We start from the raw sequence: 45,281 nt of genomic DNA on the forward strand, positions 1-45,281 counted from the left end.
GCGGAAAGTTTGCTCATAGAAAGGTAGAGTGGTGAAAGTGAAAAAGTGAATCAGAAAGCCGGCAAAATGCCACGTGCAGGCTTACGAACCGCTTCTTTGCAGGGGTTGCGGCTTCACTGAAAAATCCCACGTTTCAATCGTCGTCCCTCCCAGTTGCTAAGGAATGTACAACTTCTACCTTTAGTTATCTATTGTGCTTAAGTGATTTTTAATTGTAATTTAATGCGTTTCACTGAGCTATAGCCAGCGCTTCAATCTGAAAATCAAAGCGGAGTTCGTCTGGATTGAACGTGCCCCCGCAGTAGGCGGGGAGCCGGCTCTCACTCTCCCGTAGCGCTACTCGTCACCTGCTGAATTGCAGCTTGGGCAAAGCACGAAGCTGGCTTGCTGCCCTAGACTACGCGTACCTCGTCGCCGAGCCGGATAATGCCGCCCTGAGCAATGTGCGCGGTTAAGCCACCGTGGCCGCGCATGGCATTGTAGCCGCCCGGCCCCAGCTCTTCTTCCATGCGCGAGCAGGGGTGGCACTCGCCCGTAATGTCCAGCACCACTTCCGCCCCAATGCGGACCTGGCGGTTTTTCAGGGCCAGCAGATTCAGGCCGCTTATGACCAGGTTGCGGCGCAGGCGAGCCGGGTCGAGGGGGGCGGGCAGGCCCAGAAAGCCGGCTACGGCGGCCAGGTGCTCCTGCTGAATCAACGTAATCTGGCGCTTGCCGCCCGGCTTGGGCCGCGCGTGGTCGCCCAGCAGGTGGGAGTCGGCGAGTACTTCCACCTCTGCCACGGCCAGCATGGCTTCCCGGCGTTTGGGGCGCAGTCCAATCCACTCCAGGCGCCCAGTCTGCGGCAGGGTGCCCAGGAGCCGGGCTACGGTCGATTTGTCGTCTCCAAAGAAAGGAAATGGCATAGGCAGTGATAATCAGAGGGCACTTGCGGATGAGCTTACTTCACCATCCTCGGCACAGAAAATAAGGAACTGCCAGCAGCCCTAAAACGTTGTCCTGATAACGATAAAAAGCCGGGTGATGCAGCCTTTTATCTCCAACCCGGTACTTACTGTAAGCCTGTCGATTTTGGCCCGCTGCTTGCAAACGGCTGCCCAACTCCTCCTCTTAAGCACCAAGCCATACGGATAACTCTACAAGACTGCGTGTATTCGCTGCGTGTTTCCGGCACCGCGCCAGCCCTGGCCGGGCCTTCACCTTTGCCTTATCAAGCTATGCGTTTTCTTGTTGATTATCTGAGCCGCCTGGCTGCTCCGCTGCTTGTTGCCGCCCCTTTGCTACTGGCTGCGCCTGCCCAGGCCCAGTCGGCGCCCCCCAGCACCGACGTGCTGCGGGAAATTACCGACGTCGTTGGCCTCAAGGCCCGCTTCGAGCTGCGCGCCACCCGCGACATCGACAACGCCGCCGCGGTGGTGTACGACGGCAAGCGCTACCTGCTCTACAACCCCGACTTCCTGGCCGCCGTGAACCGCGCCGGCCATACCGACTGGGCTGGCATCAGCATCCTGGCCCACGAAATGGGCCACCACCTCAACGGCCACACCCTGCGCGGCGGCGGCTCCAAGCCGGCCGATGAGCTGGAAGCCGATGAGTTTTCCGGCTTTGTGCTGCGCAAGCTGGGCGCCAGCCTGGCCCAGGCCCAGGCCGCCATGGCCACCGTGGCCGATGAAGGCGGCTCCGGTACTCACCCCGGCCGCTCGCCCCGCCTCAGCGCCATTGGCCAGGGCTGGCAGCGCGCCAACGCCCAGATTGTGGCCAGCACTGCCGCTGCGGCGCCTTCTGCCATACCCGCAGTAGTGGCCAGCCGTAACCAGGCCGCCGCTCAGGTCAGCGCCGCCGTGAGCCGCTACCCCACGGCCCCGGTGGCCGACGACAGCCGCCTGGATACCCGCGAGGCCGTTGCCGTAAACACCTCAGGCGAGTCGGTGCGGCTGGTGGGGCAAATCACCTTCCGCGACAACCCCGAGCAGCGCTACTACCTCACCAGCAGCCTGAAGGTGCTGCGCGTCGACGACGACCAGACGGCCGCCGTAGTGGGCCGCTTGGTGCGCACCAGCAGCACGGCCTTTCCCTATGTGCTCACCGACGGCCAGCAGCGCCGCCTGTTCGTAACCGGCAAAGGCGATGTGTACGACAAAGCCGGCAAGCGCGTAGCCAAGCTGCACGACTCCCTTTAAACTGAATTATGAGTTATGAATTATGAATTATTTTTTGACCGCCTAATGGCCCAAATAATTCATAACTCATAACTCATAACTCATAACTCATAACTCATCCCCCTTGCCTGAATTACCCGAAGTAGAAACCTACCGCCGTTTTATCGACGAGCTGGCCGTGGGCCAAACGATAGCTGCTGTGCAGGTGAACGATGCCCACGTACTCGCCACGCCCGAAGACCAGCTCCGCACCGGCCTGCTGGGGCGTGCTGTTCGGGGTACCAGCCGGCTGGGCAAAAACTGCTTTCTGGAGCTCGACAACGGGCAGGTGCTGGTGCTGCACTTCGGCATGACTGGCGACGTAGCCGCTTACCGCGACGAGGCTGATATGCCCCGCTTCACCCGCGTAGCTCTGCACCTTGCCGATGGCCTGCGCATCGCCTTCATCGACCCGCGCAAGTTTGGCCGCATCCGGCTGGCAGAGAGCATTACAGCCTTTCAGAAAGCAAAGAAGCTGGGCCCCGATGCCCTTGATATCAGCGCGGCCGAGCTGCAGCAGAAGCTGCAGCGCCGCAATACCCTGCTTAAGCCCCTGCTGCTCGACCAGGGCATCACGGCCGGCCTCGGCAACTGGATAGTGGATGAGGTGCTGTTTCAGGCCCGGATTCATCCGGAGCGCTCCGGCGCCTCCCTCTCCACGCTGGAGTTTGAAGCGCTGCACGCCGCCATCCAGCTGGTGCTGAGCACGGCCATCCGGCAGGAGGCCAGCTACCGGCAATTCCCGGCCTCGTTTCTGATTCATGCCCGGGAATGGGACGAGCCGGCCACGCCCGGCAGTGAGGCTCATAAGTTCTGCCCCCGGCACGCGGAAGTAAAAATTGAGAAATACTACGTGGGCGGCCGGGCTACCTATACCTGCGCTCATTGCCAGCCAGTACCCACCTCAGAGCGGAATATGCAAGCCGCCAAAGCAGGCTCCAAACCCCACCAACAGCACCAGTAGCGCACTCAGCCAGTGCCCCTGCCGGGCTTCACGTGAATCGGAAACCGCCCCAAACAAGGCGTTGATAAAGAATTGCAGCGCAATGATGCCCGCCATCATAATCATAAATGCCAGACCTGATTCGGAACCCTGGTTGAGCAGGCGCATCGCCACGGCCAGCACCAGTAGTACCACGAGGTTGACGAGCAGAATACGCTGAAAAGTTGATTTCATCATTAATTGCTTTCTGGTGCCTCAACTTCTTCTATTTCTATTTGCCGTTGTTGCTTACTCTCTTTCGCGCAAGTGCCAAACCCGATGAGCAGCAGGAGCAGGAACGACAGGAAAAATCCCCCGGTGTAGCCCGCGTCGCGTCGCCGCTCAAACAAGAGAAATACAAAGCCGAGCAAACCATTGATGCAAGACAGCATCAACAGAGCCAAACCGTTGAAAGGCTCGTGGGGCCAGTTGCGTCCAACAGCTAGAAGCAAAATGCTCAGGTTAATTCCCAGCGGCCATGCATAGCGATGCCGGCCCTTCTCAGTGGATTCAGTGGCCATAAACTATCAGACAATAGTTACCCGCTCGGCCCGCAGCTCCTCCAGTCGCGCTAGTTTTTCCTGGTCGCGGTAAAAGATATTCATCGTCTCGAACGGAATAATTTTCAAGTCCTTGCTCACGATGTGCACGCAGGATTTTTTCACCGCGCGCACGTCGAAATTCCAGGCGTCCATGAATTGGAGAATAATTACCCGAAATAAATTCTCGTAGCTCAGGTTAGGCGCCTGCACCTGGGGCAGGCAGCACAGCAGCTGATTTAAATCCGGCGTGACGGTATCCACGGTATTGGCCGTGCTGAACAAACGCAGCAGGTGCTGCCGCAGGCGCGGGTCGCGCTCATACACAATGGTATTGCTGGAATTGGAAAGCAAGTCGGCCGGCTGAATGTAGCGGGTAAGGGGAAATACTTCGCCTTCCAGCTTCAGCGCGTAGCCCATCACCAGCGCGTCGGGGTTGCAGGGCACGGGCAGCAGGTCGGCCGCCGTGAAAACCGGGCTTTGGTCGATAATGCCCTGCCGTACTTCGGTAAGCGAGAATGAGTCGGTTTCGGGGTTGAAGTTGTCGAGCCGTCCGGCTGCCTGCGTAGGCTGAAACGTGACGCCGCGCACGCAGCGCTGCTGCAGGGCGAAATCAATGATTTCGCCCATCTCGTCGTCGTTCAATCCCTTTTGCAAGGTCACCACCAGGGTGGTGCTCAGGTTGTACTTGTTGAGGTGCTCCAGGGCCTGCAGCCGTATCTGGCGCAGGTCGCGGCCCCGCATGGCTTGCAGCACGTTTTCGCGGAAGGAGTCGAACTGCAGGTACACCTCGAAGGCACCGGCGTAGGTGGCCAGCCGCGCCACGAAGGCCTCGTCCTTGGCCAGGCGCACGCCGTTGGTGTTCACCATCAGGTGCTTGATGGGCTTGCGCTTGCACATGTCCAGAATTTCCCAGAACTGCGGGTGCAGCGTGGGCTCACCGCCGGAAATCTGCAGCACGTCGGGCTCGCCCTCGTTGGCCACCACCAAATCCACCATGGCTTCCACTTCTGCCAGCGAGCGATGCCGGCCGTGGGTGGGGCTGCTCTCGGCGTAGCAGGTGGGGCAGGTGAGGTTGCAGCGGTCGGTTATCTCCACCACGGTCAGGCAGCTGTGCTGCTCGTGGTCGGCACACAGCCCGCAGTCGTAAGGGCAGCCGAAGTGCGTGGCCGTGTTGAAGCGCCGGGGCGTTTCGCTGGGCTTCACGTAGTTGCGAATGCTCTTGTAATACTCTACATCGGTGGCGATGCGTACTTTCTGCCGCCCGTGCTCTGGGCAGCGTTTGAGCATATACACGTTGCCATCCTCGAACACGATTTTCGCTTCTATGCGTCGCAGGCAGTGCGGGCAAAGGCTGAGGGTGAAATCGTAGTAGGTGTAAGGGCGGATGGGCATGGGGTAAGCGTACTGGTTGCGACCGGGAAGGTAGTCACCATCCGTATTCTGTCGCTGCCACAGCAGCTGCTGTACCTCATAGGCTTAATTTAACTTTTGGAGTGTGCAAATGCCTTGCAGCTGAAAATGGCAGGATACTAACAGGTTCGGTACACCATTATAGAGAAAATGGGAGTCACCAACGGCGTGACGCAGGTGCTTTTACAGCCTTATTTTGTGGCTTTACCGTGTAGTGGCTGATTTTGCCATTACTATTAATCTTGTAGTAAACCGTCTTCTTTTTCGATTGGAGTACTGACATGGTTCTGGCATTTTTACTGGTTGACCAGCTCGTCTGCGTAATGATTCCATCTTCGCTCAAGTTTGACGTAATGCCCGATTGATTTAGGGCATGTACACTTTTGCTTGCTTGGAAGGGTGCTACATAAAAGGGTAATTCCTGGGTGTCAAACGCAAATAAGCTTATGATTAGCAATTCTTTGCTGACGGTCGCCAGGTATTGGTTGTGGAATGCGTCTGAAAGTAAGATAGTGTGAAACCCTGGCTTAGCCCTCCATCTAACTTTGGTTATGAACTTATCCTTGTGATTGTCGCCCAGATAAAAAAAGCTTTTATCCAGGCTTGATATGAAGTAGTCTTTAGTTTTGAAAAGCTTATCGAATAACAGCGGTTGGTATATGTCGCCGCGGTTTCGATGGTTTACCCGGTAAATACTATCAAGGCCGAGCTTTTCCTCTGCTGACTTACTCTTGGACTCATGAAAGCGCCTCAATACGTTTAAGCGGCTAAGGCTAATAGAGTGAATAGAGTCAAGCAAGGTATTGGTGTCGAGGCATTGTGCCGACGCTAAAGGCGGATAATATATAAAGCTGCCTGCAATGGCCAGTAAGGTAAATTTTCTTAGCATTGAAGAAGCTTGGTACATCATAACTTATTCGAGTTGAACAGCTACTTTTCGTAAGGGGTGATAGTACCGCTAGCAGCTATTCGGTATTTTTTTGCTATTCTACTGGAGTCTATGACTGTTCCGGTTACATCATGCGTGGTTTTAGTCCATGCTTCTTGTATTATAAGTCCCTGCTCATTGTAGCTTGAGCTTATCCCGGATTCCACTTTTTTGTAGACCAGAGGCTTTTTGCTTATTGGGTATAGTATGATATTATCTATTTTATGAAAGTTTATAAAGTCGATGAGAGACAAGTCTTTGTTTAAAGTTGTTAAATACATGTTGCGGTATTGGTCTGCTAAAAGGGCAACGTAGTATATTGGTGACTCTGCGTGTTTTACTTTGGTTACAAACGTTTTTTCGTAATGTTCTTCCAAAAGCTTAAGTAGTGAGTCAGCTTTAGGATTGTTGCTCTTGCGCGAAAAGATTTTATCAAGAATGATTAATTGGTAAACATCTCCCTTGTTAATGCGACTTAATCTAATTGTGCTATCCAGGGCAGTGCTTACTTCATCATAATCTGCCTGTTGGCCTAAGCTCGTCAGAGTCCTGAGGTTTATAGAATAGATAGAGTCCAGCAAGGTGTTGGTATTAATACACTGCCCCTGGGCTTCCGGTGCTAGCCCTGCTATTATTCCAAAGAGTAACCCTCCGTAAATAAATAATTGCTTAATGATTAGCATCGGGGCTGGCTGTTAACGAACTTGTCCATAACCAAACATAATACGCCAGCCCCGCCACGCAAGCCCACTGGATGGCGGTGAGCCCCAGTCCCGGCAGGGGAGGAGTAGGCTTGATAAATTCCACCAGCAGCCGGAAAAGCAGGTAGGCGGCCAGAAACAGCTGAAACCGGCGACCGTCCGGCAGGGGCCGGCGCTGCTCCAGCAGTCCCAGCCCCTGCGCCAGCAGGCCCAAAAACAGGACTTCGTACAGGTTGGTGGGGTGGCGGTGAATGCCGTCGCCGAAATTGATGCCCCAGGGCAGGGCAGTAGCCGTGCCGTAGGTACCATCTTCCAGTCCGCTCAGAAAGCAGCCCACCCGGCCAATGCTCAGCCCCAGCAGTAGCGGAAATACCATCAGGTCGCCGGAAGAGGCCCGCACGCCGAGGCGCTTCTTGGTCAGCTCCACACCAATGAGGCCGCCGAGAAAGCCCCCAACAATGGTTTTGTTGGTGAAGTAGTACAGCCAGCCGCCGGGCGGGTTCAAGAGCTGCGCCGGGTGCTCCAGCAAGCCCAGCACACGCGAGCCGAGCAGGGCCCCGGCCGCCGCTCCCACAAATATCCACTGCCGGTGAGCACTGCTGATGGGGTCGGTGCCCCGGGAGCGCAGCTTGGTGTAGAGCCGGTAACCGAGGGTATAGGCCAGTACTTCGCAAAGCAAGTGTATAGGAAGGCGGCCCGCACCAATTGCCAGCTCAACGGGGAATTGCATGCCGCGAAGATGCAGCAGAAGGAGCTTAAACAAAGGCAAGGATGTGCTGCCTAATCAGCGGGACTTTACTTAAGCCCAGCCCCGTAATGCTGCTGAGAAGAGAATTTGCCCGGCTTGCTTCCTCAGCAGATTCAATACTACAAGTGTAAGCGGCGGGTACGCTGCCAGCACAAGCCGGGCATCAAAGCTCGTTGTTCTCCTGGGCGGCCTTTTGGGTCAGAATGGTCAGCGGGGAGCGGGTCAGGGCCGACTCGCTTTCGGAGCCCAGGCGGCGGGTATTGGCGGCGGGGCTTTCGCCGGTGGCGGGCAGGGCGCGGTTCATCCAGCCCAGCACGTCGGTGGTGGTGCCCGGAAACAGCCCGTGCATCGTCGACAAAAACTTGGCGGGCAGTGAGAGAATGATTTCGCCATCGCCGCGGCGGCAGGCATTCCAGATTTGGCGGGCGGCCCGCTCGGCATCGATGGTGAAGCCGGGCAGGGAGTCGGCAATGGTAAACCAGGCGTATTCCTTTTGGTGCTGGCCCTTCACCATGGCATGGCCGGCGCTGCCTGTACGCATCAGCCCGGGGCATACCGTGGTAACGGTGATGCCGTGCTGCTTGAGCTCGGAGCGGAAGCCCTCCGACAGGCCTGTAAGGGCGAACTTGCTGGCACAGTAAGGCGCCAGGTGAGGCACGGCCACCTTGCCGCCCAGCGAGGAGATGTTGACGATGCGGCCCGCACCCCGGCGGCGCATAGACGGCAGCACGGCCTGCATGGCGTGCAGCGGGGCCCAGAAGTGCGTAGCCATGGAGTCTTCGTAGTCGCGCAGGTCCATGTTGTCGAGCGGCCCGGCGGTGATAATGCCGGCGTTGTTAATCAGCACGTCCACCGGCCCGAGCAGCTTTTCTACCTCGGCCACCATCAGGCGCACTTCCAGCGCGTCGGTAAGGTCATGGGCCAGGGTGAGTACCTGGCTTTCAGTGGCCCCGCATTCCATTAAGTCCTGCTGGGCCCGGTCGAGCTCGGCCGCGTCGCGGGCGCAAAGCGCCACCCGGGCACCTTCGGCCACGGCCTGCCGGGCCAGGATAAGGCCCAGGCCCCGGGAGCCGCCCGTAATTAAAACAACCCGCCCGGCCAGGTCATACGACCCGCGCCGATTCGACCAAAGGGTAGCCGCCAGGGTGGCGGCGCCGAGGCCGGCCGCCAGCAGCCAGCTATTGCGCTTCTCTTGTTTCATGGAGCTAGTATGGAAAGCAGGGAGGAAAGGTTGCGTTATGACCAGTCAAGGCCGATTTTTGTTAGCCCAACTGGCACGAAACATGAGTAGGCCGGCGTTTACGGGTAACTGCACCGGTTTTCAACCGATATTTACCCCGGCTTACTTCCCCCTTTTCTCTGGCATTCTACATCCTTATCGCGCTTCTATGAAATTTCTGTTGTTCCTGCCTCTGTTAGCGCTGGCTACAGCGGCAATTTCTCCCGCTGCCCAGGCCCAGGGCACGGCTACTACCGTAAAAACCAAGGTGAAGACCGAGGGGCAGCCCAGTGTGAAAACCAAAGCCACGGTAACACCAGCCGAGTCGGCCCCCAGCGCCGCCCAGCGCCCAACCGACGCGTCCATTGATGCCCGCGCCAACGCCCTCACCGTCAACATGCAGCAGAATCTGGGGCTTTCGCCCCAGCAAACCGAGAAAGTGCGGGCCATTAACCGGCGCAGTGTGGAGCAGGTAGAAACCGCCCGCGTGGAATACCGCACCGAGCCGCGCAAGCTGGCCGCCTATATCGATGACGTGGGCCAGTCGCGGCTCTCGGCCATCAAAGACGTGCTCACACCCGCTCAGTTCGATAAGTATCAGCGCAAGCGGGAAGAAAAAATGGGGCTGCCCAACATGCAGGGCGCCCAGGGCACGCCCCCTCCCGGCCTGGGCGGGGCCGGCGACCAGTAAGTACCACCCGCTGCCCGGGATACTGGGCAGCGGTTGCTGTTTTGAACACATCACGGGAGGGTAGCCCTGAGAGCCAGCACGCTTTTCTCGGGGCTACCCTCTCCCGTCTGGTACCCGGCAGCCCATTGCAGCGGCTCCCTTACCTTAGCTCGCATGCCAGACTCAACCAGTTTTGTAATGCCCGTGGTGTATGTGACCTTGCTGTGCCTGGTCTTGCTGAGCTGGGTAGTCGTGGTGTTTCTGCACGAGCTTGGGCATGCGGTAATGGCCCGCCTGATGGGGGCTCCATCGGCGGAGATTTACGTGGGTTCCTACGGCGATGCTGAAAGCTCCTGGCGCCTGCCGCTGCCCGGCAGGCTCACGCTGTGGTTTCGCCCCCGGCTGGTACTCACGGGTGGACTATGCCGGGCCCGGTGGCGGCCGGAAGCTCCCCCCGGCCGGGCCCGGCAGGTGGCCTTTATCCTGGCAGGGCCGGTTACTTCCACCCTGATTGCGGTGGCCCTGCTCTGGCCGGCTTTCCAGGCCGGTGCGCACGGCGCGCTCAAGCTGGTGCTGGTTGTATTTGGATGCATGTCGGTAATCGACTTGGTCGTCAACCTGCTGCCTCTGCAGCGCCAGGTGCCGCTGGACCAGGGCGGCACGGCCTACTCCGATGGCTACCAGCTCTACCGGCTGGCAGCAAGCGCCTGGTTTAACGTGCCCACCGACGAAGAGCGGCTGCAATCCGCTGCCGACATGTTCAATAAAGGCGACTACCGCGGCGCGGCCGGCCCCTTGTGCCGCCTGCTAGCCCAGTACCCCGACAGCAGCATCTACCAGCTGGCCTTCAGCGCGTATTACAACAGCCAGCAATTTGACCAAGCCCTGCAGCTGGCCGATAAATACCCCGGGCTGGAAGCCAGCTTCGATGACCACGCCACGCTCCGGGCATACCTGCTGGCCCGTACGGAGCAGCTACCTCAGGCCGAGGCCCTTTACACGGAGCTGCTGGTGAGCCAGCCGGTAGAGCAGCACCCCCTGCTGCGCAATAACCGGGGCTACTGCTACCTGTTGGCCGGCCGCTACCCCGAAGCGCAGCGCGACTTCGATGCCGTGCTGGCCCAGGAGCCGGAGAATGCCTACGCACTGGCCCAGCGGGGCCGCGTCCGGCTGGAGCTGGGCGATGCCAGCGGCCTGGCCGACCTGCACCGCGCCCAAGAGCTGAACCCCGCCGAAGCCTTTGCCTGGTGCAACCTGGGCCTGCACGCCCACGCTGCCGGCCGCTACGCCGAGGCCCTGGGCTACCTGCAGCAGGCGCAGGCGCTGGACCCCCATTTACATCGCTTGCCCGCCTACCTCGCCGCGGCGCAGGGCCAGCTACAGGCGTCCGTTGAAGCCTAGCTGCCCCGCTCGCGTATTTTGCCTTACCCTGCAGCCTGCTTCGAAACGAAGCCTGCCCACCAGCCCGTATGCCTGCCCATGAGTGAACCCGCCGCGCCTGCCCCTAATCGTTTCGCCGACCTGCTGGCCCGTGCCGGCCTCGACTGGTTTCTGCTGGGACTGCTGGGAGCAGTGGCCTTGGCTTACCTGCAGCCCGGCCTGGGCAGCACAGCCAGCCCGGTGCCGTGGAGGCTAGTGACCAGCACGGGCGTGGCGCTGGTCTTCTTTTTCTACGGGCTGAAGCTCAGCTTCGAAAAGCTGCGGGCGGGCATGCGCAACTGGCGGCTGCACACCCTGGTGCAGCTCACCACCTTCGTGCTGTTTCCCGCCCTGGCCCTGCTGGTGAAGCCGTTTTTTGGCAGCGAGAACGGCGAGCTGCTCTGGGCCAGCATCTTTTTCCTATGTGCCCTGCCCAGCACGGTTTCTACCTCGGTGGTGATGGTGAGTATTGCGGGCGGCAACTTGCCTGCCGCCATTTTCAACGCCAGCATCTCCAGCCTGCTGGGTATCGTTTTAACTCCGCTGCTCACCGGCTTGTTTCTGCATACCAGCGCCGAGGGCGGCCAGCTCTGGGGGCTGGCCCTGCAGCTGGTCTGGCAGGTGCTGCTGCCGGTAGGGGCCGGCCTCCTGCTCAATGCCCGCCTGGGCGCCTGGGCCGAGCGCCACCGGGCCCGGCTGCGGGTATTCGACCAGCTTACCATCCTGCTCATCGTCTTCACGGCCTTCTGCGAGTCTTTTGCCGAGGGTATTTTCAGCCGCTACCTGCCGGCCGACATTGGGAAGCTGGGCGCGGGCATGGTGCTGCTCTACGCCCTGGTTTTTGGAATGGTGTGGGCCCTGTGCCGGCTGCTGCGCTTTCCGCGGGCCGATACCATTGTGGCCGTGTTCTGCGGGTCCAAAAAGTCGCTGGTACACGGCAGCGTGATGGCCAGCCTGCTCTTCCCTGCCACGGCCGCCACCGGCCTTATCCTGCTGCCGCTTATGCTTTACCATGCCCTGCAGATTATCCTGGCCAGCAGCATGGCCCAGTACCTGGGCCGGCAGGAGGGAGCAGTAGTCAGGTAAACCCTACGCCCTGCCTTATGGTTGATACAGCTTACCTTATAGCTGACTGACCATGCCCTCTACCTCAAATATCCGCCTTAGCATACTCGACCAGTCACCCATTCGCCCCGGGGCCACGCCCCGGCAGGCCCTGCAGGAAACCCTGGCCCTGGCCCAGCTGGCCGAGCGCCTGGGCTACACCCGCTTCTGGGTTTCCGAGCACCACAACACCCACACCCTGGCCGGCTCGGCGCCCGAAGTGCTGCTGGCGCACCTGGGCAGCCACACCCGGCACATTCGCCTGGGCTCCGGCGGTGTGATGCTGCCCCACTACAGCGCCCTGAAGGTGGCCGAGAGCTTTCGCCTGCTCGAAACCCTGTTTCCCGGCCGCATCGACCTGGGCATGGGCCGCGCCCCCGGCGCCGACCGCCTCACGGCCTACGCCCTTAACCCCAGCAACCAGTTCAACGAAAAGGACTTTGTGGAGCAGCTCATGGACCTGCAGGCCTACCTGCGCGACGAGCGGGTGCCCGACACCATCCACGAAAAGGTAATGGCCATTCCGCAGGCTGCCACCCAGCCCGAGCTCTGGATTCTGAGCTCCAGCGGGCAGAGCGGGCTGTTTGCGGCCCACCTGGGCATGGCCTTTTCCTTTGCCCAGTTTATCAACGGCAAGGGCGGGCCCGAGGCCGTGCGCAACTACCGCGAGCGGTTCCGGCCCTCGCCGGAGCTGGCCGCGCCCCTGGCCAGCGTAGCGGTGTTTGTGCTGTGCGCCGACACCGAAGAGAAAGCGGAGGAGCTGCGCGCCGCCATGGAGCTGCAGCTGCTGCGCTTCGGCAAAGGCCAGCGGGGGGCTTTCCCCACCAGCGAGGAAGTAAGTCAGTACCAGTTTACGGCCGAAGACCGGCTGCATCTGGCCCATAACCGGGGCCGGGTGGTGAGTGGCACGGCAGCGCAGGTGAAAGCTCAGTTCGAGCAGCTGGCGGCCGACTATGCAGTAGACGAAATAGTACCCGTCACCATCACGGCCGACTTTCAGGACCGGCTGCGCTCGTATGAGCTGCTGGCCAACGCATTTGCCCTGGTTCCGGCCGCGTAAAGTGCCGTTATTTCATGGGCTGCAAGCTGTAGCGCAGCATTTTGCGGCCAGGCTCGTAGCGGTACACCAGTACCTGGCCGGGCGGGCCCACCACAAAGTTGGCCAGCTGGTCGGGGCGGTAATACACCGGCGTGGGTGGTGGCGTCCCGTTTACCACTTTGTCGGCGGCCTGCACTACGGTACCCAGCTTCTGCTGCATGCCCATAATTTTACCACTGAAGCGGTCTACGGCGGCACTGCGTGCCATGGGCGTCTCGGTCGTATACACCGGCAGCTCGGGCAGGGCCTCGATGCTGGTAGTGGCCCGCGTTGCGGTACGGGCCGGTGATTCGGCCAGCAGAGTAGAGTAGGTATAGGGCTGGCCACCTTCCACGCCGGTATACACCAGGTAGGGCTCGCCCTGCTTGCCGATGACGTGGTAGTAGCGGCTGTAGCGCAGCTCGTCGGCGTTGCTGTTCGATTTGAAGGTGCGGGCAACCGTGTACAGACTACCCAACGCTCCGGCTGCCGAGTAGTTGAACACCACGAAGGGGCCGGGCTGGGCCGCGGTGTATTCCCCCACCAGCTTCACGTCGGTGCCGGTAGTGCTCAGCAGCTCGTGTACCTGAAAGCTGGCTTTGCTGTCGTAGAGGCGCCGGGCCAGCGCGGGCTCGCCCAGGCGGGCGCCCAGCTCGGCCCAGGGCGTAAGCACCGGGGTGCTGGCCGGCCCGTCGGGGCGGTAATACGTCAAAAACACACCCAGTACGCTGTCAGGCCGCGGAGCCTGTGGCATGGCGTACAAGCCGGTGGCAGCCACGCGGCCGTCGCTCAGGGCCAGCAGGCGGGTGGGCATCAGCACCCTTTTTTCATCGCGCACGGGCGTGCGGTACAGCACCTGGCCCGTATTTCGGTCCAGGCCCAGCACCGCCATGTCGGTGTAGCTGCGCTGCTGCTTGGTGTTGGGATTCAGTACGTATGAGTCGGCCAGCACCAGGGTAATCAGGTCTTTGCTGACGGCTACCTGCAGCGGCACATGCTGGCGCAGGTCTTTGGGGAAGTACATCTTCGACCACTGCGTTTTCAGGTCTTTGTCGAGCACCGTTACCGTGTAGCCGGCCGTGTCGCGGCGAAAAGGCTGCACCACGCAAAATCCTTCGGTGGGCGTCATGGTCAGCAGCGGCGTGCCCGTGGGCATCCGGCGGCGGTCGGGCGCGGCTGCCAGGTCGCGGCGCAGCTGGGCACCGGTTTGGGGGTTGAAGGTATACAGCGACAGCAGCGCCGCGCCCTGGTCGTGAAAGGGCAGGGCAAACGTGGTTTTGCCGGCCAGGCGCGGCAGCTCGGCAGCTCCTACGGGCACGTTCAACGCATAGCGGTGGCGCACGGTCAAAGCCGGGTCGAGCAGACGCATGGCGTACACGTCCTGGCCATCTTCGCCAGCCTCGCTGCGGTAAAACACGGCGTAGCCCTGGTCATCAAGCGGCAGCACCTGCGGCAGCTGGGCCACGCCCCGGATTTCGCGCATGTCCTGGGCCTGGCCCGCGTACGAGCCGGCCAGTAATATCCCGGCAATCAGACGGAGGACAGGTACTATCTTTTGCATTGATATTTAGTAAGGAAGTATTCAGTCAGAAGGAATAGGCAGTGAGAAGGCAAGCAAGGATAAACCAGGCCGGAGAGCCCGGCTTGCTGGCTTTTTACTTTGGACCAACTACCAGACGTTTAAACACTGGGTGCAGGGCTCTTGGCCACATGTTACTGTTACGGGTGATGGAAGTCAGCCTGAAACGGCCCCGAAGCGTCCTACTTACCCGGCACGTCCAGCACCTGAAGGCGCAGGCTGGACTGGGAAGGCTCGTAGTGGCTGTACACGAACTTACCCGGCGCATGCGGCAGAATTTCGTCGTAGAAAAGCTCTGCCGGCGGCTTGCTGATGTCGTTCGAGAAGTCACGCACCGTCAGCTCGCCGCGGTCGGCAGCGCCGGGCACGGCGGGCTGGTCGAGGTAGCGGCGCGTAAAGAGGTTGTCGCGCGTGTCGGTGCCGGTTTTCAGGCTATTGACGTAGAGCAGGTTCTGGTGCCAGTTCAGGAACACTACTTCCGGCAGCTTGGCCGGGTCGGGCTGGTAGAGGAAGCGGTAAGCAAAGGCCGTTTCGTTTTCGAACTCCTTGGGCCCACCCCCCGCGTTGTGGTTGTGGTAAATCTTGTAGGGCTTGGGAATGCGGCGCAGCGACTGCAGCTGCCCCTGGGCGGAAAGCTCAAGCACTACAAAGTCGAGAATGTTGCGGCGCTGGGGGCCAGGACCCGCGCCGCCCGTGCCCGGGGCCCGCACGCCACCCGCGGCTTCATACTGCGGGTCGGTGAAGCTGAACACCTTGTACGTTTCGCCAATGAAAGCATATCCCCCTCCGGGGCGGGGCACCAGCGCATGCAGCTTCAGGGCCGGCACCTCGCCCACGGTAAAGGGCTGAATGGTAGAGCGGGTGTTGAGCTTGCCGGCCAGGTCGGCGGCGTAGCTCATGCGCGACACAAAGGCCTGCTTGCCATCGGGGCCCAGGCCGAGCACAAATAAGCCGCCGGGAGGCGGAGTGCCGGGTTTTTCAATCGATACGAAGGCGGTTTTTTGCTGGTCGCGGTAGGTGCCGGCCACCAGCAGCTGTCCGGCCGGGTCTACGGCCGTCATGGTGGGCTCGAAGCCGCTGGCGGCGGGCTGCAGCTCCTGCCGGCTTTTCTCGGTGCCGGTGGCAGCGTCGAGGCAGCTCACCTCCCAGCCGGCCTTGGAGTTGTCGAGCACTGTGTACACGGCGGCCGGTGTGGCCTCGAAGTAGCGCACCCGGTACTTGCCTTTTTCAGGCGCGAATTCCTTTTGCCATTTGGCCGTCAGGTCAGGGCCGTAGCGGGCCACCACGTAGCCTTTCTTGTCGGCGTCGATGGGGTAGGTGAGGTAGAAGTCGCCGTCGCCGGTTGCCTTGATGGATACCACGCTGCCGTACACGTCGCTGGCCGGCACCCGCACTTCCTTGGTTTTCTGGCCGGCGGCGTTTACCTGCACCAGCAAGCCTTCTTTACCCGTAAAAAAGTAGAATATGCCATTGTCGCCCACAGCCCGGGCTGCTCCCTGGTACCAGTTGCGGCCCAGTCGCAGGTCGGTGCTGCTCTTCTTCTGCAGGTCCCGCCCGTAAATTTCCAGGTGAAATAAGTCGTACACGTTGCGCTCTTGTCGCAGCATGTAGTAAAACTGCCCGTCCACGGTTTTAAAGCCGCTATAGTAGGCTGCACCCAGGTCGGAAATAGTGACGTCCTGCGCCGCTACTGGCACCGATGCAGCCAGGGATAACAGGAAGGTGCCGGCACAAAGCACCTGCCGAAACAGTGGGAAAGGCATAAAAGGCAAGAGAGGTTAAGCCAGTTCTCTTACCAGGCATAATGCAACCAGGTCGATGAAGAAGCTTAACAAATATAGCGCTTAAAACCTGAAAAACAACCGTCCTCCAGCTTTCTGCTAAATGCTAATCTTTTAATTAATAAGCTACTTGCCGTGCTTATGTTAGTGGGCTGCCCGGTTTCCTGATATTAGATTCATTTGCTTGAAAGTACAATTTTTAGCGAATGGTAGATAAGTGGCCATACTTAATCTATTCTATCCCGGCAGAGGCGCTGCTGAGCTGAAGTAAGGTCCCGTGGTGGGTAGCCAGAGCATTCAGAAGCCAAACGTCTCCCAGCCCAGCTTCAGGATAAAGGCGCTGACGATGAGCAGGAACAGCACCCGCACAAAGCCGGTGCCGCGCTTCAGCGCCAGGCGGGCGCCCAGCGTAGAGCCCAGCACGTTGCACACGGCCATGGGCAGGGCCACGTGGTACAGGACCTGCCCGGTGGAGGCGAAGTAAGCCAACGCGGTGAGGTTGGTAGCCACGTTCACCAGCTTGGCGGAGGCCGAGGCCGAGAGAAAGTCGTAGCCAAACAGCCCCACGAAGGCAAACAGCAGCAGGCTACCCATGCCCGGCCCAAAGAAGCCGTCGTAGAAGCCCAGCACCGCCCCTAGCAGCACCCCCATGGCCATTTCGCGCCGGCCATGCAGGCGCGGCGCGTGCAGGCTGCCAAAGTCCTTGCGCCAGAGGGTGTAAATGGCCATTACCACCAGCAGCCCCAGCACCAGGGGCCGCACCAGCTCTTTGTTGAGGTGGCTCACGGCCTTGGCCCCCAGAAAGGCAAATGCCCCGGCCGTAAGCGCCGCCAGCCCCACCGTGCGCCAGCGCAGCGGCACGGCGTCGGGGCCGGTAAGGTAGCGGCGCAGCGCCGCCAGCGTGCCCGTCACGCTCGACAGCTTGCCCGTGCCCAGTATGGTAGGTACCGGCACCCCCGGCAGCAGCAGCAGCATAGCGGGCAGCTGAATCAGGCCTCCACCGCCCACCACGGCATCAATAAAACCCGCCAGGAAGGCGAAAAAGCCCAGCAGAAGCAGCGTTACACTCATGGTACGAAGGTAGGGCCGGCCGGCATTCGGCAATATTGGCCGTGAGTTGCCGTTGAGATGCTTTAACCTGCTTTTTATGAAACGCTTGTTTTTGACGGCCGCGTACGCGCTTGTTACTTTGAGTTTTAGCAGCTGCCAGCCCGCTGCGCCCGTCGCCACTGCGCCACGGCAGGTAAATAGCGTGGGCTATGGCACCGTTACCATCTATCCCGACTACGCCGAGCTGACTGTGGACGTCGCCTTCACACGCCCCCGGCTGAAAGATGCCGTGGCGGAAGTGCAGCAGGTCGTCGACGAGGTATTGCCCCTGGCCCGGCGCTACGCCCCTGGCCCAAACAATGTGCGCATCAGCAGCACGTCGTCCAACAAGGAGTTCGATTACGTGCGGGGCAAGCAGGTTTTTACGGGGTTCAATTCTACGCAGTCGGTTACCATAAAGCTGGACAATCTCAACCAGCTCTCGCCCTTTCTGGAAGAGCTGCTGGCTACGCGCATCAGCCGCATAAAAGACCTGAGCTACGGCCACAGCCGCGCCGACAGCCTGCGCCGCGAAGCCAACGTGCTGGCCCTGGTCGATGCCTCCAAAACAGCCGATAAAATGTGCGCCGCCCTGGGCGTGCGGCGGGGGGCCGTGCTCGAAGTCGGCGACGCGCATAGTTCCCAAAGCAGCCGCGATGGCTGGCAAAGCTCCACGGCCGACGTTGAGCTGTACAGCAAAGGCTTCGGCGGGCGGGGCTTCAAAATGACGCCCGAGCTGCTGCGCTTCAACAGCGTATGCCGCCTCACCTGCGTCCTGGAGTAGGGGAAGTTAGGAGTAGGTAGGATTAAAGAAAAAGAGGTTGCGCAAGCCTTGCGCAACCTCTTTTTACCTCGCGAAACCTCGCGCTAAAACGGCGGCTCCTCAAACTTGCTGATGTTGCCTTTCGGGAAAGGCACCGGCGACTCATTAATCTTGGAGCCCAGGCGGATGGTGTTGGGCGCGTAGCCGCTGGGCTCGTCGTCGAAGGTGCTGGCGGGCAGGCCCATGGGCTGGTAGCTGCCCGCGTCGGGCGTAAAGGCGCCGTCCATGCCATCGAGGTCGCCGAACTTGGTGAAGCGGCCGATAAACTTGAGCTGCACGGTTTCCAGGGAGCCGTTCCGGTGCTTGGCGATGATGACCTCGCCCACGCCCTGGGTGGAGTTGCCTTCGGCATCCTGGTCGAGGCCGTAGTACTCGGGGCGGTAGAGGAAGATTACCATGTCGGCGTCCTGCTCGATGGAGCCCGATTCACGCAGGTCACTCAGCTGGGGGCGCTTTTCGCCGCCGCGGGTTTCCACCGAGCGCGAAAGCTGCGACAGCGCCAGCACGGGCACGTTCAGCTCCTTGGCAATGCCTTTCAGGGCCCGCGAGATGCTGGCAATCTCCTGTTCGCGGTTGCCGCCACGCCCGTCGGTGTTGCCGCTCATCAGCTGCAGGTAGTCGATGATAATCATCTGCACATCCTTCTGCGAGCGCAGGCGGCGGCACTTGGTGCGCAGCTCGCGGATGCTCAGGCCCGGCGTGTCGTCGATGTAAATCGGGGCTGCCGACAGCTCCGTAATCTTGTGGTTGAGCTGCTGCCACTCGTAGTCGGCCAGGCTGCCCTTCTTCAGCTTTTCCGAGTCCAGCTCGGCCTCGGCCGAAATCAGGCGGTTTACCAGCTGCAGCGACGACATTTCCAGCGAGAAGATGGCCACTGCTTTCTTGTGCTCCACGGCCGCGTTGCGCATGGCCGATACTACGAAAGCGGTGTTGTGCGTCACGGTCATGTCCTGCAGCAGGAACAGGCGGTTGCCGTCAATCTCGAAGCCGTAGTAGTCGTCTACTTTGTCGAACTCCACCGAGATGCCCGTCATGCGCCAGTCCACCGACGATGCCCAGGGATTGGCCTTCTTGCGGGTCACGCGCACCGGAATCCGGTCGAGGTCGCCGTAGAAGCGCACGCGCCACACCTCGCTTTCGTAGCCGATGCTGGAAATAACCGCCCGCTTCTTGGTCAGCGAGGTGCGGAAGCCCAGCGAGTCGCACAGAAACTTAATCTGCCGGGCCAGGCGCTGGTTTTTCTGGGTGATTTCGTAGCCGTTGCTCACCACGTTCAGGTGCCCGTCGCTGTCAATCAGGCCCGCCAGCAGCCGCAGCCGGTTTTCGGTCGAGTTAATGGCGTAGGCCCGGGGAATGTGCTTGTCGCCGAGCACACCCAGCTGCCGCAGCTCATCCTGCAGCGAGTACTCCAGCACGTTGCCTCCTTGGCGGCCTTTGGTAATGCCGTAGCTGTTGCAGCGGTTCTCTACCACCCCCACAGTCACCTGCATACCCAGCATGTCCGCGTACTCGTGCAGATAGTCTATGATTTCCTGGTCCTGCCCCGTGATGCGGCAGTTGTTGCTGGCGCCGTCGCCCAGCCACACACCAAGGAAGTAGGGGTCCACGGGCAGCTCCTGGGCTTCGAACTCCACCGCCACCTTATAGCCTTTGTAGTTGGAGCGGAACTTCGGGCTCTTGGCCAGCCAGTCCTTCACCGTAATGTTGAGCACGTCGCCGTGCCGGTGCAGGCCCTCATTTCGGCTGCGCTTGAGCGAGAGAATGTGGCTCTCGTTCACGCGGTAGTCGTCGCCCTTGTTCTGGCGCACCCAGTACATGTTTTCGCGGCCCCGGGCAATGCTCAGCACCCGGCGCGGGGTGGAGTCGTCGCCCATCAGCAGCTCGCCCTCGCGCACGTCTTCCACGTTGCGCAGGTCGCCGTTGTACATCAGTACCTTGGTGCCTTTGCCCAAGCACTTACCCATGCCGGGGCGAGCCGCAATAATCACAAGGTCAGAGGGCTGCCAGCCGCTCGTGACGCGGTCCAGGGCCGTGAAGCCGGAGGGCACGCCGGTGAGGCCGTCCTTCTGGTTTTTCTTTTCTTCCAGCTCCTTGATGGCCTTGCCCATCAGGCTGCGCATGTCATCGAAGTTCTTGCGGATGTTCGACTCCGACACCTCAAACAAAGCCGCCTCGGTGTCGTCGAGCAGCTTGAATACGTCGGTAGTATCCTCAAACGCGTCCTTCTGAATCTCGCTGGAGATGCGAATCAGCTCGCGCTTGATAGCCGTCTCGGTGATGATGCGGGCGTGGTACTCGATGTTGGCCGCCGAGTTCACTTTCAGCGTCAGGTTGGCCACGTAGAAGGGGCCGCCGCTGGCTTCGAGCTCGCCCATCTCGCGCAGCTCGTGCACCACGGTCAGCTGGTCGATGGGCTCCGACTTGTCGAACAGGCGGATGATGGCCCGGTAGATGCGCTGGTGGCTGTCTTTGTAAAAGCTCTCGGGCTTGAGTAGGTCGATTACCGAGGTCAGGGCGTCCTTTTCCAGCATCAGGGCGCCCAGCACGGCCATTTCCAGCTCGGGGGCCTGGGGCGGAAGCTTGCCGGCCGCGCCACCGTTGAAAGGAACCACACCTCCTGCGCCGCGCGTGGCCAAAGCTGCTTTGGCGCGGGCTGCGGATTGCTTGAGGCGGTCGTCCATCCGGTCTTGCATTGAATGTGAAATAGTTGAGGTAAGAAAAGAAGGACAACAGGGGACGGCCGATAAAATCAGCCGCCAACGGAATAACAAAGCTAACCCCGGAAGGGCGGAAAAAGATGCCATCGCGGCCGCTTTCTTTTGCCTGAAGCGGGCGGCGGCGGTTCCGCTTTTGTACTTTCGCGGTCTGGGATTTTAGTTGTCAGTTGTTCGTTGTCAGTTGTCAGTCTGTTCTGATAAAGCTGATGGCCGGGCCTGACGACTGACAACGAACAACTGACAGCCAACCCTCTTGGAACAAGAAACCAGAAACGAGAAACCAGAAACGTCCCCGGAGGCCATTCACCTGATTGCTGTCGGCGGCAGCATCATGCACAACCTGGCCCTGGCCCTGCAGCGGCGCGGCGCCCGGGTGACGGGCTCCGACGACGAAATATTTGAGCCGGCCCGCTCCCGGTTGGCCGCAGCCGGTGTGCTGCCCGCGCAGGAAGGCTGGTTTCCGGAAAGCATCCACGCCGGCCTGAGCGCCGTGATTGTGGGCATGCACGCCCGTGCCGACAACCCCGAGCTGCTGCGGGCCCAGGAGCTGGGCCTGAAAATTTATTCCTTCCCCGAGTACATCTACGAAGCCAGCCGCGACAAGCAGCGCATCGTCATTGGGGGCTCGCACGGCAAAACCAGCATCACGGCGCTTATTCTGCACGTGCTGCGCTTTCACAACCGCCAGTTCGACTACGCCGTGGGCGCCCAGCTCGCCGGCTTCGACCTCATGGTGCAGCTGAGTGAGGAAGCGCCCATTATCATCATTGAAGGCGACGAGTACCTGTCGTCGCCCATCGACCGGCGGCCCAAGTTTCACCTCTACCAGCACCACATCGGCGTGATTTCCGGCATCAGCTGGGACCACATCAACGTGTTTCCGACCGAGGACATCTACCGCGAGCAGTTCCGCATCTTCGCCGACATGACCCCCAAGGCCGGGGTGCTCATCTACGACCGCGACGACGAGCAAACCCAGCTCATCGCCGTGCCTACCAATCCCGACGTGACTTATATCGGCTACGGGCCGCACGAGCATGTTATCCGCAATGGCAAGACTTTCCTGATGACCAAGAAGGACGAGGAAGTGCCCATTCAGGTGTTTGGCGAGCACAACCTGCGCAACATCTCGGCCGCCAAGGAAGTGTGCAAGCAGCTGGGCATCAAAGGCAAGGACTTCTTCAAGGCCGTGGCTTCCTTCCCCGGTGCTGCGCGCCGCCTGGAGCTGCTGCGGGAAGGTCAAACCTCCGTGGTGTACAAGGACTTTGCCCACGCTCCCAGCAAGCTGAAGGCCACCACCAACGCCCTGAAGCAGCAGTACCCGCAGCGCCGGCTGGTGGCCTGCCTGGAGCTGCACACCTTCAGTAGCCTCAACCCGGCCTTCCTGCCGCAGTATGCCCACTGCTTCGATGCGCCCGACCTGGCCGTGGTGTACTTCAACCCCCACGTGCTGGAGCACAAGCGCCTGCCGCCCCTGCCCGCCGCCACCGTAGCCGAAGCTTTCCAGCGGCCCGACCTGAAAGTGATTACCGACAGCGCCGAGCTGGCCGCTTTCCTGCGCGCCCAGCCCTGGGATAGTGCCAACCTCCTCCTGATGTCGTCGGGTACGTTCGATGGCATGGACCTGGCGGGGCTGGCTTCGGAAGTCGCTCGCTAGTTGATAGTTGATAGTTGTCAGTTGATAGTTGATAGTTGATAGTTGATAGTTGATAGTTGTCAGTTGTCAGTTGTCAGTTGTCAGTTGTCAGTTGTCAGTTGTCAGTTGTCCGTTGTCCCAGATAAGGATATATACGGGCCGTTAGAACAAGCTGACAACTGACAACGAGCAACTGACAACTATTTTAAGCCTTATGAAACAAGCCTTACTACTACTTCATGGTGCCCTGGGCTCGGCGGCTCAGCTGCAGTCTCTGGCCGACTTACTGAAAGAGTCGGCCGCGGTGTACACCCTGAGCTTTTCGGGGCATGGGGGCGAGGCGCTGCTGCCGGAGAAGTTTACCATGCAGCACTTTGCCGGGCAGGTGCAGGAGTTTGTAGATACGCTCGGCAGCGGGCCCGTGCATGTATTCGGCTACAGCATGGGCGGCTACGCCGCGCTGCTGGCGGCGCAGCAGGCCCCGCAGCAGTTTGCATCCATCACCACGCTGGGAACCAAGTTCGACTGGTCGCCGGCCACAGCCGAGGAGGCCACCCGGTTTCTGGACCCGGAAAAGATGCTGGCCAAAGTACCGGCCTTTGCCGAGCAGCTGCGCCAGCTGCACGCCCCCACGGCCTGGCAGGCGGTGGTGACGGGCACGGCCGCCCTCATGCGCGGGCTGGGCGAGCAGCCACCCCTGACACCCGACGTGCTGGCCACCATCAAAACCCCGACATTGGTGCTGGTGGGCGATGCTGACAATACAGCGGGGCCTGAGGCCTCGCGCAGCTACGCCGCCCACCTGCCCCAGGCCGGGTTTGAGGTGCTTCCCGCCACCTCACACCCGCTGGAGCGCGTGGATGTTGCGCTGCTGACAGATAAAATCCTTGGTTTCATGGCTCGCCACCCGGCGGGCTAAACCCAAAAAAGCCCGCTAGGAAGCGGGCTTTTTTGGGGGCGGTATCGGTGGCGGAGAGCTGCGGCGCCGGTCGGTGGTGAGCAGCACCCCAACGGCGGTGAGGGCAATGCGCAGCAGCCATTTGTGGGTGGTGCTCATCGGCTTACAACCTGGGGGATAAACAGCTCGTTGTTGCTCATTACCTTCAGGTCGCAGCGCCCGCCACCCGAGTTCTCGGCGCATTCGGCGCTCACGATGCGCTCCTCCTCAAACTCGAACAGGCAGGTAGGGCAGCCCGTGCTGGTAATGACGTAGCGCTCGGCCGAAGGCCGCAGGTAGTAGGTGTTTTCACCGCCGCTGGTGAGGGGCAGGGCCATGGCCCGGTACATACCGCCGCGCAGGCCCATGCCAATGAGGTAGTACTTGCCGTTGGCATCGCTGCCGGGAGCTTTGCGCACCAGAATCTTGTCGACCACGGTGCCATCGCCAAACTGCCGGATAAAGGCCGAAGCCAGCTCGGCCCGGGGCACTTTGAAGTTGGTGGCCGTATCGGTCAGCTGCACAATCAGGCGGCTTTCCGGCTTGGCTATCACGTCGCCCTTTATGCGGTTGGGGCTGCCAAACTCCGTGGTGGCGGTTTTGCTGCTTTCGCAGGCCATCACCAGCAGCGTCAGCAACGCAAACAACCCAAGACCTAGCAGGCGCGGAAGGAATTTCATAGCTTCTGTTTTTGGTGTCTTGTTCCTTGTATCTGGTTAGCACAACACCTAACAACGAGGAACAAGCAACCAGTACCCCTTACTGGGGCTTGTAGTACTTACGGGCATTGGGCAGCTCCCGTTGGATGTCGGCAATGCGCGTACCGCTGGAAGGGTGGGTGGAGAGGAACTCGGGGGGCGCCGCGCCGCCCTTGGCTTCCATGCGCTGCCAGAAGCCAATGGCGCCATCGGGGTTGTAGCCGGCCATGGCCATAAAGATTAAGCCCAGGTGGTCGGCTTCCGATTCCTGGTTGCGGCCGTATTTGAGCAAGCCCAGGGTAGAGCCAACGCCAAACGCCTGCAAAGCAACCTGCTGGGTTACGGGGGCATTGTTTTGCAGCGCTACCGAGAGGGCCGAGCCGCCCAGCTGCTGCACCAGGCCCTGGCTCATGCGCTCGTTGCCGTGCTTGGCTACGGCGTGGGCAATTTCGTGGCCCATCACCACGGCCAGCCCGTTTTCGTCCTGGGTGATGGGCAGAATGCCGGTATAAACGGCCACCTTGCCGCCGGGCATGCACCAGGCATTCTGCTGCTTATCATCCTGTATCACGTTGAACTCCCACTGGTAGCCGGCCAGCTGCTCGGAAGCATTCTGCTGCCGGAAGTACGACTCTACTGCCACCTGAATGCGCTGACCTACCCGTTTCACCATGGCATTGTACTGCGCATTGGTGGAAAGCGGGCCTTTGGCAATGACTTCGCGGTACTGCGTGGCGGCCAGGCTGTTTATCTCGCTGTCGCTGACCAGGCTAAGCTGCCGGCGGCCGGTGATGGGCACCGTAGTGCAGGCGGTCAGAAACGCCAGGCTGGCGAGGAAGGTGAGTTTTTTAAGCATTGGAAAAAAGGGTAAGAGAAACGGAGACTCCGCTGCATAACCGCCGAAGCCGTTAGCACGTTTTGGGCCAAAGCTACGGGCCGATATACGGTCGCAGCCTGGGTAAATGTTTACTTTGTAAGCGTACAGGAGCCCGGCGCCGGGCAATACTGGAGCAAGGCCCTACGCCTGATGCCAGCGCAATGCCTGCCAAGCCGAGCTGCTATAGCCCCTAAGTTCTTCACTGCCTTCCATGAAAATCATCTGCATCGGCCGCAACTACGCCGACCACATTGCCGAGCTGCACAACGAAGTGCCCACGGCCCCGGTCATCTTCCTGAAGCCCGAGACGGCGCTGTTGCAGCGCAACCAGCCATTTTTTGTGCCCGACTTCTCCACCGACATCCACCACGAGCTGGAGCTGGTGCTGCGCGTGAGCAAGAACGGCAAGCACATCGAGGAGAAGTTTGCCCATACCTACTTCGATGCCATCGGCCTGGGGATTGATTTCACGGCCCGCGACCTGCAGAGTGAGCTCAAGAAAAAAGGGCTGCCCTGGGAGCTGGCCAAAGCCTTCGACGGCTCGGCGCCCATCTCCAGCACTTTCAGGCCCGTAGCCGACTTTGCCGACCTGGCCAACATCGACTTTCACCTGGAAGTAAACGGCGAAGTGCGGCAGCGCGGCAACTCCAGCCTGATGCTGCACCCCTTTGCCAAAATCATCAGCTTCGTATCGCAGTACATCACCCTGAAAATGGGGGATTTGATTTTCACCGGCACCCCCAGCGGTGTGGCGGCCGTAAAAGCCGGCGACCAGCTGCAGGGCTTCCTGGAAGGTGAGCAAATACTGGACCTGGCCGTGCGTTAAAGGCCTGTAAGGGCGGGGGCGTACCCAAAGGCTTGTCCCCTCCCGCCATTGAACGGCGGGCGCTGCACCGCATCGTAGTAGCGGCGCGAAGGTCTGGGCGGGGAAAGCCCCGTCCCTACATCTTAAATTTTTGAGTGCATTGTGGGTTTGAAGACGGCCTTACTTAAAACTATATCCCTGAACAAGCTGCTGGGGGCGCTGTTGCTGCTGCTGGCCCTGCAGCCAGCCCGGGTAGGCGGGCAGGAAGCCGATTCGAGCGACGAGCGGCGGCAAAAGTCCTTAGGCGAGATACTCAGCAGTGGCAAGCCCATGGTGGCAGCGGGCTACTTCCTGTTTCCCATCGCGCCGGGCCGGCCCGGTTTCCTGGCGGGCAGCATGGGCGAGCTGCGCCCCCACCACTTCCACGGCGGCCTCGACATCAAGACCGGGGGCGGGGTAAACCAGCCCGTGTACGCCTCGGCCGATGGCTACGTGTCGCGCCTCAAGCAGTCGTCGTATGGCTACGGCAACGTGCTTTACATCACCCACCCCAACGGGCTGACGACGGTGTACGGGCACCTCAACGATTTTCGTGGCCCCGTGGCCGAGGAGCTGCGCCGCCAGCAGTACGAAAAGCAGACCTACGACCTGGAGCTGATGTTTCCCAAAGACCAGTTCCCGGTGAAGCGGGGCGAGGTGGTGGCGCTGTCGGGCAACACCGGCGGCTCGGCCGGACCTCACCTGCACTGGGAAGTGCGCGACGCCCAGGACCGGCAGTACAACCCCCTGCAGTGGGGCGGCTTTCCCGAGGTGCAGGACCATGTGGCGCCCACGCTGCAGGCCCTGGCGCTGGAGCCGCTCAGCATCGACGCTCGCGTACACCGGGCGTTCAACAAAGAGGTGTTGGTGCCCAAAGTGCAGCCGGCGCCCGGTACCGCCTTCACTTGGCCCGACACCATCAGCTGCTTCGGCACCGTGGGCCTGCTGGTGCAGGGCTTCGACCGCTTCGACAACGCCTGGAACAAAAATGGCATTCAGCGGGTGACCATGCGCGTGAACGGGCAGCCGTTTTACGAGCATGTCATCGACGCCGTGCCGTTTCCGGCCGGGTCCCGCCAGATTAGCAACTTCGTCGATTACCAGCACGAGCACACCCAGGGGCGGCAGCTGCAGCGCCTCTGGATTGAGGAGGGCAACGACCTGGACTTCTACACCACCGGCCCCAGCAAGGGCCGCCTGAGCGTGGAAGCCGGCAAGGTGTACACCATCGACCTCACGCTGGCCGACTCCTACAACAACGAAACGCCCCTGCGCCTGGTGCTGCGCGGCGAAGAGCCGGCTTACTTCAAAACCCGCTCAGCGGCCGTGCGCAAGCCGGCCCTGCGCTACGAAATAAGCCGCGACCTGCTCAAGGCCATTGCGGCCGACCCCGACACCGGCGCCGTGGGAGCCAACCTGCTGCTGTACCGGGGCAACAAGCGCCTGGAGGTGCGGCCCAGCTACACCCAGCACAGCGAAAACGTGTACCTCTACGACCTGCGGGCGGGCCTGCCCGACTCCCTGCAGTTTGGCAACATCACCAAAAAGTTTGACCGCCAAACGATGATTAAGGCAGGGGAGGAGGCCGGCTACACCACCAGCCGCCTGCACCTGGCCTTTGGCCCCCAAACGCTGTTTACCAACCTCTACCTCACCACCAGCTTCAAGGCCGAGCCCGGCGGCCACGGCCTCTGGACGGTGCACAACGCCCTGGTGCCGCTTTACCGCAACGTGTTGATGACCTTAAGGCCCGCCGTAGCGCCGGCCGACCAAGCCCGCTCGGCTATCTACAGCGTAACGGCCAAGGGCGGCAAGGCCTACGTGGGCGGCACCTGGGACGAGAAAGGCCAGATTACGGCGCCTGTTCGTGCCTTTGGCTCCTTCCGCATCCTGACGGACACCATCGCGCCCAAAGCCCAGCTTATCGGCCGCCCCGGCGGGCAGCTGCTGTTCAAGGTCGGCGACGACCTGTCGGGCCTGGCCAGCTACCGCCTCTTCGTGGGTGGCCAGTTTCGCATGCTGCGCTTCGAGCACAAAAACTCTACCCTGTTCACCGTAGCCGGCGATACCCTGGGCCCCCGCCTGCGTGGCCCCGCCGAGCTGCGCCTGAAAGACCAGGCCGGCAATGAGCGGGTGCTCAGGCTCGACTTGTAAAAGAGCGCACAAAACGAGCGTTAAACACCAGTCGTTGCACGTTCTTATTTTATGTCCAACGGAGTAGCCTGGCCCGAAGCATCCAGGTAGAAGTACTTGTTCTTGCCGCGCCGCCGCGGCTGATACCGGACTGCCAGGGAATAAGAAAGCTGAACTACGGGCTGCGATACGACAGGGTGAATCACTACATCGTACTTGTCGGGCGCTACCGGCGCGTAGTAATAAACCGTACTGTGTTCTGCCTCCGCAACATTGGCGCTTTTTCCCAAGCCCAGCAAGCCCCGCCGCAAGGCTTCGAACGAGGTGCGCGAATACGCCTGGTAACCTACATAGCGGCTTGTTGGGTAAGTTGTGGTGAAGTTCTCCTCCAGGGCTTTAACCAGGGTGTCGAGCCGGAATCCGGCCGCGATGTAGGTCCGTTCCTTGGCCTTAAGTGCCTGCAGACAAGCTGCTCGTAGCTCTTCCTGGGCTTTCTGCACATCAGGGATGCTACAGTCTACCTTCACCAGGTCGTAGATTTCGGCGGGCCCGGCCAAGGCCAGGATAGTACCTAGCTGCGCGGCACGGGTGTAGGGAATGCTAAAGGTTTTTTGGAGCTCAAATCCTGCCGGCACCTCCGTGTAGCGCTTGCTGAAAAGCCGGTTGGCCGCCTGAGTTTCATACCGTGGCACCAGGGAAATAAAATCGGTGCGCAGGCTGGTGGTATCAAAGCCGCTGCCTTGCAGGCCTTTTTTGAACGTGTTGAGCCGTTCGCGCAACAGCCGCTCCGCTTCTACCTGAGTAGCCCCAATTTGTAGCACGTGGAAAAGCGCTACGTAGTGTGAGGGTACTTCATTCAGTAAGCCATTTATATGCAGCACCATCCCATTCTCAAAGCTCGCGGGAGGCTGAGCCATGCTGGCGGCCTCGCGGGAAGGAGCCTGCCAGTTGCTTTGCGCTGGCTGGTTCTGCTGATAATTGGAATTACCCATGCTTCTGTAATTGGAATTGCCCATTTCCTGACCTACTCCTGAGCGGGCCATTAATAGCATCAGTGTCAGTAAAGGGGCGAAGCGCATTGCAATTCCTGTAATTTATGGTTTGGGTAGCAAGGTATCCCATCTAGGATAAATGGGCATTTAAGTACTGCCGGACCTTCTCCTTAATCTGTCAATCCATTTCTGGTACTGTGGCTGGTTAACACGTTAGCCCCTCCGATTCGCCATTATGCTGAATGCCAGGGAGCATCTTAGCAACTTCATTGAAGAGCGAGCTGAGCCAATAAAGAGGTGCTTTGCAGCGCTCAGCATCACAGCGAGGCTAATGTTCAAATAGCTTTTGGTTTCCTGCCTCGCATTCGCCAGGCAGTAACCGGATTATTCCAGCCGTAATTCTCAACTTTGGCTTCTTACTTCTTAACCACTTTATGTTACCTGAACCCGGCCAGCCCGCCCCCGACTTCTCTGCCCCCGACCAGGATGGCAACCTCGTGACCCTGCAAGGCCTGCGCGGCAAGAAAGTCGCCCTCTACTTCTACCCCAAAGACGACACGCCCGGCTGCACCGCCCAGGCCTGCAACCTGCGCGACCACCAGGAAGAGCTGACCGCCAAAAACATTCAGGTCATCGGCGTGAGCATCGATGGCGAGGCAGCCCACAAGAAATTCGCCCTCAAGTACGAGCTGCCTTTCCCGCTGCTGGTCGATACCGACAAGAAAATCGTGCAGGATTACGGCGTCTGGCAGGAAAAGAAAAACTACGGCAAAACCTACATGGGCACCGTCCGCACTACCTTCCTCATTGATGAGAACGGCATAATCGAGAAGATTATCAAAAAGGTAGACACCAAAGCGCACGCCGCCCAGCTGCTGTAGTTTTCGCTGCACACCCGCCAAATCAATAAAATCAGCCTAGTCAGCGAAAATCTGCGATTTACCTTTGTCCGAGTGGAGGAGAGTGCTGAAATGCCAGCCACCAAGCCTCCGCAACCAAAAACCAGAAACAAGCAACCAGAAACCTGCCTCCATGTCCCAGACTGCCGAAATCGCCACCGCCGAACTCCAACAGATTGCCGCCCAGGTGCGGCGCGACATCGTGCGCATGGTGCACGCCGTGAACTCGGGCCACCCCGGCGGCTCGCTGGGCTGCACCGACCTGCTGGTGGCCCTGTACTTCAAGGTGATGAAGCACAACCCGGAAGCCTTCAGCATGGACGGCACCGGCGAAGACCTGTTTTTCCTTTCCAATGGCCACATCTCGCCGGTGTTTTACTCGGTGCTGGCCCGCGCCGGCTACTTCCCGGTAAGCGAGCTGGCTACCTTCCGCAAGCTCGACTCGCGCCTGCAGGGCCACCCCACCACGCACGAAGGCCTGCCCGGCGTGCGCGTAGCCTCCGGCTCCCTGGGCCAGGGCCTGAGTGTGGCCTGCGGCGCGGCCCAGGCCAAAAAGCTCAACGGCGACGACCGCCGCGTGTTTGTACTCATGGGCGACGGCGAGCTGGAAGAAGGCCAGATTTGGGAAGCCGCCCTGTATGCCGCCCACCACAAAATCGACAACCTCATCGGCGTCGTCGACCGCAACGGCCAGCAGATTGACGGCTCCACGGCCGAAATCGGCGGCTTGGGCGACCTGCGCGCCAAGTTTGAAGCCTTCGGCTGGCAGGTGCTCGAAGCCGATGGCAACCGCTTTGAAACCCTGCTGCCCGCCCTCGAAGAAGCTCAGGCTGCTACTGGCCAGGGCAAGCCGGTAATGCTGCTCATGGATACGCAGATGGGCTTTGGTGTCGACTTTATGATGGGCTCGCACAAGTGGCACGGCGTAGCCCCCAACGACGAGCAGCTCCAGATAGCCCTGCAGCAGCTCATGGTGGAGAAAGCCAGCGACTACTAAGCGCTGATTTCTGCCGATTTCCATGATTGCGCTGATGTGGCTCCGCTAGCCTACCGGCGCTGACGTAAATTCCTGCCCGCTGATGAGCTCCCACCCAACAACTCCTGTGCTTGTTCAAGCCACGACGACAAAAAGTCGTCTGGCTCCCCCTCTCCTGCGGAGAGGGGGCCGGGGGGGGAGGTGGGCCCTAGGCGCCGCGCTATTGCTGCTGATGAGCTGCTTCAGTGCCCAGGCTCAGAACGCGCCAATAGAAAAGCCAAAAGTCACGCGCATCCTGTTTCTGCTCGACGCCTCCGGCTCCATGATGGCTCCCTGGGAAGGCAAGCCCCGCTGGGATGTAGCCAAGCGCATGCTGGCCAAGATGGTGGACTCGCTCAATGCCTACCCCAACCTGGAGCTGGGCCTGCGCGTGTACGGCCACCAGTACCCCAACGCCGAAAAGAACTGCCACGACTCGCGGCTGGAAGTGCCCTTCGCACCCAAAAATGCCAAGGCCATCAAGGACAAGCTCACCGACCTCAAGGCCCAGGGCAACACGCCCATCACTTACTCGCTGATGGAGTCGGCCAACGACTTTCCCACCGACAAGTCGTCGCGCAACGTGCTGCTGCTCATCACCGACGGGCTGGAGTCGTGCGGGGCCGACCCCTGCGCGGCATCCATTGCCCTGCAGCGCAAGCACGTGTTTCTCAAGCCTTTCGTTATTGGCATCGGGGCCGAGAAGGATTTCGGCAAGCAGCTCGAATGCCTGGGGCAGTACTACAACGCGGCCGAGGTGAAAACCTTCCGCACGGTGATGGACGATGTGATTGCCCAGACGCTGAGCAAAACCACCGTGGCCGTGAACCTGACCGATGCCGACGGCAAGCCCGTCGAGACCAACATCAACATGACCTTCGTCAACAACGTGACGGAGCAGCCCGAGTACAACTACGTGCACTACCGCGACGCTCAGGGCAAGGCCGATGTGCTCGACATCGACGCCTTGCAGAGCTACGACCTGGTAATCAACACCGTGCCGCCCGTGCGCCAGGCCAACCTGCCCATTAAGGCGGGCAAAGCCAACGTGCTGACCTTCAAAACGCCACAGGGCACGCTTACGCTGCAGAACCCGCCGCTCACGCCCAACCCCTACGGCAAGATGCAGGCCGTGGTGCGCTCCCAGGCGGGGGCCACGGTGGTGGCCCTGCCCTTTGCCAGCAAGCAAAAGCTGCTGGCCGGCAACTACGAGGTGGAAGTGCTGACCCTGCCGCGCATCACCCGGCGCATCACCATCAAGCAGGGGCAGGACGTGAGCATCACCTACCCCGCGCCCGGCACCCTCAACATCACCTCCGACCTGCAGGGCTACGGCACCATCTACCAGCTCAACGACGACGAATCACAGACCTGGGTGTATTCCCTACCCGAAAACAGCAGCAAAGTAAACCTGCCCATGCAGCCCGGAGCCTACCGTATGGTGTACCGCACCAAGAACAGCAACGCCAGTAAATTCACCGACGTGCGCAACTTCAGCATCCGTTCCGGGCAAACTACCTCGGTGGCTATTTTCGGCAGGTGATGGTAAAAAGGGGAGGAGGCCAGAACGACAAACTCCCCTCCTTACCAAGGAGGGGATGTTCGAGCTTTAGCTCGAACTGGGGTGGTTGTAGGCGTTGAACGAAATAGCTAAAACGAAACGCCATGACAACCCTCAACAACCTCCCTCACAAGAAAGATGAGCGCAAAACCCTCCGCAACAACTTAACCCCCGCCGAAGCTAAACTCTGGAGTCAATTAAAAAACGGACAGCTCAATGGATTTAAATTCCGCCGGCAGCACAGTATCAATGAATTTATCCTGGACTTTTATTGCCCGGAAAAGAAGCTGGTGGTGGAACTAGATGGCGCCGGTCATTTTACAAGTGCCGGAAATTTGCACGACGCGACTCGTACCGAGCTTTTAGCACAACATGGTATTCACGTGCTGCGGTTTGAGAATAAATTAATCTGGTCTGACTTGGCCAGTGTTTTACACGCTATTGATTTGGCGCTGGCGGAAAGTAAATAATTGTTCTGCGGGCGCAGACGCCCACAACCACCCCCGTTGCGCTTGCAGCGCAACATCCCCTCCTTGGTAAGGAGGGGAGTTTTTTCTTCTCACTGACATCTCAACCATACTCCATGAAAGACTTCCCCTACACCGAATCCAAAGACACCCGCAGCGGCTTCGGCGCCGGCCTGCACGAGCTGGGCAAAACCAACCCCAACGTAGTGGCCCTCTGCGCCGACCTTACCGGCTCGCTGAAGATGGACGCCTTTAAAAAAGACTTCCCCGAGCGGTTTTTCCAGGTAGGCATCGCCGAAGCCAACATGATGGGCGTGGCCGCGGGCATGACCATCGGCGGCAAGATTCCCTTCACCGGTACCTTCGCCAACTTCAGCACCGGCCGCGTGTACGACCAGATTCGGCAGAGCATTGCCTACTCCGATAAGAACGTGAAAATCTGTGCCTCCCACGCCGGCCTCACGCTGGGCGAAGACGGCGCCACCCACCAGATTCTGGAAGACGTGGGCATGATGAAGATGCTGCCCGGCATGACGGTCATCAACCCCTGCGACTTCAACCAGACCAAGGCCGCCACCATTGCCATTGCCGAGCACCACGGCCCGGTGTACCTGCGCTTTGGCCGCCCCGTGGTGCCCAACTTCACGCCCGCCGACCAGAAGTTTGAAATCGGCAAAGCCGTAATGCTGAACGAAGGCACCGACGTGAGCATCTTCGCCACCGGCCACCTGGTGTGGAAAGCCATTCTGGCCGGCAAGCTGCTGGCCGAAAAAGGCATCAACGCCGAAATCATCAACATCCACACCATCAAGCCCTTGGATGAGGAAGCGGTGCTGACCTCGGCCCGCAAAACTCGCTGCGTGGTAACGGCCGAAGAGCACCAGATGCACGGCGGCCTCGGCGACAGCATCGCCCAGCTGCTGGCCCGGCAGGAGCCCCTGCCCCTGGAAATGGTAGCCGTAAACGACTCCTTCGGCGAAAGCGCCACCCCCGACCAGCTCATGCAGAAGTACGGCCTCATGGAAGGCGACATCGTGAAAGCCGTGGAAGCGGTGATGAAGCGCCGGAAGTAGGTAGTGCCCAAAGCACCATAATAAAGCCCCCGCAGCACCAGGCTGCGGGGGCTTTGCTTGTAGCAGCACTGCACTTCGCGCACGCAGCGTGGCCGGGGTGGCCAGGCTGCGTGCTGGCTGCCTCTGCAGCAGGCCCTTACTGCCAGCCGCCGCCCAGGGCCCGGTACAGGTTTACGCTTTGCAGCAGCTGGGCCTGACGCGACTCGGCCAGGCTCAGTTCGGCCTCTAGCACGCTGCGCTGGGCGGTAATAACCTCGAGGTAGGTAGCGTAGCCAGCCACGTACAGCTCGTTGGATGTGGCCACGGCGCGGCTGAGCAGCTCCACTTCCTGCTGGCGGGTGCTGGCTGCGGCGCGGTAGTTTTCCAAGCCTTGCAGGCCGTTCACCACTTCACGGAAGCCCGCTTGCAAGGCCTGCTGGTAGCGGTAGAAGGCTTCGTAGTTGCCCGCCACGGCCTGCCGGTAGTCGGCCCGGAACTGGGCGCGGTTCAGCAGCGGGCCGCTGAGGCCGGCCAGGGCTCCGTAGGCCAGCGAAGCGGGGTCGAACAGCGAGCTGGCCCGGAAGGCGTTGAAGCCCACGTAGGGCGTGAGGGTGAGCGAGGGCAGGAAAGCAGCGCGGGCCGCGTCCACGTCGGCACGGGCAGCCTGCAGCTCCAGCTCGGCCTGGCGCACGTCGGGCCGGCGCAGCAGGGCCGTGGCGGGCACACCGGCCCCGAGGCGGGCGGGCAGCACCTGTTCGGCCAGGAGCCGGCCCCGTGTAATGGGCCGGGCGTAACGCCCCAGCAGCTGGTTGAGGCTGCTTTCGGCTTCGGTGATGCGCTGGTGCGCTTCGTGGGCCAGGCTTTCGGTGCGCAGCAGCTGGGCTTCGAACTGCTGCACGGCCAGCTCGGTGGCGCGGCCGGCCTGCTTCTGCACGCGCATCAGGCCCAGGGCTTTGCGTTGCAGGGTGCGGTTGCGCTCGAGCACGGCCAGCTGGTTGTCGGCCGTCAGCAGCTCGTAGTAGTGGCGGGCCACTTCGGCCACCAGGTTGGTCGTGACCAGGTGACGGCCCTGCTCCGAGGCCAGCACGCGCAGGTAGGCAGCCTGGCGGCGGCTGCGCAGCTTGCCCCAGAGGTCGATTTCCCAGGAGCTGCGCAGGCCCAGGAAGAAGTCGGGCGTTACCGGGCCGGGAATGCGCTGCTGCCGTTCGATGTTGGGCGAGAGGTTGGTGTCGTAGTTGCCCACGCCGTTGAGGGTATAGCGGCCGTAGCGGTCGGCTCCGGCCGAGGCGGCGGCCGAAACGGTGGGCAGCAGGGCCCCGCGCCGGCCCAGGTACTGGGCGCGGGCCACTTCCACGCGCTGCAGGGCCAGCTGCAGGTCGGGGTTCTGGCGCAGGGCCGTATCCACCAACGCAGCCAGGGCGGGGTCCTGGAAAAACTCTCGCCAGGGCTGGCGGCCCGCGTTAAGCGTATCGGTGCGGGGCTGGCGGGTCGAAAAGGCCGGGGGCAGGGCGGGGCCGGCCGTGGGCTCCACGGGGGCCGCCACGCGGCAGCCGGCCGCAAGCAGAAGGAAGCAGAATAGAAAGTCGGTGAGCCGGCGCATAAGCAGCTGGGGTTTCGTGAACGGATAAGGGAGCGGTGGGTGGGCTTAGTGCGCCATCAGCTCCCCGTGCTCTACTTCGGCGGCTTGCAGGGGCTCGTCTTCCAGGTTTTTCACCTTTTCGAAAGAAGCAAACAGCACGTACAGGCCCGGAATGAGCACCATGCCGAACAGGGTGCCGATGAGCATGCCGCCCGCCGCAGCCGTGCCAATGGAGCGGTTGCCCAGGGCGCCGGCGCCGCTGGCCACCACCAGCGGAATCAGGCCGGCGATGAAGGCAAAGGAGGTCATGAGAATGGGGCGCAGGCGCGACACGGCCCCCTCCACGGCGGCGGCCCGCACGCTGGCCCCGGCGCGGCGGCGCTGCTCGGCAAATTCGATGATGAGAATGGCGTTTTTGCCCAGCAAGCCCACCAGCATCACCAGGGCTACCTGGGCGTAGATGTTGTTTTCCAGGCCCAGCAGCTTAAGACTGAGGAAGGCGCCAAAGACGCCGGTGGGCAGGCTCAGCAGCATGGGCAGCGGCAGGAGCAGGCTTTCGTACTGGGCCGCCAGCAGCAGGTACACGAAGATGAGCACCACCCCAAACACGTACAGGGCCTGGTCGCCGCTCAGGATTTGCTCGCGCGTCATGCCGCTCCACTCGTAGGCGTAGCCGCGGGGCAGCTCCGTGGCCGCCACCTTCTCGATGGCCTGAATGGCGTCGCCCGAGGAAAAGCCGGGCGCAGCGTCGCCGTTGAGCATGGCCGAGGTGTACATGTTGTAGCGCGTAAGCTGGTCGGGCCCGAACACGCGCTCCAGCTTCACGAAAGACGAGAAAGGCACCATCTCGCCCCGGTCGTTTTTCACGTGCAGGGCCAGCAGGTCGTCGGGGCGGCCGCGGTACCCGGGGGCGGCCTGCACCATCACCTTGTACATCTGCCCGAAGCGGATGAAGTTGGACGCGTAGTAAGAGCCCATCAGCGTTTGCAGCGTGCTCATGGCCCCGGCTATGGTCACGCCTTTCTTGGCGGCCATGTCCTGGTCGACGTGAATGAGGTACTGCGGGAAGTTGGGGTCGAAGCCGGTGAATACGCTCCCGATGGCAGGCTCTTTCTGCAGGGCCGCCAGGAACGCCTGCGACACCTCGGCCGTCTGCTGCAGGTTGCCGCTGCCGGACTTGTCGAGCAGGCGCAGCTCGAAGCCGCTGCTGTTGCCGAAGCCCGGCACCGTGGGCGGGGGCAGAAACTGGATGTCGGCATCGTGGATGCCCTTGGTTTTCTCTTCCAGGTCGGCAATAAAGGCGGCCACCGACTGCTCCCGCTCGTGCCAGGGCTTGAGGTTAATCATGCCCATGCCGTAGCTGGAGCCGGCCACCTCGTTTACCAGGCTGTAGCCGGCCAGGGTCGACACCGACTCCACGGGCTTGAGCTGGCTGGCAATGCGCTGCACCTGCTGCAGCACGGCTTCGGTGCGCTCCACGGTGGCGCCGGCGGGTGTGGTCACGTTCACATACACCATGCCCTGGTCCTCGGTCGGGATAAAGCCCGAGGGCAGCACCCGGCTGATGCCCCAGGTGCCCAGGCAGAAGGCCAGCAGCACCAGCAGCGTGACCACGCGCCGCCCGGCAATGGCCGACAGCAGGCCCTGGTAGCGGCCGGCCAAGGCTTCGTAGCGCCGGTTGAAGCCGGCGAAGAAGCGGGCCATCAGTCCCTTGGGCGGCTGGCCTTTGGCCGGCGGCGTGTGCTTGAGCAGCAGGGCGCAGAGGGCCGGCGTGAGCGTGACGGCATTCACGCCCGAGATGACGATGGAAATGGCCAGGGTAAGGGAAAACTGCCGGTAAAACACGCCCACCGGTCCGTCCATAAAAGACACCGGGATGAACACAGCCGACATTACCAGCGTGATGGCAATAAGCGAGGAGCTGATTTCGCCCATGGCCTCGAAAGTGGCGGCCCGCGCCGGCAGGTGCTTTTCCTGCATCTTGGCGTGCACGGCCTCTACCACCACAATGGCGTTGTCGACCACGATGCCGATGGCCAGCACCAGGGCAAAGAGCGTGAGCAGGTTGATGGAAAAGCCCAGCATCTGCATAAAGGCCAGCGTGCCTACCAGCGCCACCGGCACGGCCAGGGCCGGAATCAGCGTGGAGCGCCAGTCCTGCAGAAACAGGTACACGATGACGAACACCAGCAGGAAGGCCTCCACCAGCGTGCGCAGCACCTCGTGAATGCTGGCGTCGAGGAAGCGCGACACATCGTAGGCAATGCTGTACTTCATGCCCGGCGGAAAGCTGCTGGCCTGCAGCTCGGCCATGCGGGCCTTCACGTTGGCAATGACCTCGGAGGCGTTGGAGCCGGGCCGCTGCTTGAGCATGATGGCCGCCGAGGGCCGGCCGTCGGTTTTCGACGACATGCCGTAGGTGAGGGAGCCAAACTCCACGTCGGCCACCTCGCGCAGGCGCAGCACCGAGCCGTCGGCGTTGGCCCGCACCACGATGTTGCGGTACTGCTCGGGCTCAAACAGCTTGCCGGTGTAGCGCAGCACGTACTGCATCGACTGGGTGATGCTTGCGCCGGAGCTCTCGCCCGACTTGCCGGGGGCGGCCTCCACGTTCTGGGCCCGGATGGCCGCCACGATTTCGTCGGTGCCCACGTCGTAGGAGGCCATGCGGTCGGGCTTGAGCCACACCCGCATGGAGTACTCGCGGGAGCCCATGATTTCGGCAAAGCCCACGCCGTTGATGCGCTTGAGCTCCTGCAGCACGTTGATGTCGGCGAAGTTGTAGATGAACTTCTCGCCGGCGGCCGCGTCGTCGCTGGTGATGTTGAGGTAGAGCAGCATGGAGTTGACCTCCTTTTCGGTGGTCACCCCGGCTTTGATAACCTCCTCGGGCAGCTCGTCCAGAATGGTGGTTACGCGGTTTTGCACGCCCACGGCGGCCTGGTCGGGGTCGGTGCCTACCTCAAAAAACACGGTAATCAGCGTCACCCCGTTGTTGGAGCTCACCGAGTTCATGTACGTCATGCCCGGCACGCCGTTGATGGCGCGCTCCAGGGGCGTGGCCACGGCCTTGGCGCACACCTCGGCATTGGCGCCGGTGTACTTGGCCGTTACCGTCACCGAGGGCGGTACAATATCCGGAAACTGGGTAATGGGCAGCGACACCAGGGCCAGCCCGCCCAGCAGCACCAGAAACACCGAGATAACCAGCGACAGAATGGGCCGGCGAATGAAAATGTTGAACATAGGCGGGAGCGCTGGCCCGCATGGGCCGCGTGTAGCTTCGGAGAGAAAAAAAGGAAAGGGCCGCGCCGGTGGCTTAGCGCGCGGCCAGCAGGGAGTCCAGCACCACGGGGCGGGGGCTGATGCGCTGCCCGTCGCGCAGGCCCTGCACGCCCTCGTACACCACCTGGTCGCCGGCCTGCAGGCCGCCCCTCACCACGTAGAAGTCGCCGGTGCGGGCCTGGGGCGTGAAGCTGCGCATGCGCACCAGGCCGGCCTGGTCCACCACATACACGTAGTTTTTGTCCTGAATCTCAAACACCGACTTCTGAGGCAGCAGCAGGGCCGCGGGCAGGGTGGTGGTGAGCTGAATGCGGCCCGAGGCCCCGTGCTTGAGCACGCGCTGGGGGTTGGCAAACCGGGCCCGGAAGGCCAGGGAGCCGGTGTTGGGGTTGAACTCGCTTTCGGTGGTTTCAATACGGCCCATCTGGGGGTAGGCCGAGCCGTCGGCCAGGGTGAGGTGCACCGAGTCGGAGTGGCGCTCGGGGTGCTTCTGGCGGGCTTTCACGTACTGCAGGTATTCGCTTTCGCCCACGTTGAAGTAGGCGTACACCTCGCGCAGGTCCGATACGGTGGTCAGCAGCGTGCCTTCTTCCACTACGCTGCCCATCTTCAGCGGAATGCGGTCGATGATGCCGTCGAAGGGCGCCCGGATAAGGGTGTAGCTCAGGCTGAGGCGGGCGGCGGCTTCCCCGGAGCGGGCTTCGGCTACGCGGGCCTCGGCATCTTTCACCTTGCTGGTGGCCAGGTCCAGCTCGGTTTTGGTGATGACGTTCTTATCAACCAGCAGCTGCACCCGGCCCAGCTCTACGCGGGCGGCTGCGGCCTGGGCCTGGGCACCGGCCAGGGCTGCCTGGGCCTGGCTAAGCTTGTTCTGGTAGGCGCTGGCATTGAGCCGGAACAGGGGCTGCCCCTTTTTCACCGGCCGGCCTTCGTCTACGTAAATGTGCTCCAGAAAGCCCGCCACCTGGGCCCGCACTTCCACGTTGCGCACGGCCTGCACGTCGGCCACGTAGTCATGAAACAAGTCCTGCTCCGTGGTTTTCAGCGTCAGCACCGGCAGCACCTCCGGGGCCGGGGCTTTTTCGGGGTTCTTGCCATCGGCCGAGCAGCCGACCAGGGCGGCAGCCAGGGCCAGCGCGCCCAGCCAGTGGGGTGCAGCGGGCGGCACCAGCCGCGATAATAGAGAGAAAGGGCGGGCCCGTAAACGTAATAAGCTCATCTCAAAGGAAGTAAGGCGGGGTTGGGTTCCGGCAGGCTGACATCGCCGGCAGGGGGGCTCAGCTGTGCTAGTAAGCTGTCCTGGCGCTGCTGCTGGCCCTGGCACTGCAGCAGCAGGCGCTGGGCCAGGTGCAGCTCGGCGGTCGTGACGGCCAGTTCTTCGCTGGTGTCATCGGGCAGGTAATCGGCGTGGTTTTGCAGCAGCAGCACGTTCAGCCCCAGCGAGAGCACCAGGGCCCCACCGGCAAGCAGGGTCAACAAGCTGGAAGGACGGGAGGGGGAGCGCTGCATCACAGTGGGGCGCGGGGCGCCAGGGGAATAGCGCAAAGGTCCCGGCCCGACTTAAGAACGAGATGAGAAGCGTATGAGAAAAGATGAAAATGCGCGGCAGGTCTATGGGAATGCCTTGTAACTGGTTGATTACAAGGGTGCAGCCGGCAGCCAGACCGTGGCCGTAGTGCCCTGGCCGGGCGTCGAGGTAAGCTCCAGCCGCCCGCCGTGGCGCTGAATGATGCGCTGGGTAAGGGGCAGGCCCAGGCCGTAGCCGGGGCGGCTGAGGGCGTGGGCCGAGCGGTACAGCGGCTCGTAGATGCGCTCCAGCTCCTCAACTGTGAGGCCCGGGCCTTCGTCGCGCACGCGCAGGCGCAGCGTTTGCGCATCGGCATAGGCCACTTCGGTACGCACCGGGCCGCTGGAGTACTTGCCGGCGTTGTCGAGCAGGTTTAGCAGGGCCGTGGTCAGCAGCTCGGCGTTGCCGGGCAGGGTAAACAAGTCGGCCTCGGTTTCGATGGGCAAGGCCTGAAACGCCAGACGCCACTCCCGGCCGGGGTAGCTGGCCCGCACCAGCTGCAGGGCCTGGTTCAGGCACTCGTCCAGGCGCACCGGAACAAAGGCGGGCAGGGCCCCGTCGGCCTTGGCCAGGTTCAGCAGGCCGTTGGTGAGGGCGCTGAGGCGGCGGGCCGCTTCCAGGCTCTGGGCCATGCTCTGGCGGGCCTCGGGCAGGGTGGCGTCGTACGCCAGAGCGGTTTCCAGGGTGCCAATCAAGCCGGTGAGGGGCGTGCGCAGCTCGTGCGAGGCGTGGGACAGAAAGCTGCGCTGCGCTTCAAACGTCTGCTCCAGCCCCGCCAGCAGGCCGTTGAAGGTCTGGGCGAGCTGGGCCAGCTCGTCGCGGCCGTTGCCCTCCGACAGGCGGCGGCCCAGGTTAGTGGCCGACAAGCGGCTGGCCTGACGGCTGATGCGTGAAACAGGCCGCAGGGCGGCCCCCGCGAATATCCACCCGGCGGCAATGGTCAGGAGCAGGGCGCCGAGGTTGGCCAGCAGCAGCAGCAGGCTCAGCTGCCGCAGCTGGGCCCGGCCGGTGCGGTCTTCGGCCGACACGAAAATGCGGTAGTAGCCCCGGGCACTGTCGGGCGGGAAAGCCAGGGCCACGGTTTCGCGCCTCCCCCGGGCGGGGTAGCTCAGTTGCTGGCCGGGGCCTACGTCGGCCAGCCGCGCCAGGTTGGCCAGCTGGTCGATATGGTCGGAGCTGCTGTAGCGCAGGCTGTTGTCGGGGCCGTAAATGCTGATTTCCTCGCCGGGCAAGGTGAGCAGGTCGCCGCGGCGCAGGCTGCCTAGCCGGCCCGTTTCGAGCTTGTGGGTGCGCACCAGCAGACGCCCGGCCAGCGTGGCGCTGTTCACCAGGCGGTGCTGAAAGCGCAGGGCCCGGGTGTTGGCGCTGAAGTAGTACACAAAGGCCGAAAAGCCCAGCTGAATGGCCAGCACCAGCAGGGTAAAGCGCAGCATCAGCTTGTGGCGAATCAGCATAGGTGTTGGCTTCCAGGGTTTAGTCGGCCCGCATCACGTACCCCATGCCCACCACGGTATGAATGAGCTTGGGCGTAAAGCTGCGGTCGATTTTCTTGCGCAGGTAGCCAATGTACACGTCGATGATGTTGGTGGTGGTGTCGAAGTCAACTTCCCACACCCGCTCGGCAATGTCGACCCGCGACACGATGCGGCCCTGGTTGAGCAGCAGGTGCTCCAGCAGGGAGTATTCGCGGGTGGTGAGGTCGATGCGCTGCCCGGCCCGGGTTACCAGCTTGGCGTCCAGGTTAAGCTCCAGGTCGGCCAGGCGCAGCACCTGGGGCGTGCTGGTTTCGGCGTAGCGCTTAGTCAGGGCCCGCACCCGCAGCAGCAGCTCCCGAAACGCGAAGGGTTTCACCAGGTAGTCGTCGGCTCCGGCCGAGAAGCCGGCTTCCTTGTCGTCGAGGCTGTCGAGGGCGGTCAGCAGCAGGATGGGAATGCGTTGCCGGCTGCCGCGCATCAGCTGGCACAGCTCCACGCCGTTGAGGTAGGGCAGGTTCACGTCCAGAATAACCAGGTCGTAGGGCTGCTGCTGGTACATCGACCAGCCCGTGCGCCCGTCAAAGGCTACCGACAGCTCATAGCCTTCCGACTCAAAGCCTTTCTTCACAAACGAGGCCACCTGCGGGTCGTCTTCTACCAGCAATACTTTCATAGCTCAAAACAACAAGACAGAGTTGGTTATTCCAGTGCAGTCCGTAGCGGTGCAATTACCACTTCAGCCGGATTTCACGGGTTGATAAAGCAACTAAACGCTGGCCAAAAGTTGAAGCAGCGTAGAAGAGCGAAGGGCCGCGCCTAAGGTCTGAGGCCCGTTCAGCTCTATCATGCCACGGTAAGGGCGTACGTACTGCTGGCTGTGAACGATGCCTTTGGCGAGAGCGCCACCCCGACCAGCTTTTGCAGAAGTGCGACCCCATGGAAACCGACATCGAGAAAGCCGTGGCAGCGGTTATGTAGCGGCAGAAATAATTAATCTGTTTGCAACAAAAGCCCCCGCAGCCATAGTAGCAGCGGGGGCTTTTGTTGTAGCTAACGGTCGAGTAGTTGATAATACTAATGGTCGTAACTAATTACCCTCGTCAATTTCCAAATACCATTTTTCTTTTGCCAGATATGTACAAATTTAAAAGTCCCGCAATCGTCTTTTCCGTTTTCTTGATGGCAAAACTGGTGCGTCCCTATTTCTATTGCTCCATAGTCTTTTATTGGATAAACTTCAAGGCTTCCTGGGATAAGTATTCTTCTTAACCCCAGGTTTTGGTTAATAAGCCTTTGGGTGTTTTCAATGATTTGATTGTAATTGGTCACTCCGCCTTTATCGTGATAAAATTCTATGTCAGTTGAGAATATGCTTTTTTGTTTATTAAGGTCCTGGTTATTAAATGCGTCAAATAAAATGCTGTCTATGCGAGCAATGGTTTTATATAGTTCTTTATAAACTGGGGTGTAGTTTTTGGCTGTATTATCCGTATTCTTTTGTGGAGTTGAACAAGCTGAAATAATTGCCGTTGCTACCAAAAGAATATAAGTTCTTGTCATTGTGTGTCTCATTTAAGAAGTATGCTTTTATTCAATGCTTGCAGCCAATATTTAGGTTAGCGAAGTCATTGGTTTCGCTAATCCATCAATAGTATGGAGTAAAAATTTGGTAGTCAGGCTGCTGGTGAATGAATGAGCGAAGGGTTATACGTCAAGCAAGTCAAGGGTTGTCGAGCACCTCCTGAGCTGGGGCGCCTACTGCAAGCGCCTGGCCTGCGAGTAGGAGAGGCGGGCGGTCAGTTTGGAGCAACTCCACTACTTGGCCATTGCCGGAATCATGCTCATCAAGGCCCCCAGCCTTTATTTACTCCCAAGCTCAAAACCCTGCTTATTCCTTAGACGGTGTTATGGACTTATGAGCGAAATTAGCGGGTATGGAAATTACCCGCCGCGCTTACCCCAGCGACGTGACAGATGACGAATGGGCGTTTCTACTGCCGTACCTATTGCTGGTGCGGGAAGACGCTTGCCAGCGGCAATACCCGCTGCGTGAGCTGTTTAACGCCTTGCGCTACGTGGTGCGCACGGGTTGCACCTGGCGGTATTTGCCCCATGATTTGCCGCCCTGGGCCACGTGCTACCAGCAATGGGCCCGCTGGCGCGATGCCCGCGTGTTTGAGGCCCTGACCGATGATTTGCGTCAGGTGCTGCGCCTGAACGAAGCCCGACCCGCTGACCCAAGCGCCGTGATTTTCGATTCACGCACGCTGCAGAGCACGCCCGAGAGCGGGCACCGGGCCGGCTATGACGGCGCCAAGCGGCGCAAGGGCAGTAAGGTACACGTGGCCGTCGACACGCTGGGGCACTTGCTGGCCGCCGTCGTCACGCCGGCCAACGAGCAGGACCGGGCGCAGGTCGGTGCCCTGGCCGAGGAAGTGCAAGTGGCCTCGGGGCAGAGCGTTACGCTGGCCTATGCCGACCAGGGCTACACCGGCGAAGTCCCCGCCCAAGCCGCCGAGCAGCACGGCATCGACTTGCAGGTCGTTAAGTTGGGGCACACCAAGCGTGGTTTCGTGCTGCTGCCCCGCCGCTGGGTCGTCGAGCGTAGCCTGAGCTGGAGCGCCCGCTACAAGCGCCTGGCCCGCGACTACGAGCGCCTGGCCGTCAGTTTGCAACAGCTCCACTACCTAGCCTTCGCAGGACTCATGTTGGCCAGAGCCGCCGGTCTTAATTTGCTCTCAGGTGCATAACACCGTCTAGCAGGCTGCTGTTTATATTCCGAATAAGTAGCAAATGTTTTTCCATCATAAAGGTAGAGACCTGTTTCTCTCGTTCCTACCCAGAGATACCCAGCTTTATCCTCCAAAATTGACCATACCCACGGATTGGCTAGGCCTTCTTTTCTCGTAAAACGAGTAAAAGTTTTACCATCGTAACGGCTAAGTCCATCAGCACCACCAAACCAAAGGTTTCCCCTTTTATCTTCTATAATACGGGTAATTACGCCGGGTATGCCTTCTTTTTCGGTGAAGCTGGTAAATGATTTGCCATCATACCGGTAGGCCCCGCCCCAGCTGCTAAACCAAATGTTTCCCTTTTTGTCTTGCACTTGAGGCCAGGCCCAATTATGCGCTTTGGGCTGAGGCCCACTTTGAAATAATCTCTCTAGTTTAAGGTTGGTTATGGACTTGCCATCGAAGCTGTTTAGGAAGTCGGGGTTGGGGCGATTTTGCGCAGCAACAGGACGGTAAAGGCGAGCCAGTGCCAAGCCAGCCA

42 protein-coding genes (1 of these 42 running past the window's edge) are annotated in these 45,281 nt (G+C 60.9%); 17 read left to right on the forward strand and 25 right to left on the reverse strand.

The annotated features are described in order from the left end of the window. Positions 1-17 carry the beginning of a T9SS type A sorting domain-containing protein gene (locus ABD919_RS23695; protein ID WP_345238581.1) on the reverse strand. The gene continues 2,095 nt to the left of window position 1, outside the view, so 17 of the gene's 2,112 nt are visible here — the first part of the coding sequence; its start codon is at positions 15-17; the stop codon falls past the left edge of the window. Positions 18-392: 375 nt separating this feature from the next. Then, positions 393-905: an MOSC domain-containing protein gene (locus ABD919_RS23700; RefSeq protein ID WP_345238582.1), complete on the reverse strand. Its 513-nt coding sequence runs from the start codon at positions 903-905 to the stop codon at positions 393-395. Positions 906-1,217: 312 nt separating this feature from the next. Between ABD919_RS23700 and ABD919_RS23705 the strand changes: the two genes are divergently transcribed. Beyond that, complete coding sequence (locus ABD919_RS23705) at positions 1,218-2,180, forward strand: M48 family metalloprotease (protein ID WP_345238583.1); 963 nt, start codon at positions 1,218-1,220, stop codon at positions 2,178-2,180. A 103-nt stretch (positions 2,181-2,283) separates the two neighbouring features. Beyond that, entirely contained in the window at positions 2,284-3,162 is an 879-nt protein-coding gene (gene mutM / locus ABD919_RS23710) for a DNA-formamidopyrimidine glycosylase (RefSeq protein ID WP_345238584.1), read from the forward strand. On the opposite strand, the gene ABD919_RS23715 is transcribed toward mutM, so the two are convergent. From ABD919_RS23715 to ABD919_RS23745, 7 genes are all read right to left on the reverse strand, one after another. Further along, positions 3,103-3,375 carry a hypothetical protein gene (locus ABD919_RS23715; protein WP_345238585.1) on the reverse strand — a complete coding sequence of 91 codons (273 nt, stop codon included), beginning with the start codon at positions 3,373-3,375 and terminating at the stop codon, positions 3,103-3,105. The genes mutM and ABD919_RS23715 overlap by 60 nt on opposite strands. A gap of 2 nt (positions 3,376-3,377) precedes the next feature. Then, positions 3,378-3,701, reverse strand: a complete 324-nt coding sequence (locus ABD919_RS23720) for a hypothetical protein (protein WP_345238586.1) — start codon at positions 3,699-3,701, stop codon at positions 3,378-3,380. Between the two features lie 6 nt (positions 3,702-3,707). Then, positions 3,708-5,114 (reverse strand): radical SAM protein, encoded by a 1,407-nt coding sequence (locus ABD919_RS23725; RefSeq protein WP_345238587.1) that lies wholly within the window; start codon positions 5,112-5,114, stop codon positions 3,708-3,710. A gap of 175 nt (positions 5,115-5,289) precedes the next feature. Beyond that, entirely contained in the window at positions 5,290-6,042 is a 753-nt protein-coding gene (locus tag ABD919_RS23730; protein ID WP_345238588.1) for a hypothetical protein, read from the reverse strand. Positions 6,043-6,062: 20 nt separating this feature from the next. Next, on the reverse strand, positions 6,063-6,743 hold the full coding sequence (locus ABD919_RS23735; RefSeq protein ID WP_345238589.1) for a hypothetical protein: 681 nt from the start codon (positions 6,741-6,743) through the stop codon (positions 6,063-6,065). Further along, on the reverse strand, positions 6,730-7,491 hold the full coding sequence (locus tag ABD919_RS23740) for a prolipoprotein diacylglyceryl transferase (RefSeq protein WP_345238590.1): 762 nt from the start codon (positions 7,489-7,491) through the stop codon (positions 6,730-6,732). Before ABD919_RS23740 ends, ABD919_RS23735 begins: the two co-directional genes overlap by 14 nt. A gap of 181 nt (positions 7,492-7,672) precedes the next feature. Continuing rightward, the gene (locus ABD919_RS23745; RefSeq protein WP_345238591.1) at positions 7,673-8,710 is read right to left on the reverse strand and encodes an SDR family NAD(P)-dependent oxidoreductase; all 1,038 of its coding nucleotides are present in this window, start codon (positions 8,708-8,710) and stop codon (positions 7,673-7,675) included. A gap of 187 nt (positions 8,711-8,897) precedes the next feature. Between ABD919_RS23745 and ABD919_RS23750 the strand changes: the two genes are divergently transcribed. The 4 genes from ABD919_RS23750 to ABD919_RS23765 all read left to right on the forward strand — a co-directional run bounded on the left by ABD919_RS23750 (position 8,898) and on the right by ABD919_RS23765 (position 12,981). After that, on the forward strand, positions 8,898-9,419 hold the full coding sequence (locus ABD919_RS23750; protein ID WP_345238592.1) for a hypothetical protein: 522 nt from the start codon (positions 8,898-8,900) through the stop codon (positions 9,417-9,419). 153 nt (positions 9,420-9,572) lie between these two features. Beyond that, on the forward strand, positions 9,573-10,799 hold the full coding sequence (locus ABD919_RS23755) for a M50 family metallopeptidase (protein ID WP_345238593.1): 1,227 nt from the start codon (positions 9,573-9,575) through the stop codon (positions 10,797-10,799). Between the two features lie 78 nt (positions 10,800-10,877). Continuing rightward, positions 10,878-11,903: a bile acid:sodium symporter family protein gene (locus tag ABD919_RS23760; RefSeq protein WP_345238594.1), complete on the forward strand. Its 1,026-nt coding sequence runs from the start codon at positions 10,878-10,880 to the stop codon at positions 11,901-11,903. 52 nt (positions 11,904-11,955) lie between these two features. Continuing rightward, a complete protein-coding gene (locus tag ABD919_RS23765; protein WP_345238595.1) occupies positions 11,956-12,981 on the forward strand; it encodes an LLM class flavin-dependent oxidoreductase in 1,026 nt (341 codons plus the stop codon). 7 nt (positions 12,982-12,988) lie between these two features. On the opposite strand, the gene ABD919_RS23770 is transcribed toward ABD919_RS23765, so the two are convergent. The 3 genes from ABD919_RS23770 to ABD919_RS23780 all read right to left on the reverse strand — a co-directional run bounded on the left by ABD919_RS23770 (position 12,989) and on the right by ABD919_RS23780 (position 17,430). After that, on the reverse strand, positions 12,989-14,560 hold the full coding sequence (locus tag ABD919_RS23770; RefSeq protein WP_345238597.1) for a hypothetical protein: 1,572 nt from the start codon (positions 14,558-14,560) through the stop codon (positions 12,989-12,991). Between the two features lie 200 nt (positions 14,561-14,760). Further along, positions 14,761-16,341 (reverse strand): hypothetical protein, encoded by a 1,581-nt coding sequence (locus tag ABD919_RS23775; protein WP_345238599.1) that lies wholly within the window; start codon positions 16,339-16,341, stop codon positions 14,761-14,763. 315 nt (positions 16,342-16,656) lie between these two features. After that, on the reverse strand, positions 16,657-17,430 hold the full coding sequence (locus tag ABD919_RS23780) for a sulfite exporter TauE/SafE family protein (RefSeq protein WP_345238600.1): 774 nt from the start codon (positions 17,428-17,430) through the stop codon (positions 16,657-16,659). 76 nt (positions 17,431-17,506) lie between these two features. On the opposite strand from ABD919_RS23780, the gene ABD919_RS23785 reads away from it, so the two are divergent. Continuing rightward, entirely contained in the window at positions 17,507-18,232 is a 726-nt protein-coding gene (locus ABD919_RS23785; protein ID WP_345238601.1) for an SIMPL domain-containing protein, read from the forward strand. 83 nt (positions 18,233-18,315) lie between these two features. Here ABD919_RS23785 and dnaB read toward each other — a convergent pair whose 3' ends face one another. Next, a complete protein-coding gene (gene dnaB, locus ABD919_RS23790) occupies positions 18,316-20,964 on the reverse strand; it encodes a replicative DNA helicase (RefSeq protein ID WP_345238602.1) in 2,649 nt (882 codons plus the stop codon). 277 nt (positions 20,965-21,241) lie between these two features. Here dnaB and ABD919_RS23795 point away from each other — a divergent pair, with 277 nt between their 5' ends. Next, entirely contained in the window at positions 21,242-22,645 is a 1,404-nt protein-coding gene (locus ABD919_RS23795; RefSeq protein ID WP_345238603.1) for a UDP-N-acetylmuramate--L-alanine ligase, read from the forward strand. Positions 22,646-22,838: 193 nt separating this feature from the next. Further along, positions 22,839-23,543 (forward strand): alpha/beta fold hydrolase, encoded by a 705-nt coding sequence (locus ABD919_RS23800; RefSeq protein ID WP_345238604.1) that lies wholly within the window; start codon positions 22,839-22,841, stop codon positions 23,541-23,543. 15 nt (positions 23,544-23,558) lie between these two features. On the opposite strand, the gene ABD919_RS23805 is transcribed toward ABD919_RS23800, so the two are convergent. The 3 genes from ABD919_RS23805 to ABD919_RS23815 form a co-directional block, all read right to left on the reverse strand. Beyond that, the gene (locus ABD919_RS23805; RefSeq protein ID WP_345238605.1) at positions 23,559-23,681 is read right to left on the reverse strand and encodes a hypothetical protein; all 123 of its coding nucleotides are present in this window, start codon (positions 23,679-23,681) and stop codon (positions 23,559-23,561) included. Continuing rightward, complete coding sequence (locus tag ABD919_RS23810) at positions 23,678-24,241, reverse strand: hypothetical protein (RefSeq protein WP_345238606.1); 564 nt, start codon at positions 24,239-24,241, stop codon at positions 23,678-23,680. Before ABD919_RS23810 ends, ABD919_RS23805 begins: the two co-directional genes overlap by 4 nt. A 79-nt stretch (positions 24,242-24,320) precedes the next feature. Next, positions 24,321-25,115, reverse strand: a complete 795-nt coding sequence (locus ABD919_RS23815) for a M48 family metallopeptidase (protein ID WP_345238608.1) — start codon at positions 25,113-25,115, stop codon at positions 24,321-24,323. Between the two features lie 232 nt (positions 25,116-25,347). Here ABD919_RS23815 and ABD919_RS23820 point away from each other — a divergent pair, with 232 nt between their 5' ends. After that, positions 25,348-25,962 carry a fumarylacetoacetate hydrolase family protein gene (locus ABD919_RS23820; protein ID WP_345238609.1) on the forward strand — a complete coding sequence of 205 codons (615 nt, stop codon included), beginning with the start codon at positions 25,348-25,350 and terminating at the stop codon, positions 25,960-25,962. Between the two features lie 147 nt (positions 25,963-26,109). Continuing rightward, the gene (locus ABD919_RS23825; RefSeq protein WP_345238610.1) at positions 26,110-28,134 is read left to right on the forward strand and encodes a M23 family metallopeptidase; all 2,025 of its coding nucleotides are present in this window, start codon (positions 26,110-26,112) and stop codon (positions 28,132-28,134) included. A 44-nt stretch (positions 28,135-28,178) separates the two neighbouring features. On the opposite strand, the gene ABD919_RS23830 is transcribed toward ABD919_RS23825, so the two are convergent. Further along, entirely contained in the window at positions 28,179-29,105 is a 927-nt protein-coding gene (locus tag ABD919_RS23830; protein WP_345238611.1) for an SIMPL domain-containing protein, read from the reverse strand. A 434-nt stretch (positions 29,106-29,539) separates the two neighbouring features. Between ABD919_RS23830 and bcp the strand changes: the two genes are divergently transcribed. From bcp to ABD919_RS23855, 5 genes are all read left to right on the forward strand, one after another. Continuing rightward, entirely contained in the window at positions 29,540-29,986 is a 447-nt protein-coding gene (bcp, locus tag ABD919_RS23835) for a thioredoxin-dependent thiol peroxidase (protein WP_345238612.1), read from the forward strand. A gap of 151 nt (positions 29,987-30,137) precedes the next feature. Next, positions 30,138-31,001 (forward strand): transketolase, encoded by an 864-nt coding sequence (locus ABD919_RS23840; RefSeq protein ID WP_345238613.1) that lies wholly within the window; start codon positions 30,138-30,140, stop codon positions 30,999-31,001. 211 nt (positions 31,002-31,212) lie between these two features. Then, positions 31,213-32,562 (forward strand): vWA domain-containing protein, encoded by a 1,350-nt coding sequence (locus ABD919_RS23845; RefSeq protein ID WP_345238614.1) that lies wholly within the window; start codon positions 31,213-31,215, stop codon positions 32,560-32,562. A 122-nt stretch (positions 32,563-32,684) separates the two neighbouring features. Next, a complete protein-coding gene (locus tag ABD919_RS23850) occupies positions 32,685-33,050 on the forward strand; it encodes an endonuclease domain-containing protein (RefSeq protein ID WP_345238615.1) in 366 nt (121 codons plus the stop codon). A gap of 113 nt (positions 33,051-33,163) precedes the next feature. Beyond that, positions 33,164-34,120 (forward strand): transketolase family protein, encoded by a 957-nt coding sequence (locus tag ABD919_RS23855; RefSeq protein WP_345238616.1) that lies wholly within the window; start codon positions 33,164-33,166, stop codon positions 34,118-34,120. 136 nt (positions 34,121-34,256) lie between these two features. Here ABD919_RS23855 and ABD919_RS23860 read toward each other — a convergent pair whose 3' ends face one another. The 7 genes from ABD919_RS23860 to ABD919_RS23890 form a co-directional block, all read right to left on the reverse strand. Then, positions 34,257-35,699: an efflux transporter outer membrane subunit gene (locus tag ABD919_RS23860; protein ID WP_345238617.1), complete on the reverse strand. Its 1,443-nt coding sequence runs from the start codon at positions 35,697-35,699 to the stop codon at positions 34,257-34,259. A gap of 45 nt (positions 35,700-35,744) precedes the next feature. Continuing rightward, positions 35,745-38,924 carry an efflux RND transporter permease subunit gene (locus ABD919_RS23865; protein WP_345238618.1) on the reverse strand — a complete coding sequence of 1,060 codons (3,180 nt, stop codon included), beginning with the start codon at positions 38,922-38,924 and terminating at the stop codon, positions 35,745-35,747. Positions 38,925-38,997: 73 nt separating this feature from the next. Then, positions 38,998-40,182 (reverse strand): efflux RND transporter periplasmic adaptor subunit, encoded by a 1,185-nt coding sequence (locus tag ABD919_RS23870; protein WP_345238619.1) that lies wholly within the window; start codon positions 40,180-40,182, stop codon positions 38,998-39,000. Continuing rightward, positions 40,179-40,442 (reverse strand): hypothetical protein, encoded by a 264-nt coding sequence (locus tag ABD919_RS23875; RefSeq protein ID WP_345238620.1) that lies wholly within the window; start codon positions 40,440-40,442, stop codon positions 40,179-40,181. Before ABD919_RS23875 ends, ABD919_RS23870 begins: the two co-directional genes overlap by 4 nt. A 159-nt stretch (positions 40,443-40,601) precedes the next feature. Next, on the reverse strand, positions 40,602-41,984 hold the full coding sequence (locus ABD919_RS23880; RefSeq protein ID WP_345238621.1) for a sensor histidine kinase: 1,383 nt from the start codon (positions 41,982-41,984) through the stop codon (positions 40,602-40,604). A 19-nt stretch (positions 41,985-42,003) separates the two neighbouring features. Continuing rightward, positions 42,004-42,678: a response regulator transcription factor gene (locus tag ABD919_RS23885; protein WP_345238622.1), complete on the reverse strand. Its 675-nt coding sequence runs from the start codon at positions 42,676-42,678 to the stop codon at positions 42,004-42,006. Positions 42,679-43,079: 401 nt separating this feature from the next. Then, positions 43,080-43,565, reverse strand: coding sequence for a nuclear transport factor 2 family protein (locus ABD919_RS23890; protein ID WP_345238623.1), 486 nt, complete (start codon positions 43,563-43,565; stop codon positions 43,080-43,082). A gap of 374 nt (positions 43,566-43,939) precedes the next feature. Between ABD919_RS23890 and ABD919_RS23895 the strand changes: the two genes are divergently transcribed. Further along, positions 43,940-44,755, forward strand: coding sequence for an IS5 family transposase (locus ABD919_RS23895; protein ID WP_345238624.1), 816 nt, complete (start codon positions 43,940-43,942; stop codon positions 44,753-44,755). Here the strand turns inward: ABD919_RS23895 and ABD919_RS23900 are convergent. Beyond that, the coding region (locus tag ABD919_RS23900) for a ligand-binding sensor domain-containing protein (protein WP_345238625.1) at positions 44,689-45,281 on the reverse strand (593 nt) is incomplete at its 5' end. The two genes, ABD919_RS23895 and ABD919_RS23900, sit on opposite strands and share 67 nt — an antisense overlap.

Source organism: Hymenobacter saemangeumensis (assembly GCF_039541835.1).
GTDB lineage: Bacteria > Bacteroidota > Bacteroidia > Cytophagales > Hymenobacteraceae > Hymenobacter > Hymenobacter saemangeumensis.

What these genes read in the sequence shown, in the direction of transcription:
- ABD919_RS23800 (WP_345238604.1), top strand. Translation starts at nt 22,839, where the DNA reads ATGAAACAAGCCTTACTACTACTTCATGGTGCCCTGGGCTCGGCGGCT.
- ABD919_RS23820 (WP_345238609.1), top strand. Translation starts at nt 25,348, where the DNA reads ATGAAAATCATCTGCATCGGCCGCAACTACGCCGACCACATTGCCGAG.
- ABD919_RS23885 (WP_345238622.1), bottom strand. Translation starts at nt 42,678, where the DNA reads ATGAAAGTATTGCTGGTAGAAGACGACCCGCAGGTGGCCTCGTTTGTG.
- ABD919_RS23750 (WP_345238592.1), top strand. Translation starts at nt 8,898, where the DNA reads ATGAAATTTCTGTTGTTCCTGCCTCTGTTAGCGCTGGCTACAGCGGCA.
- ABD919_RS23830 (WP_345238611.1), bottom strand. Translation starts at nt 29,105, where the DNA reads ATGGGTAATTCCAATTATCAGCAGAACCAGCCAGCGCAAAGCAACTGG.
- ABD919_RS23770 (WP_345238597.1), bottom strand. Translation starts at nt 14,560, where the DNA reads ATGCAAAAGATAGTACCTGTCCTCCGTCTGATTGCCGGGATATTACTG.
- ABD919_RS23810 (WP_345238606.1), bottom strand. Translation starts at nt 24,241, where the DNA reads ATGAAATTCCTTCCGCGCCTGCTAGGTCTTGGGTTGTTTGCGTTGCTG.
- bcp (WP_345238612.1), top strand. Translation starts at nt 29,540, where the DNA reads ATGTTACCTGAACCCGGCCAGCCCGCCCCCGACTTCTCTGCCCCCGAC.
- ABD919_RS23840 (WP_345238613.1), top strand. Translation starts at nt 30,138, where the DNA reads ATGTCCCAGACTGCCGAAATCGCCACCGCCGAACTCCAACAGATTGCC.
- ABD919_RS23735 (WP_345238589.1), bottom strand. Translation starts at nt 6,743, where the DNA reads ATGCTAATCATTAAGCAATTATTTATTTACGGAGGGTTACTCTTTGGA.
- ABD919_RS23745 (WP_345238591.1), bottom strand. Translation starts at nt 8,710, where the DNA reads ATGAAACAAGAGAAGCGCAATAGCTGGCTGCTGGCGGCCGGCCTCGGC.
- ABD919_RS23730 (WP_345238588.1), bottom strand. Translation starts at nt 6,042, where the DNA reads ATGATGTACCAAGCTTCTTCAATGCTAAGAAAATTTACCTTACTGGCC.
- ABD919_RS23880 (WP_345238621.1), bottom strand. Translation starts at nt 41,984, where the DNA reads ATGCTGATTCGCCACAAGCTGATGCTGCGCTTTACCCTGCTGGTGCTG.
- ABD919_RS23765 (WP_345238595.1), top strand. Translation starts at nt 11,956, where the DNA reads ATGCCCTCTACCTCAAATATCCGCCTTAGCATACTCGACCAGTCACCC.
- ABD919_RS23725 (WP_345238587.1), bottom strand. Translation starts at nt 5,114, where the DNA reads ATGCCCATCCGCCCTTACACCTACTACGATTTCACCCTCAGCCTTTGC.
- ABD919_RS23705 (WP_345238583.1), top strand. Translation starts at nt 1,218, where the DNA reads ATGCGTTTTCTTGTTGATTATCTGAGCCGCCTGGCTGCTCCGCTGCTT.
- ABD919_RS23870 (WP_345238619.1), bottom strand. Translation starts at nt 40,182, where the DNA reads ATGAGCTTATTACGTTTACGGGCCCGCCCTTTCTCTCTATTATCGCGG.
- ABD919_RS23740 (WP_345238590.1), bottom strand. Translation starts at nt 7,491, where the DNA reads ATGCAATTCCCCGTTGAGCTGGCAATTGGTGCGGGCCGCCTTCCTATA.
- ABD919_RS23890 (WP_345238623.1), bottom strand. Translation starts at nt 43,565, where the DNA reads ATGACAAGAACTTATATTCTTTTGGTAGCAACGGCAATTATTTCAGCT.
- ABD919_RS23815 (WP_345238608.1), bottom strand. Translation starts at nt 25,115, where the DNA reads ATGCTTAAAAAACTCACCTTCCTCGCCAGCCTGGCGTTTCTGACCGCC.
- ABD919_RS23860 (WP_345238617.1), bottom strand. Translation starts at nt 35,699, where the DNA reads ATGCGCCGGCTCACCGACTTTCTATTCTGCTTCCTTCTGCTTGCGGCC.
- ABD919_RS23865 (WP_345238618.1), bottom strand. Translation starts at nt 38,924, where the DNA reads ATGTTCAACATTTTCATTCGCCGGCCCATTCTGTCGCTGGTTATCTCG.
- ABD919_RS23855 (WP_345238616.1), top strand. Translation starts at nt 33,164, where the DNA reads ATGAAAGACTTCCCCTACACCGAATCCAAAGACACCCGCAGCGGCTTC.
- ABD919_RS23755 (WP_345238593.1), top strand. Translation starts at nt 9,573, where the DNA reads ATGCCAGACTCAACCAGTTTTGTAATGCCCGTGGTGTATGTGACCTTG.
- ABD919_RS23785 (WP_345238601.1), top strand. Translation starts at nt 17,507, where the DNA reads ATGAAACGCTTGTTTTTGACGGCCGCGTACGCGCTTGTTACTTTGAGT.
- ABD919_RS23760 (WP_345238594.1), top strand. Translation starts at nt 10,878, where the DNA reads ATGAGTGAACCCGCCGCGCCTGCCCCTAATCGTTTCGCCGACCTGCTG.
- ABD919_RS23775 (WP_345238599.1), bottom strand. Translation starts at nt 16,341, where the DNA reads ATGCCTTTCCCACTGTTTCGGCAGGTGCTTTGTGCCGGCACCTTCCTG.
- ABD919_RS23715 (WP_345238585.1), bottom strand. Translation starts at nt 3,375, where the DNA reads ATGAAATCAACTTTTCAGCGTATTCTGCTCGTCAACCTCGTGGTACTA.
- ABD919_RS23895 (WP_345238624.1), top strand. Translation starts at nt 43,940, where the DNA reads ATGGAAATTACCCGCCGCGCTTACCCCAGCGACGTGACAGATGACGAA.
- ABD919_RS23780 (WP_345238600.1), bottom strand. Translation starts at nt 17,430, where the DNA reads ATGAGTGTAACGCTGCTTCTGCTGGGCTTTTTCGCCTTCCTGGCGGGT.
- ABD919_RS23805 (WP_345238605.1), bottom strand. Translation starts at nt 23,681, where the DNA reads ATGAGCACCACCCACAAATGGCTGCTGCGCATTGCCCTCACCGCCGTT.
- ABD919_RS23845 (WP_345238614.1), top strand. Translation starts at nt 31,213, where the DNA reads ATGAGCTGCTTCAGTGCCCAGGCTCAGAACGCGCCAATAGAAAAGCCA.
- ABD919_RS23700 (WP_345238582.1), bottom strand. Translation starts at nt 905, where the DNA reads ATGCCATTTCCTTTCTTTGGAGACGACAAATCGACCGTAGCCCGGCTC.
- ABD919_RS23720 (WP_345238586.1), bottom strand. Translation starts at nt 3,701, where the DNA reads ATGGCCACTGAATCCACTGAGAAGGGCCGGCATCGCTATGCATGGCCG.
- dnaB (WP_345238602.1), bottom strand. Translation starts at nt 20,964, where the DNA reads ATGCAAGACCGGATGGACGACCGCCTCAAGCAATCCGCAGCCCGCGCC.
- ABD919_RS23850 (WP_345238615.1), top strand. Translation starts at nt 32,685, where the DNA reads ATGACAACCCTCAACAACCTCCCTCACAAGAAAGATGAGCGCAAAACC.